Raw genomic sequence first — 57,671 nt, forward strand, 5'->3', positions numbered from 1 at the left:
CTCTGCATGGTCCCCCTCCCCGTGCCGGGGAGGATTTGCGACGCGCCGCTCACGCCAGCACCTTCCCGCGCTCAGTGGCAATCGCATCGGCCAACCCGGCGGCCCATTTCGTGATGTCGCCGGCGCCGAGGCAGACGATCATGTCGTCCGCCTCGATCGTGGCCGCTAGGTCGACCGCGAGCGCATCCGCATCCGCGACCACACCCGCAAACCGGTGCCCGCGCCGCTTCAACCCCTCGACCAGCGCCGACGCATCGACACCCTCCACCGGCGCCTCCCCCGCCGCGTAGACCGGCGTCACCAGCACCCGGTCCGCATCGTTGAACGCAGTCTGGAAATCCTCCATCAGATTGCCCAGCCGCGAATAGCGATGCGGCTGCACCACCGCGATCACGCGGCCCTTCACGCCTTCGCGCGCCGCCGCCAGCACAGCGCGAATCTCGACCGGGTGATGCCCGTAGTCGTCGATGATCGTCACGCTCCCACCTTCGACGGCCACTTCGCCGACGTTGGTGAAGCGCCGCTTCACGCCCCCGAACTTGGCGAACCCCTGCTGGATCGTCGCATCCGCAATCCCGAGTTCCAGCGCTACGCCGATCGCTGCCAGCGCGTTTTGGACGTTATGCCGCCCCGGCATCGGCATCTCGATTCCCGCGATCGTCCGCGTCGCGCCGTCGCGCTCCCGCACCACGCAATCGAAGCGGTTGCCGCCCGGGATAGGCGTGACCTCGACGCCGCGCACGTCAGCCTGCGCCGAGAAACCGTAAGTCACGACGCGCCGATCGCGCACTCGCGGCAGGATCCCCTGCACCTCCGGATGGTCCAGGCACAGCAGCGCCGCGCCATAGAAGGGCACGTTCTCGACGAACTCGACGAACGCGTCCTTCACTGCGTCGAACGAACCGTAATGATCGAGATGCTCGGGATCGATGTTGGTCACCACCGCGATCGTTCCGTCGAGCCGCAGGAAGCTGCCGTCGCTCTCGTCCGCCTCGACCACCATCCAGTCGCTCGCGCCCAACCGCGCGTTCGAGCCGTACGAGTTGATGATCCCGCCATTGATGACCGTCGGATCGACCCCGCCGGCATCGAGCAACGCCGCCACCATCGACGTCGTCGTGGTCTTCCCATGCGTGCCGGCAACGGCAACGGTCGACTTCAACCGCATCAGTTCGGCCAGCATCTCCGCGCGCCGCACCACCGGCACGCGCGCGTTGAGCGCCGCCTCGACCTCGGGGTTTGAGCGCACGATCGCGGTCGACACGACCACCACCGCGGCGTCGCCGATGTTCGACGCGACGTGGCCGATCGCGACCGGGATGCCCTTGTCGCGCAACCCCTGCACGACATAGCCCTCGGCCACGTCCGACCCCTGCACGCGGTAACCGAGGTTCTTCATGACCTCAGCGATGCCCGACATGCCGATCCCGCCGATGCCGACGAAGTGGATCGTGCCGATATCGGTTGCGACACCCTTCATGCGAACTGCGCCTTCGGCTTGGAGGGGGCGCCGACCGGAAGGCGGATCACCGGTGCGTCGAGACTCTCGACCAGATCGGCGAGATCGCTCGCCGCATTCGGCCGTCCGCAACTGCGCGCGCGTCCTGCCGCATTCTGCAACGCCCCCGGATCGAGACCGAGTTTCTGCATCTGCTTGGCCAGTTCCACTGCGGTAAAATCCTTCTGCGCGATCGTCCGCGCGCCGCCGGCCTTCGTAATCTCGCGCGCGTTCGCGGTCTGGTGGTCGTCGGTCGCGCCCGGCAGCGGCACCAAAATTGCAGGACGCCCCGCCGCGGTCAGCTCCGAAATCGTCGACGCGCCCGCGCGCGCGATCACGAGATGCGCCCACGCCAGTTGCTCGGGCATGTCGGGCAGATACGTCGCCAGTTCCGCCGGGATATGATGCTCGGCGTACTTCGCGCGCACCGCATCGATATCCTCGATCCGGGCCTGGTGCGTCACCTGCAACCGCCGCCGGAACGTCACCGGCAGCATCGCCAGTCCATCGGGTACGACCTGGCTCAGGATGCTCGCCCCCTGGCTTCCACCGGTCACGAGCACGCGGAAGATGCCGTCCTCCTCAAGCAACGGATACGGGCGCGCACGCAATGCCAGCACCGCCTCGCGCACAGGATTGCCGACCAGATGCGTCTTGCCCAGCAGCTTCGGCGCGAGGCGCTCGGTCGGCTCGGACGAGGTCGCGATGGCATCGACGCGGCCCGCGACGAAGCGGTTCACGCGGCCCAGCACAGCGTTCTGCTCATGCACAGCAGTCGGGATCTTGTTCGCGAACGCCGCCAGCAGTGCGGGCAGCGCGGGGTATCCGCCGAAGCCGATCACTGCCGCCGGCTTGAAATTCCGGTACAACTCGCGCGCCATTGCCCGCCCGCGCCACATTTCGCGCGTCGCCTTCGCCCAGCCCAGCGGCCCGCCGGTAAAACGCCCCGCCGGCAGGACATGCGTCTGGATATCTTCGAACAACCCCGGAAACCGCACGCCGCGCGCGTCGCTGACCAGAGCGACGCGGTGGCCACGCTTGGTCAGTTCCGCTGCGAGCGCCGCTGCCGGAACCATGTGGCCGCCCGTGCCACCGGCCGCTAAGACGTAATGCTTACTCATTCACCACTCCAGCGGACGACATAGGGGCTCCGCGTGAGAAACGGATTGCGCCGGGTAAACGCCAGCAGCAACCCCATGCCGACCGACAACGCGATCATCGACGACCCGCCATAGCTGATGAACGGCAGCGTCATACCCTTCGACGGCGCGAGGCCGGTATTGACCGCCATGCTCACCAAGGCCTGCGCGCCGAACTGCGTCGCGAGGCCGGCGGAGGCAAGCAGCTTGAATTCATCCTGCTCGTCCAGCAGCTTGACGAACACACGGACGACGATCGCCAGAAAGATCACCGCGATCACCGAACACGCGATCAGCCCGAATTCCTCACCGATCACCGAGAAGATATAGTCGGTATGCGCCTCGGGCAGCCCGAACTTCACCGCGCCCGCGCCCGGCCCGGTCCCGGTCCAGCCGCCCGCGGTCAGCGTGTTGTGCGCGGCGTTCGTCTGGAAATGGTCCGACGCCCCCTCGCCCTCGATACCCGGGAACAGGAACGCATCGATCCGCGACCGCGCAACGCCGTAGAACACATAGGCGGCGACCAGCCCGGCCGGCGCCAGCGCGACGAGCCCGACAAGTACCCTCACGGGCGTCCCCGCGATCATCAGCAGCGCCAGCCATACCAGGCTAAAGATGATCGTCTGGCCGAAATCGGGCTGCAACATCAGCAGCACCGCGACCCCCGCCGTCATTGCGCCGGTGATCAACACGGTCGGTAATTCCGAATCCTTCGCGCGCAACGACAGAAGCCACGCGACGGTCACGATGAACAGCGGTTTCAGAAACTCCGACGGCTGGAACTGCGCAAATCCGTAACCCAGCCAGCGGCGCGCGCCATTCACCTCGACGCCGATGAACGGGGTGAGCATGAGCAGCAGCACCAGCACCGCCGCGCCGCCGATCGCCATCCGCCGCGCCATCGCCACCGGCATCATCGACACGCCGAACAGCACCGGCAGCGACACGCCGACCCACATCAACTGCCGCCAGAAATAATAGAGTGGCGCGATCTTGCGGTGCTCGCCCGAATAGCGGACCGCGCTTGCCGGCGATGCCGCCGCGACCGCGATCAGCCCGATCGCGATCAGGAACAGCGTCAGCAACAGCAGCATCCGGTCGATATCCCAGAACCACGTGCCGAGCGGCGACTGATCGCCCCGCCCGCCGCGCCGCTTCATCTTCGCGACGATCCCGTTCTTCTGTCCGGACACACCCATATCCATGGTCTCAGCGCGCATATCGGTCATGCCAGCGACTCCACCGCCGCGCGGAAAGCCGCCCCGCGTGCTTCGTAATCGCGAAACTGATCGAAGCTAGCACAGGCTGGGGATAACAACACCGTGTCGCCGGGCTTGGCGTTGGCGGCGGCGCTGCGGACGGCTGCGTCGAGCGTGCCGACGTTCTCGACGGGCATGGAATCTTTCAGGATTTCGGCGAACCTCGGGCCAGCCTCGCCGATCGTGTAGGCGTGGACGATGTGACCAAAGGCGGGCTTGCAGGCGTCGAGGTCGTCACCCTTCGCGCGGCCACCGACGATCCAGTGCACCCGCTCGAACGCGGCGAGCGCCGGCGCGGTGCTCTCGGGATTGGTCGCCTTGCTGTCGTCGACATAGGCGACGCCGCCGATCACCCCGACATGCTCCATCCGGTGCGGCAAACCGGTGAAGGTCTGAAGAGCGTCGCTGATCACCCGTTCGTCGATTCCAAGAGCACTGCAGGCAAGAATGGCCGAAATCGCATTCTGCGCATTGTGCGGACCTTGCAGAGCCGGCCAGTCCTTCTGCGTGCTTAAATGGTCACGAGATGCGGTTTGACCGTTATCATCGAAGGCCCCCCATAAGTCATACGGGTCCTCGACATTGTCGTCGTAATTGGACCAGAACTCACATGGATGGGTTTCGTAAAGCGTTCGGTAAAGTGCTTCCCCAGCGTCGGTGTGCCAGTTGAGTACGCCGATGTGAGGCGGGCTCATCATCTTGAACAATCGCAACTTGGATGCTCGGTAGCCGGCGAACCCCTGATAGCGATCGAGATGATCCGGCGTGATGTTGAGCAACACCGCGACGTCGCAATCGAGCGTCTGCGTCAGGTCGATCTGATAGCTCGACAGTTCGAGCACATAGACGCCGCCCTCGGGAAGCGGTTGCTGTTCGAGGATCGGCAGGCCGATATTGCCGCCCATCAACGTGGGAATGCCGGCGGTCTTGAGGATGTGGTGGACGAGCGCGGTGGTGGTCGACTTGCCGTTGGTGCCGGTGATGCCGACGACCTTGTGCGGGGGGAGGTCTGCGCGGGCTTGGGCGAAGAGTTCGATGTCGCCGATGACTGGAACGGCAGCCGCGCGCGCGGCAGCGGCGAGCGGATGGGTGTTGAGGGGCACTCCCGGCGATACGACTAGCGCGTCGAAGCCTGCGAGATCGTCGAGCGGTGCAACGTCCACGAGCCCTCTCCCCGGGGAGAGGGCTGGGTGAGGGGCAGTTCCGGGCGTAACACTGCTGGGCTGCCCCTCACCCCAACCCTCTCCCCGGAGGGGAGAGGGAGCAAAGACGGCGCGCTTCCCCTCGTCGGAGTCCCAAGCAACGACCTGCGCCCCACCAGCCACAAGCGCCCGCACAGTCGCAGCCCCGGACCGCGCCAGCCCCAGCACCGCATAGCGTTTCCCGCACCAGGCCTGCGCAATAATCACCGCAGCTTCAACGTCGATAGGCCGACCAGCGCGAGCACCAGCGCGATGATCCAGAAGCGGATAACCACCGTCGCCTCGGCCCAGCCGAGCTGCTCGAAATGGTGATGGATCGGCGCCATCCGGAACACGCGCTTGCCCGTGCGCTTGTAGAAGAACACCTGGATGATGACCGACAGCGCCTCGATCACGAACAGCCCGCCGATGATTCCCAGCACGATCTCGTGATGCGCAACGACCGCGATCGTCCCCAGCGCGCCGCCGAGCGCGAGGCTCCCGGTATCGCCCATGAACACCGCGGCCGGTGGCGCATTGAACCAGAGGAACGCTAAGCCGGCCCCGACGATCGCCCCGCAGAAAATCGCAAGCTCACCAGCACGCGGCACATGCGGAATACCCAGGTAATCGGCGAACTTCACGTTCCCGACCAGGTACACGATCACCATGAACGCGACGCTGGCGATGATCACCGGCATCGTCGCGAGCCCGTCGAGCCCATCCGTGAGGTTCACCGCATTGCCGAACGACACGATCGTGAAAGCGGCAAAGACCGGGAAGAACCAGCCCAGATCCAGATACATGCGCGACGTGAACGGCAGATACAGATGCGGCCCGTTCTGCGACATGATGATCGTCGCCGCGATGCCGGCGATCGCGAACTCGAGCAGCAGACGCGTACGCCCGCTGATCCCCGCGGTGCTCGCCTTACGCACCTTGTCGTAATCGTCGAGGAACCCGATCGTCCCGAAGCCGAGCGTCACGAACACGCACGCCCAGACATACGGATTGCTCAGGTCCATCCACAGGAAGATCGCGAGGCACATCGAGGTCAGGATCATCAGCCCGCCCATCGTCGGCGTACCGCGCTTCGACAGGTGCGACTGCGGACCGTCGGCACGGATCGGCTGGCCCTTGCCCTGGCGCACGCGCAACCAGCCGATGAACTTCGGCCCGATGATCAGGCCGATGATCAGCGCGGTCGCGACGGCACCGCCGGTCCGCACCGTCTGGTAACGGATGAGGTTCAGCAGGCCGGGAAACCCCAGATGCTCGGCGAGCCAGTACAACATTCAGTTAATCCCGCCTTTGAGGCCAGCTTGAAGACCAGCCACGACGCGGGCGAGGCCCACCCCGTTCGATCCCTTGACGAGCACGACATCGCCCGGCGCCAAGATCGTGCTTAACGACGCGAGCGCGGCCGCAGCGTCGCCCACATGGACGGTTTCGACTTGTCCCTCAAGCACCTGCGCAAGCGGCGCCATCGCTTCACCGACGAGCAGCGCCATTTCGACGCGGGCGGCGAGGATCGGCTCGGCGAGTCCGGCATGATAGTTGTCCGAGCCCTCGCCCAGCTCGCGCATCTCGCCGAGCACCGCGATGTGCCGGCCGGGCTCGTGGCCGAGGACGCTGAGCGTCGCGCGCATCGACGATGGGTTGGCGTTGTAGCTCTCGTCGATCACCAGCGCTTGGCCTTCGCCTACGGTTACCAGCGACCGCGCGCCACGTCCTTGCAGCCCACCAAGCTCGGCCAAAGCCAGCCCGGCCAGCCCGAGATCGCCCCCCGCCGCCTGCACGCACGCCAGCACGCCAAGCGCGTTCGACACCCAATGCGCGCCGGGCTGCGCGATCGTGAAGCTCAGCTCATGCTCGGCCCCCTGCCCCATGCGCGCGGTGACGAACGTCCCGCCGGTCGGCAACCGCATCGCCTCGATCGCGCGGACATCGGCGCCCTTTTCGCTGCCGAACGTGACGATATGCGCGGCATGCGGGGCGGCATGGCCGAGCAGGCGGTCGCGGTGCGGGCTGTCATAAGGCACGATCGCCGTTCCGCCCGGCTCCAGCCCAGCAAATATCTCCCCCTTCGCATCCGCAATCGCGCGCTCGTCGGGGAAGAACGCGGTATGCGCCGGGGCGATCGCGGTGATCATCGCTATGTGCGGCCGGACGAGCTGGGTCAGCTCGGCGAGTTCACCGGCATGGTTCATCCCCATCTCGAACACGCCGAACTTCGCGTCGCGCGGCATGCGGGCGAGGCTGAGCGGTACGCCGGTGTGGTTGTTGTAGCTCTTGACCGAGCGGTGCACATCGCCGGGGAATGCGCGGTCGAGGCAGGCGAACAAAGCCTCCTTCGCGCTGGTCTTGCCGACCGACCCGGTGACACCGATGATCTTGGCGGACGAGCGCGCGCGGCTGGCGCGACCGAGAGCGTTCAACGCGCCGAAGCTGTCCGCCACGAGGACGTGCGGGTGGTCGCAAGGTTCAGACACGATCGCCCCTGCCGCGCCCTGCGCGAAGGCCTGGTCGAGGAAGAGGTGGCCGTCGCTGGCCTCGCCTTTCATTGCAATGAAGAGATCGCCAGGGCCGACTTCGCGCGAGTCAAACGCAACGCCGCTGACGGAAAAATCACCCAACGCCACGCCACCCGTGGCTGCCGCGATCTCGGCGGAAGTCCACAAGCTCACTGCTCCCCTCCCGCTTGCGGGAGGGGTCGGGGGAGGGGCTGACCAAACGGACCGGACGCCAGTACGTACGTCGCGCCCTCCCCTAGCCCCTCCCGCAGGCGGGAGGGGAATGAAGACGTCGCCCCCCTCACGCCGCGCACTCCCGCGCGACGGTCACGTCATCGAACGGCAGGACCAGATCGCCGACGATTTGCCCCTGCTCATGTCCCTTACCAGCGATCAGCACGATATCCTCGGGCCCGGCCTCGCCCACCGCAGCCCCGATCGCCGCCCGCCGGTCACCAATTTCCTCAGCCCCGCGCGCACCCTTCAGGACATCGCAGCGGATCGCCCGCGCATCTTCGGTCCGGGGATTGTCGTCGGTGACGATCACCCGGTCGGCATGTTGCACCGCGACCTGTCCCATAGTCTCACGCTTGCCGGTGTCACGATCGCCGCCTGCCCCGAACACAACGATCAGCTTGCCGCCTGCATGGGGCTTGAGCGCCGCGATCGCCGCCTCCAGCGCATCGGGTGTGTGGGCGTAGTCGACGTACACCGGCGCACCCGACTTCGCGATCACCGCACGCTCCAGCCGCCCGCGCACCGGCTGCAACCGCGCAAGGTTGGCGATCGTCGTGGCCACGTCGCCGCCGGTAGCGATCACCAGCCCGGCCGATACCAGCGCGTTGGCCGCCTGATACGCGCCGATCAGCGGCAGGGTCACCTTGTACGTCTGGCCCTCGGCCTCGATCGTCAGTCCCTGCCCTAGCAGAGTCGGATCGCGTCCCACCAACCGCAACGTCTCGCCCTGCGTGCCGACCGTCACCAGCCGGTTGCCGCGTTCCCGGGCCAGGTCGATCACGCGCGCCGATTGTGGATCGTCGGCCCAGACGACCGCCGCACCGTCCGGCGAGAGCACTTCGGAGAACAGCCGGATCTTGGCGGTGAAATACGCGGCCATGTCGCCGTGATAGTCGAGATGGTCTCGGCTAAGGTTCGTGAAGGCCGCGGCGGCAACCTTCAGGCCCTCGGTCCGGTACTGAGTCAGGCCGTGGCTCGACGCCTCAAACGCGAGATGTGTCACGCCTTCGCGCGCGAGACCGGCGACGTTCGACAGGAAGGTTACGACGTCAGGCGTCGTCAGCCCGGTCGTCACCCGCTCATCGGCGGTTGTGACGCCCAGCGTCCCGATCGAAGCCGCATGGAAGCCGGCCATCCGCCAAAGCTGCCGGGTCATCTCGACGCACGACGTCTTCCCGTTGGTCCCGGTAATCGCCACCGACGTCTCTGGGAACGGCGCGAAGAACCTCGCGGCCAGTTGCGCGAACCGTTCGCGGGGGTTGTCGTCGGCGATGTACGTGGCGCCCTCGACCGTCAGCCCCGGCCGCGCCACCACCGCGATCGCGCCAGACCGGATCGCGTCGGCGATAAAGTCCTCGCCGTTGACGCGCGCTCCTTCGAACGCGCCGAACACCGTGCCCGGCGCGACCTTGCGGTGATCGATCGCAAACCCCGTCACCTGCGCCTCTTCCGTCCCGTCGGTCAGCGCTGCGAGTTTCATGCAATAGTCCTCATTGCCCGGTCGGCTGTGTACGCGACGGGTCCTGCCACAAAGTCGGCAGGATGTCAGACACGTCGATGTCGCGGTGCGCGTCGGGCACCACGTCCAGGATCGCACCGACGCGCGAGATCGTGCGGCCCACCACCGGCGCGGTGTTCCACGCCGCGGTCTTCCACCCGGAGGTTTCCTTCGTGCCGAGCGGCGAATCGAGCATCGCGAGCACGACATAGCGCGGCGCATCCATCGGGAATGCCGCGGCGAACGTCGCGACGTTGCGCGAATGATCATACCCGCCCGAGACCGCCGCCTCTGCGGTGCCGGTCTTGCCGCCGACGCGGTAGCCCGGCGCATCGCCCTTGCGACCCGTGCCGCGCTGCACGATCAGCCGCAGCATCTGCCGCATTCGCGCGCTGGTCTGCTCGCTGATGACGCGACGCCCGACCGGCGCGTGGCCCGGCGCGACCTTCAGCAAGGTTGCCGGCCGCCAGATCCCGCCATTGACCAGCGCGGCATACGCACTCGCCAGATGCAACGGAGTCACCGCGATGCCGTGACCATACGCCGTCGTCATCGTCGTCGTCCGCGCCCAGTATTTCGGCCACAGCGGGCCGCCCTTTTCGCGCAGTTCGATGTCGGGCTTGGTATCGAATCCCAGCTTCTTGAACATCGCCTGCATCTTCTGCGGACCGATCTCGTCGGCGACCCGCGCGGTGGCGATGTTCGACGAATAGATCAGCGTCTCGGCCATGTTGAGCCAGCGCTTCGGATCGCCGCGCTCGTCGTGGATCGTGAAGCGACCGACCTTGAGCGGATGCGTCGCGTCGAAGCGCCGCGCGAACGACGTCACCACGCCGGTATCCATCGCGGTCGCCATCGTGATCGGCTTGAACGTCGACCCGAGCTCGAACACGCTCTGCGTCGTGATGTTGCGCAATTCCTCGGTGCCCGACATGCCGACGCGGTTGGGGTTGAAGGTCGGCAGCGAGACCATCGCGATCACTTCGCCAGTCGCCACGTCGAGGACGATGCCGCCAGCGCCGCGAGCCGAGAACGTCGTCATCGCGCGACCGAGTTCGCTCTCCATCGCCGCCTGGACGCGGTTGTCGAGCGACAGCGCAACCGGCGTGCCGTTGAGTGCGGGATTGGTCAGCCGCTCGTCGAGCACGCGCTCCATCCCGCTCATGCCGTGGCCGGCGGTCGACAGGAAGCCGAGCGCATGCGCGGCCATCGTCGACTGCGGATACAGGCGCTGGGTGTCACGGTCGAACACGATCGCGGGCTCGCCGATCGCGTTGACCTGCTCGACCAGCGTCGGCGATGCGCGCCGCTGGAGATAGATGAAGTTCTTTCGCGACGTCAGCAGCGCATAATAATGCGCCTGATCGCCGGCTTCGGGCATCAGCGCGGCTAGCTTGCTGGCGATCTCGGTCGGATCGCCGATCAGCTTTTTCGGGTGGACGGCGATCGTCCACGCATCGATCGTCCGCGCGAGGGGTGCGCCGTTGCGATCGACGATGTCGCCGCGCGCCGCGATCGCCGCTGAGCGTGCCTGCGGATCGGCCAGCGAAGACTGGACCGCCAGCATCCCGAGCCGCCCGACCACCACCAGCACCGCTGCTCCGAACAGGAACATCAGCATCATCAGGCGCGTGTGCGCCGTCGCCACCAGTGCATGACGCTGGTTGGCGCTACGTTGTTGCGAGACAGGCCGGGCGACCAACGCGGTCACCGCCGCTTGCCACTCTCGGAGCGGGCGCCGCTCATGATGTCACCCAGTGTCGTGTCGGACAGCAGCTTCCGGTCGAGCATCGCGACCGCCTGCGGACGGACCTTGGCGACGGCTGCAAGGCGTTCGGTCTTGGCGGCGCGGACGAGTGCTGCCTCAGCGGAGCGCGGCGTCGAGACCGACGCGCGGATCACGACCGGCTTGAGCGCGGTCTTCGACGCGGCCTGGATCGCGACGTTCATCGCGCGCGGTGCAGTAACCTGCGCCATCTGGACCGGGGCAACGGGCGCGAGCTTCACGACTGGCGGAGCAGCGGTGACCGGCACGATCGACGTGGAGACGACGGACCCCGCCCCCGACGGCACCAGCAACGCAGCGGTCTGGACCCCGTCCGCGCGCAGGCTGTTGACGTCGAGCGCCGCGAGCGCGGCCTCGCTCACGACGAACTGGCCGGCGGTCGGCGCCGACAGCGCCAACGTGTCGCCGTTCCAGCGCTCGAGCTGCGCCAGGTTGCCGCGCGTGTCGAACTCGGTCTCGAGCGCGCGGATGTCACGCTGGGCGACGCGGATCTGGCCGTTGACCGCCTCCAGCTTCTTGCGCTCGGCGGCGACCTGCAGCGACACGAGGTAGAAACCGAGCACGACGGCCACGCAGCCCCCGAACCAGCCCACACCCTTCATCCGATACGCCGCCGTCATGTCGTCACCTCTTCCGTCCAAGGTTGCGCGGAGGTCCGCCGCGCCGTTCGTAATGTCGCCGAGCGCGCGCGCGGGTTGCGTGCGATCTCGGCCTCGCCGGCGCGAACACCGCGGCCGACGTGAGAAAAACTAGGGTCTGCCGCGGCTTTCACCTGCGGAAGATGACGCGAACCTGAAGGCGACCCGCCGGAACGGGTGCGCAGGAAGCGCTTCACCATGCGGTCCTCGAGGCTGTGGAAGGTCACGATCGCGAGCCGACCGCCCGGCTTCAGCACGCGCTCGGCCGCCAGCAACCCGTCCGCCAGCTCGCCCAACTCACGGTTCACATGGATGCGAATCGCCTGGAACGCGCGCGTCGCGGGATCCTTCTTGTCGTGCGCCTTGTAGCCGAGCGCGCGGCGTACGATGTGCGCCAGCTCGCCGGTCCGCGTTAGCGGGCGCGCCGCGACGATCGCGCGCGCGACACGCCGCGACTTCGGCTCGTCGCCATATTGATAGAGCACGTCGGCGATCTCGTTCTCGTCCGCCTCGTTGACGAAATCCGCCGCCGACATGCCGGCCTGCGCCATCCGCATGTCGAGCGGGCCGTCGGACTGGAACGAGAAGCCGCGCTCGGCCTGGTCGAGCTGCATCGACGACACGCCGATATCGAGCGTCACGCCGTCGACCGGCGAGAGGCCACGCGATTCGAGTTCGGACGCCATTGCCGAGAAGTCGGCGGCGATCAGCGTCAGGCCATCTTCGGCCTCTTCGATCGAGCGGCCGGCTGCGATCGCGTCGGGATCGCGGTCGAACGCAACGATCCGCGCGCCCGAGCGCAGTAACGCCAGCGTGTAGCCGCCCGCACCGAACGTGCCGTCGACCATCGTCTCGCCGGGCTCGGGGGAAAGCGCGGCCAGGACTTCGTCGAGCAATACCGGGATATGCGGAGCTTCAGGAGTGCTCACAGCGCAACCCCCTTCTCGGCCATGTAGAAGCGCGCCATCTCCTTGACGACGGGGGGCATGCCGTCGGTGGCGATCAGCGTCGCGGGGTCCCAGATCTCGATGTAATCGAGCACGCCGTAGAAGAACGCATGGCCCTTGATGCCGGCATAGAAGCGCGGGAACGCCGGCATGATGAAGCGACCGGAGCCGTCGAACGGCACCGCTTCGCCCGACGCGGCGGCGCGCTTGATGTTGTAGTCGTACTCGCCGCTCTCGGACGTGTTCTCGGATTCGCGGCGATCGAGTCGCTCGGCGAGGATATCGACGTAACCGGGATCATACGCGACCAGGCAGCGATTCTTCTGATGCGCGCCGATGATGATGGTCCCGCCGTCCTTGCCGTTCGCCTTGGGGGCATTTGCGGAAAGCGTGGTGCGAAGTGCCGAAGGGATGGCTACCCGGCCCTTGTCGTCGACAAGGCCGATACCGTCTCCTTGATAGCAACCACGAACCGACACGCCAAAACCCTTCGAAATGGCGCACACGCCTCACCGTCTCGAAACACGACCCTCGTCGCGTCCCGACCGCGCTTTCAGCGAACGGTGAACGTGCCCCTGTATTAACCTCCGTCTATCATAGCGCGGCGGGGACGCAACGGGATTTTTGGGGATTGGACGGATTGGAAGCCGGTTTCGACGCTCGGTGCGGGGGGATTTTCACGCCAATTGGGTTGGATGCTGTGAGTTGGGCAGTTCTAGGCTGGGGAAATCCGGGGACGGATACGAGAAGCGCTGGTCCTGTAGGAGGCCAAACTAAGCCCGTTAGACCTCGTCAGCGCGCAACGCTCTCCCCTCCCTGGAAGGGAGGGGTCGGGGGTGGGTCGGCCCGATCGAGCCCACTCGCGTTCGAATGTGCGGAAACCGACCCACCCCCAGCCCCTCCCTTCCAGGGAGAGGAGCTAAGTAAGGGCGACGATGTTACGGAATTACTGCGCGGGTGCCTGCGCGTTGGCGCTTGGGGCAACGCCCATCTCCGCGAGCGGCTCACCCGCCCCTGCAGCTTCGACCGTGTTCGAAACGCCCATGTTCGCCACTACGTCCGCCTGCGCGGTACCCGCGGTCGCGACCGGTCGCTCACGGTTCGTCGAGCCGATGATAGCGCTAGCAAGACCGATCAGCAGCACTACGGCGGCCAGGCCGATCATGCCGACCTTGATGCGCTGCATGGTCTGAGAGGGATCGTGGGATGGCTTCATCGTGCCTCACCCCAATACCCGACTGTCGCGCCTCTGTCGATTCTCGGGAACCGCACTCTCAGGAGAGGCCCTTCGCCTGACGCCATTCGGCATCGTACAACGTCGAAAGATAGCGGAATCCCGTGTCGCACAAGATGGTGGCGATCCGCTTGCCCGGCCCGAGATGCTTGGCGAGCGCTACGGCGCCGGCGACGTTGATCCCCGACGACAATCCGAGACACAGCCCCTCCTCGTCCAGCAGGCGACGGACCCAGGCATAGCCATCATGATCGGAAATCCTGAATTGCGTGTCGATCGGCGCGCCTTCGAGGTTCGCGGTGATGCGGCCTTGCCCGATGCCCTCGGCGACCGATGACCCTTCGGACTTCAATTCGCCGTGTGCGTAATAGTTGTAGAGCGCCGCGCCGTGGGGATCGCTGAGCGCGATACACACCGCCTCGTCCTTCGCTTTCAAGCCGAGCCCGACGCCGGCGATCGTCCCGCCAGTGCCCGCTGCACAGGTGAAGCCGTCGATCCTTCCCTCCATCTGGTCCCAGATCTCCTGTGCGGTCCCGACGATATGCGCGCGCCGATTGGCGATGTTGTCGAACTGGTTCGCCCAGATCGCGCCGGGCGTCTCTTCGGCGATGCGCCGCGACGTGTGCACGAAGTGACAGGGCGACGAGAATGCGGCGGCCGGCACGAGTACCAACTCGGCACCAAGGGCACGCAACGTATCCATTTTCTCGCGGCTTTGCGTCTCGGGCATGACGATGATCGTCTTGTAGCCCTTCGCGTTGGCGACCAGCGCAAGCCCGATCCCGGTATTGCCCGCGGTCCCCTCGACGATCGTACCGCCCGGCTGGAGCAGCCCGCGCTGCTCGGCATCCTCGACGATGAACAGCGCGGCGCGATCCTTCACCGACGCACCGGGGTTCGTAAATTCGCACTTGCCGAAGATGTCGCAGCCGGTTGCCTCGCTTGGCCCCCGGAGGCGGACGAGCGGGGTGTTGCCGATGAGGGCGAGCGTGTCAGGTGTCGTGTGCATGGCCGCTATGTGGCGTCGTCGGCGACGTCGAGCAAGCGAGCGAAAGTTTGCGCCGTTAAACCGGCTAGCCGCGATCCTTGCCCGCCAGATCCGCAAATCGGACTACGTGACGGAAATGTCATTCGCCATTCACCGTGCCGTCAGTATGATCTATGTTAGTTATTAGCGTCTTTGGAGCGTTGACGATGAACGAGTACCGGCATGCGTTGACCTTGCTGCAAGAGGCTGCCCAGTTGATGGATGCGGCCGGCGACACGCTGATCGCCGCGCACATCGCCACGCCGTTGGCGATGGTCGAGAGTCGCCTGCATTCGGAGACCGACGTGACCGACCGGGCCTATCCTTCCTGCGGTTGAGCAGCGGTTCGTTTTACGCACTTCGCGTCGCAGTCAAGGCGTCCCGTCATGACCGTAGACCCGTTCGTCGCGGCGCCATGGTACCGCAACCCTAAAGCCTTGACGCTCCATGCTGCATGCGCGAAGCGAGGTTCCACCATGAAAATTCTCCCCATGACCGCCGTCGCCGCGCTGCTCGTGCTGGCTGCCTGCAACTCCAAGCCCGCTTCGCCCGAGGTGCTGGATACCAATCCCGATCCGATGGCGAACACGCTCGCCAACGCCGCGCCGGTCGAACTGCCGCCCGCGATCAAGTCCGAAGTGACGCTGCGCTGCAAGGACAACAGCCTGCTCTACGTGACGTTCTTCCAGGGCGACAAGCAGGCCCGGGTCCGCACCAAGAAGGACGGTACTGCGACCACGCTGAAGTCGGACGTCGCCGGCGCACCGAAGACCGCCGAGGGCGGCTGGTCGATGACCGGTGACGACACCAACGTCACGCTGACCGCACCCGGCAAGTCGGCACAGACCTGCCACGCGTAAGTCTTCGCCGTTTATTCGTTCTGAAACGGCCGGCGGATCATCCGCCGGCCGTTTTTCTTTGCGTCGCACGCTCTTGCCCTCGCTGCCGCAGACCGGCACGCTAGGCTGATGGCAACCGTTGCGATCTACAGCCTCAAGGGTGGCGTCGGGAAGACGACGCTTTCGGTGAACCTGGCGTGGTGCGCCACGACCTTGTCCGCACGCCGCACGCTGCTGTGGGATCTCGACCCGCAGGCCGCGTCGACCTGGGTGCTGGGCGGTCCCCCTGGCGCCGGGGCTAAAGTCGACCAGGCGCAAGCAATGTTCTCGAAGGACGTCGCGGTCGCCAAGCAGGCGCGGCCGACCGCCTACCGCCACCTCGACCTGATCGCCGCCGACGCGTCGCTGCGCGGGCTCGACCAGCTGTTTCACGATCTCGACAAGAAGAAGCGGCTCGCGAAGTTGCTAGCTGAACTGGCGGGTTACGATCGCGTGATCCTCGATTGCCCGCCGGGGCTGACCGAGACGGCGGACCAGGTGATGCGCGCCGCCGATCTGATCGTGATTCCCGTCATCCCCTCGCCGCTGTCGACCCGTGCCTATGACGCGGTCGTCCAGCATTTAGGCGGCCGGACGCCGTTGCTCCCGGTGCACGTTATGGTCGACAAGCGTCGCGCGCTGCACGCCGACGCTCTCGAACGACACCCGGACTGGCCGGTCATTCCGATGGCGAGCGGGATCGAGTCGATGGCGGTCAAGCGCGCACCGGTCGGCGTGTTCGCACCGAAGTCCGCCGCGGCGCAGGCGTTCGCCGATCTCTGGCGGCGGATCGAACATCGGCTCGCGGCATGAGCGACATCCTTGACCCGCAACTGGTGTTAGGCGCCTATTCCGTCGGCGTGTTCCCGATGGCGGACAGCCGCGACGCCGCCAGCGTCTATTGGGTCGAGCCGCGCCGCCGCGCCGTCCTGCCGCTCGACGGCTTCCAACTGTCCCGCTCGCTCAAGAAGACGATTGCGGCCGATCGTTTCCAGGTCACCGTCGATACTGCGTTCGAGCGCATCGTGCAGCTTTGCGCAGAGAGCGTCGAGGGTCGTCCCGAGACGTGGATCAACGACGGCATCGAACGTGTCTTCCACACGCTCCATGCGATGGGGTTCGCGCATTCGGTCGAGTGCTGGGACGGGGGCAAGCTGGTCGGCGGACTCTACGGCCTATCGCTCGGCCGCGCGTTCTTCGGCGAAAGTATGGTCAGCCGCGCCACAGACGCCTCGAAAGTGGCACTCGCGCACCTCGTCGCGCGGCTCCGTGCCGGCGGCTTCACGCTGCTGGATTGCCAGTTCCAGACGTCGCACCTCGCCTCGCTCGGCGCGATCGAGATCGACCGCGCCGATTACGTCGCGTTGCTGGGGGCGTCGCTCGACGGTGCGCTTGGCGCCTCGGCCGCTGCAGGCGTGGCGTCGGCCGGCGACTTCCGCGCACTCGATCGCTTGGCGGGCAAGGCGTCCGCAACCGGCGCGGTATCGGGGCCGGTCCCCGGGAAAGTCATCGCGCAGCTCTTGGTCCAGACGTCGTAGACAGGATGCTGGACCGCGTTCAGCGCGGGACGCTCCTTGTACAGCCAGCCCGAGAACGTCCGTCGCCAACGCGTATCGGCGCCGCGTACGAGCACCTGGACGAAGGCGCCGGTCAGTTGCTCCTGCTCCCAGGGTGCGGTCTGTTCGCATGCACGCAGCCGCAGCACGACGTCACCCATGCGCGTCGACTGGCCGGGCTTGAGCGTCACTTCGCGGGTCTCGCCGTTACGCTTGTTAAGCAGGCCGAGCACGGCCACGCGTTGTGCCATCGGTGTGCCGCCATTGGCGATCGCGGCAGCGCCAGTGTCGATCGTCTCGATCGAGGAATTGCCGGCTTCGTCCGCACCGGGGAGGTCCTGCTGGACCACGGCGACCGGCGTCGCAGGCGTGGTGAGCGCGCGGTATCCGAACCAGCCGCCCACCGCCAACGCCACGACCAACACGGCCGCGGCGAGCCAGCGCATGATCACCCTTCGGGCGTCCAGGCTTCGTAATCACCCGTCGCGGCGGCACGGTGGCCACCCTTTTCGAGCGCACCGGCAGGACGATAGGCGAGTGCGGTACCGGTCATGTTCGGCACGGCGGGCTTCTGCCAGGCGCGGACCGGTGGCAGCGCGCGATCGGGCACGTCGTCGACCTGATGATGCAGCCAGCTGAACCACGCCGGCGGGACGCGGCTCGCGTCGGTCGCGCCCTGGTAGATCACCCAGCGGCGCGGGTTGCCGGCGGTGTCCTTGCCACCTTCGTAATAGACGTTGCCGAGCGCGTCCTCGCCCTTCTTCGCCATGCTGCGCAAGCCGAATTTGGTGCCGAGGGTGGCGCCGTTCCACCACGTGAAAGTCGATGCGAGAAAGCCCATGGCTGGCGCTTAACGCGAGTGGGGGCGGGCTTCAACCTTGATCGTTGGGGGAAGGTGTTGCGGGGACCTTATCCTCCCCCGCGCGCAGAGAGGATCGTGGAGGTTCGGTGTTGAGGCTTCGGTCCGTCTTGCCCACGGTTGTCCGCCCTTCGTTGTTCTCCAGAGACGTCGTCCAGCCACATATCCCACCCCGGCGGAGGCCGGGGCCCAATTGGGGAACGTCGCTAACGAAGCGCTGCCCGATATTACAGCGACTTTCCCAATTGGACCCCGGCCTTCGCTGGGGCGGTATGGTGCTGGAACGATATCGCGGGGCAAATGAGATTGTCAGAACACGTACGACCGACAGCTCCAGCCTATTTCGCCTTGTCCCACGTCACCAGATCACCCTCGGCGATCCCCAGTTCCGCGGCACGGCCGCCCATCAGCTCCAGCACGGCGCCGACCGGCTCATCCGACGGAATCGGCGCTTCCGAAAACGGTACGGTGTTCTCGGCGATCCGCGCGATCGTGCCGTCGGCGCGAATGTAGAGTATATCGAGCGGGCTCGGCGTGTTCTTCATCCAGAAGTTCGCCGCCACGGGCTCGCCGCCCTTTGCGGGATACGGCCAGAACAGCATTCCGCCGTCGGGCTTCAGGTCGGTGCGGAACATCAGTCCGCGGGCCTGCTCGGCTTCCGTCTTCGCGCTCTCGACCTGGAACGCATGCGTCCCGTTCGCACTCTTTATCGTGAGCGGCAACGTGGCGACCTTAGCCACATCCGAGTCGGCGTCGCTATTCATGTACGCGACACCCCCGGCGCCGACGCCCAGTGCCAACACCCCGGCCAGCACCGCCTTCGCAACGAAATTCATCCAGGATCCTCTTCGACCGCGACGGCAAGCGGCCCTTTACGCCCTTCGACCACGCGCGCGCGGAGCGGCTGGTCGGGCTCGACCGTCTCGATCCCAGCGCGGCGCAGCGTTTCCATGTGGACGAAGATGTCGCTGCCATCGGCACCCCGTACCAGAAAGCCATAGCCCTTCAACCGGTTGAACCACTTCACCGACGCCGCCTCGAACGGTCCCGCCGCATCGATCATCGCGATCGGATCGACGCGGTCGGGCGACGTCGGTGCCCGGACCGGCTCCTCGACCGCGTTGGTCAGGTCGATCGAGAGGATTTCTCGCGCCTGGAACCCGCGGCCGCGTTGGATCGACAAGGTCTCGACTCGTGCGCCCTCGGGGAGGCTGCGGCGGCCGTGCGCCTGAAGGACGGAGAAGTGCACCAGGATATCGCCGACGCTCTCGTCGTCCGCCACCGCGAAGCCGAACCCGCGCGTGACGTCGAACCATTTGATAATGCCGCCGATCGCGCGCGTTTCGGCCGCGCCAATACCCGCGCCATCACCCTCGCCAACACCCGCGAGCGTCGTCGTTCCCGCTTCCACTGGCCCCACCTCTACCGGCATGTCAGCACCTGCTGCGTGTCGTTACGCATTGTTACACCCCTGAACGCCTTGCTAGCACGGTTCGTCGCAGTCGCAATGAACCCGTTGCGATCCTCAGTCGAAATCCATCAATTCGGGGGTATCGGACGGCGGTGCAGCAACAATTTTGCGCGCGAGATCGAACCGGTGGCCCGCCCGAAGCATCGCCGCGAGCTGTTTCTCGTGCAGTTTCCGGTCGCCGTCACCCGAGCCATAGGGGCCGATTCGTTTCCGTCGTGCGAAGGCGAGTGCCGATTCGACCGCGCGGTCGGCGATCGCGGGCGCGACCGACTCTGCGTCACCTTCGTCGATGCCAGCTTCCCGGAACGCCCCTGCGACCCGCCGAGCCCCCAACCCTCGCCGCTGCATCGCAGCAGCCCTTTGTTCGGCAAAGGCGCGGTCGTCGACATAGCCGAGATCGGCCATCCGCTGCGCCAGTTCGCCGGGCTCGGCTAGCGCCGCCCCGGTGCCGCCGTCCCAGCCCCGCTCGCGGATTTTCCGCATCAGGTAATCGGTCAGCCGCCCGCGCGTGGTCGCGAACCGCTCGACATAGCGCAGGGCCATTTGTTCGAGCGCCGCGGCATCGAGTGGTTTCGGCGCAGGACGCTCGCGGGATCGTTCCTTGCCGCCGCCCTTCCCGCCGCCTTTGCCCCAGCTCTTGCCGCCGCGCCGCTTGGTATCGCCACGATCGTCGAACGCGCCGTTTTCCTGGTCGCCGGCATCCAGCGACGGAGGAAACGCGGTGCTTTCGCTGTGGCTATCATCGGTCACGCCATCATTGTGCCACACTGGCACCCGAAGTTGAACGGCTAGACTGAAGATAGGTGTGGTGCGCGAGCACCGCGACCAACCAAGGCAGGAACTGCGATGACGACCGACACGGCCAACAAGGGCGGCACGACCGTAACGGCGATCGTTGCGACGCCGACCCAAGACGCCCTGCCGCGCCGCTTCGCCGATTTCGGCACGTTGGGCGAAGCACTCGATTACGCGGCCAGCGGTAAGCGCGGGCTCAATTTCCACGACGCGCGTGGCACGTTGTCGCAGCCCTACCCGTATTCGCAGCTCCGCACCGACGCACGCGCCATGGCCGACCGCCTGATCGCCGCCGGTGTCGCCCCGGCCGATCGCATCGCGCTCGTCGCCGAGACCGGCCCCGAGTTCGCCGCGCTGTTCTTCGGCGTCGTCTACGCCGGCGCTTGGCCCGTGCCGCTGCCGCTGCCGACCTCGTTCGGCGGCCGCGATTCGTACATCGAACAGCTCCGGGTCCAGCTCGCCAGCTGCGACCCGAAGATGCTGATCTTCCCGCCAGAGCTCGCGCAGATGGCCGGCGAGGCCGCGCGCCTGTCGGGCACTGTCGGCATCGACTGGTCCGAGTTCGCTGTGCGCGAAGCACCGGTGGCGACGCTGCCCGAGGCCAAGCCCGACGATATCGCGTATCTGCAATATTCGAGCGGCTCGACGCGCTTCCCGCACGGCGTCGTCATCACGCACGCCGCTTTGCTCAACAACCTCGCCGCGCACAGCCACGGCATGGAAGTGTGCGACACGGATCGCTGCGTCTCGTGGCTGCCCTGGTATCACGACATGGGGCTGGTCGGCTGCTTCCTGTCGCCGATCGCCAACCAAGTCTCGACCGACTACCTCAAGACCGAGGATTTCGCGCGCCGCCCGCTGGCCTGGCTCGATCTGATCAGCCGCAACGAAGGCACCACGCTCAGCTATTCGCCGACCTTCGGCTACGACATCTGCGCGCGCCGCATGTCGTCGCAGACCAAGGCGAGCGACCGCTTCGACCTGTCCCGTTGGCGCGTCGCGGGCAACGGCGCCGACATGATCCGCCCCGACGTGATGCAGTCGTTCGTCGACGCGTTCGCCGATGCGGGCTTCAAGGCCAGCGCGTTCCTGCCGAGCTACGGCCTTGCCGAGGCGACTCTGGCCGTGTCGCTGATGCCGCCGGGCGAAGGCATCCGCGTCGAACTCGTCGAGGAAACGCAGTTATCGGGCGGCTCGCGTGGCGGTGACCGTCCGCAGCGTTATCGTGCGATCGTCAATTGCGGCAAGCCCGTGCGCGACATGAAGATCGAGATCCGCGAAGAGGACGGCACCCCCCTCCCCGATCGCGCGATCGGCAAGGTCTGGTGCAGCGGCAAGTCGGTTATGGTCGGCTATTTCCGCGACGACGCCGCGACCGAGGCGTGCATGGCGGACGGTTGGCTCGATACCGGCGACATGGGCTATATGTCGGACGGCTACATCTACATCGTCGGCCGCGCCAAGGACATGATCATCGTCAACGGCAAGAACCACTGGCCGCAGGACATCGAGTGGGCGGTGGAACAGCTTCCTGGCTTCAAGGCGGGCGACATCGCTGCGTTCGCGATCACGACGCCCGGCGGCGAGGAAACCCCCGCCGTTCTGGTCCAGTGCCGCAGTTCGGACGAAGCCGAACGCCTGCGCCTGCGCGACGAGATTCGCGAGCGCGTCCGCTCGGTGACGGGCATGAACTGCCTGATCGAACTGATCCCGCCGCGTACCCTGCCCCGCACCTCGTCTGGCAAGCTGAGCCGGGCGAAGGCACGCAACCTGTACCTCAGCGGCGACATCAAGCCGTACGACATCGCCGCCTGAGTCCCGCTGCCAAAGGCTCACTAGCCCGAGACTGTATCGCTAGAGACCGGTCGCTTGGAACCGGGTGGTTTGGGTCTCGGGACGACGCTGACATGCGAGTGAAGCTGTGACAGGCGGGGCGCAACCTTGTGTATTGACCCAAAACCGACCTTAATTTCAGTCAATTTTGGGCCACGCGAACCATCTGCTAACCAGGCTGTCTTATGACCGACGCCGTGAGCCCTGCATCGCCCTCTTTGTCGCGTCCCGTGACCGTCGATATCCCCACGCTGCTGGGGTTTCGGAGCGATGGGCCGGATCACGTGGAATGGAGTCGCATCCGTGCCGCGCAACTGTTCGCGGGACGCCGGATGGCACTCGTCCTGCTCAGCGCGAACATTGCCGCGGTGCTGGCGACGGGCTTCCTCGTGCGCGATTCCGTCCCCGGATGGCAGATCGCGGCATGGTCGGCGTTGCTGGTCGCGATCGCGGTTGCGGTCGTGGTTCGGCGCCTTGCCGTGCCTCGAACCTGCGAAGACGAGGCGAGCGTTCGCGACCTGCGCAAGACCGGATGGGAGGGCCTGGCGCTCGGCATCGGCTGGTCTTGCGTACCGATCCTGTTCTGTACGCACGTACCATCGGGCACGACCGCGGGGCTCGGCATCACGCTCACCGTCCTGATGACCGCTGCGGCGTTCGCGATGGCCCCGCTGGCGCTCGCGACGCTCGCCTTCCTCGGATGTCTCGGCGCGGCGATGGTCGCACAGTTGCTGATCGCCGGCACGACGTCGGCGGCATTCGGCATACTGGGGTTCACGCTGCTGTTGATGGTCTGGTGCATCAGCCGCGCCCGCGCGCTCGTGCTGATCCGCGCCAATGAGATCACGCTGAACGAACGCGACGAGACCGTAAGCCTGCTGCTCCGCGAGTTCGAGGACACCGGCGCCGACTGGCTGTGGGAAACCGATGCCATGCGTCGCATAGTCCGCGCCTCGTCGCGGTTCGCGGTCGCGTGCGGCCTCGCCCCCGGTGCGATCGAGGGCATGCCGCTACTCCAGTTGCTCGCCGGCCCGAGCTGGGAGAGCGGTGACCTCGCACCCGAATTGCGCACGCTGGCGGAGAAGCTGCGACGGCGCGACAGCTTCCGCGACGTCCGCGTGCCGGTGACGATCAACGGCCAGAACCGCTGGTGGGACATTGCCGCCTCACCCCGGTTCAGCGACGGCGGCGAGTTCTACGGGTTCCGCGGCGTCACGTCCGACGTCACCGAGATCCGCGCCTCGGAAGACCGGATCAATCGGATGGCACGGTTCGACGCCCTTACCGGATTGCCCAACCGCCTGATGATCAACGAGACGCTCGTCACGACGATGGCCGAGGCGGACCAGTGGAGCGGTCGCTATGCGTTCATGATGCTCGATCTCGACCGGTTTAAGGCTGTCAACGATACGCTCGGCCATCCAATCGGCGATCGCCTGCTGGGCCGCGTCTCGGAGCGGATCGAGGGTTTGATAGGGGACGGCAGCCTGTGCGGGCGTCTGGGCGGTGACGAGTTCGCGGTGATCGTGCGCGATGCGAGCGACATCGGCGCGATCGAGGCACTTGCGCAGCAAATCATCGACACGTTGTCGCAGCCCTATGACATCGACGCGCACACGCTCTACATCGGCGCCAGCGTCGGCATCGCGATCGGCCCACGCGACGGACGCACCGCGGAAATGCTGGTCCGCTCTGCCGATCTGGCGCTCTACCGTGCCAAGGATGCCGGCCGCGGGGTGTACCGCCTCTACGAGCCCGAACTGCACGTGAAGGCAGAGGAACGGCGCATCCTGGAAATGGCGCTGCGGACGGCACTCGAGAATGGCGAGATGCATCTCGACTATCAGCCGGTCGTCGACGCACGCGGCCAGACGCTCGTCGGGTTCGAGGCACTGCTGCGCTGGACCAGTCCGCGGTTCGGCGCCATCGCTCCCGACAAGTTCATTCCACTCGCCGAGGATGCGCGCCTGATCGCGCCGATCGGGGCGTGGGCGTTGCATACCGCGTGCGAGGAAGCGGCGAGATGGCCGTCCGAAATCCGTGTCGCAGTCAACGTTTCCGCCGACCAGCTCCAGAACCCGAACTTCGTGACGACGGTCACGTCCGCGCTGGCGAACACCGGCCTGTCCGCGGACCGACTCGAACTCGAAGTCACGGAGAAAGTGTTCCTCAGCGACGCGCTGGGCGCGACCGAGGTGCTGGAACGCCTGCTCGATCTGGGCGTCCGCCTCAGCCTCGACGATTTCGGCGTCGGCCATTCGTCACTGGGCTATCTCAGTCGCACGCGGTTTTCGGCGATCAAGATCGACCGCAGCTTCGTGCGCGATGCGGCGGCCGGGATGCGCGAAGCCGTCGCGATCGTCCACGCGGTGATCGCGCTCGCCAACAGTCTCGACATCAGCACGACGGCCGAGGGTGTCGAGACGGAAGCCGAGCACCGCATGGCGCAGGAGTTCGGCTGCGCCAACGTCCAGGGCTTTTATTTCGGTAGCCCCATGCCCGCCGAACAGGCGCGCGCGCTCGCCAAGGGGCGCTGGAGAGCATCGGCCGCCGCGTAGACGGCCAATGCTCGGGTGGATTTACCGTTACCGGGCCGGCCGGCGTTCGCGACCGGCGAAGCTAACCAGGCTTTCCGCACCGGTGGGCGAGAGGGCGGAGACGCCGACGAAATTGTCGTCGACCGGCACCTGCGTCAGGACCGTCGAGGTTCCCGCAACGTCGCGAGTCTCGGCCCAGGTCTGCGCATCGTTGCGACGCCACCGCACGCGGTAGCCGGCAGCGCTCGGTACTGCCGCCCACTTTACCGTCGTGTCGCGGGACAAGGCTCCTGCGATCGACACGTCCTCGGGCGCAGCCGGCGCACTGGCGATTCGCGACAGTGCTGCGACGTTGATCGCCGTGACCTTGGCGAGATACGGGAAGTCCATGCCTTCGATCGTGTCGCCGTAGACCACGCCCTTTTCGGTGCGCAGGTCCTGATGCTGGCGGTCCCAGTTTTCGGCGGCCACCGAGAACCGTACCGCCGGATAGCCGAGCTTCAGGAACGGTTCGTGATCACCGCCGCGACCGAACCGGTCCGGCCGGCGGTCGATCATCACGTCCAGGCCGCCGGGAATACCCGTGGCGATGCCGTCGATCGCCTTGGCCAGCGCGCGACTGGGACCGTCGTCCTCGCCACCCTCCGCGCGACGGCCCTGCTGTGCGACCAGATCCTCCGATGCGCGAATGCCTTCTGAGAACACGCGGACCTTGTCGGCGACGCGTACGCCGCCCTGCCCGACCGTATTGCCGACGATGTCGTTGTTGAGCATCGCTGACACCTGCCAGCCGCGCGCCTTGGCGGTGTCGGCGAGCAGTTCGGCGCCCCACAAGCCCTGTTCCTCGCCGGAGAAGACCGCGTAGACGATCGTCGCGTCGAACTGGCGCTGCGACAGCAATCGCGCCGCCTCCAGCACCAGCGCGACGCCCGACGCATTGTCGTTCGCGCCGGGCGCATCGGAGGTGACGTTCATCACGTCGGTCACGCGGCTGTCGATATGCGCGCCGACGATCACCACGCGATTGGGATCGCGGCCCTTCTGAATACCGAGCACGTCCTCGACCACCACGCCTGTCGGCGCGCGCGGACCGGTGAACCGGCGCGAGATGCGGTCGACGGTGATGCATCCGCCACAGGTCGCGGCGATCTCCTGGAAACGGCTCGCGGCCCAGTTTCGGGCGGCACCGATACCGCGTTTGGGGTCGGTGGTGATCGACGCGGTGTGGCGCGTACCGAAGCCGACCATCGCGGTCACGTCGGCCTTCAGGCGAACCGACGACGGAGCAGGGTAAGGGGCGGCGGCGGCAAGAAGCAGCGGAACGGCAAAAATTGGCATGCGCGGATGGTGGCCCGATCCGGCGCTTCGCTCAAGCGGATATGATCGCGTGCTCGCGATTATTGTCGTGCAGGGGCAATTGCGCGCCACGCCAAGATCTTACGAGGCGCCTATCCGCCGAATGTTTGCACTTTTTTAAGCTTTTACGGTACTATCTGGATCCGTGTGTAAGGACCAAGCATGATCATTGGCCATTCTGTTTCGGACGGCGACGGCGTAATTCTGGCGATCGACGAGCCGGTCGCGGTAATGCTGCAGCGCACCCAGACACAGCTTCGCGGTCTGTCCTACCTTTCGATCACGCACCCCGAGGATGTTGCCCGCAACCTGAGCCACATTGCCGCGCTGAAGCCCAACGGTAATTCCGCACGCATCAAGAAGCGCTACATCGGTGGCGAAGGCGACATCATCACGCTCGAAGTCCAGGTTTCGCGGCTCGGCAATGGCAAGTCGGGGCATCTGATGGGTACGCTCTCCACCGTGCAGACGCTCGCCGACCGCATGAGCAACGGCGACGACATGCCCTATCGCCTGTGGCGCAGGGCAAAGGATCTGCTCGGTATCATCCGCGCCAGGGACGCCGTGCTCGGTGCCGATCTTTTCGCCGATCACGCATGGACGACGTTGCTGATCGTGTATGTCGCCGAAGCCGAAAGCCGGATCGCGAGCGTAGACATGGTCGCGGACACGTTGCGCCTGTCGCGCTCGACGCTCAACCGCTGGGTACGGGTGCTACAGGCGAAATCGCTTCTCGAGCCGCTCGATGCCGACCTCGATGCGCTGCAACTTACCCAAACCGGGATCGCCAGCGTCGAACGGCTGCTCGCGAATCAGGCCGCGATGGAAGTCAGTTAGCAGCCGATCAACTCAACCGGTCGATCGCCTCGCGAGTCAGCGATCCGGGAATGATCATCACCGGCACGGGCAGTGCGCCGGCGTCGGTTCCCGCGAAATGCGCGATCAGCTCGCCCGGCGCCCCGCTTGCCGCGGCCCCCAAAACCAGCGCCGCGATATTCGGGTTCGCCTCGATCATCTCGCGGATGATCTTCGCCGCCTCGCCCTCGCGCACGGTGATCGACGGCCGTAGTCCCGATTCCTCGATCAGCGTCCCCGCGGCACCGGCGACCAGCCCCTCGGCATGAAGCCGCGCCTCTTCCTCGATCGTCGCCTGGACGCCGCCGAACGCGATGAACTCCTGCGGCGGGATCACGGTCAGGATCTCGACGCCGCCGCCGGTCTTCACGGCACGCCGCGCGGCGAAGCGCAAAGCGATGCCGGCTTCGGGACTGTCATCGATAACCACCAGATAAATGCGCATTCTAGCCCCCGTTATGGGACGTAGGTGGCCCGAAGCCGCGCACGACGCAAGACCACCGACTTGCGCCGACGGGGTTGACCCGAGCGGACGAGGGCGCGAGTAGGCATGCCGTTACGTCACGCCCTGGGGAAATCCATGTCGATCGAGATCAAGATGCCTGCCCTGTCCCCGACCATGGAGGAGGGAACCCTCGCCAAATGGTTGATCAAGGAGGGCGACGTCGTAAAATCCGGCGACCTGATGGCCGAGATCGAGACCGACAAGGCGACGATGGAATTCGAAGCGGTCGACGAAGGCACCGTGGTCAAGATCCTAGTCGCCGAGGGTACCGACAACGTGAAGGTCGGCACCGTCATCGCGATTATCGCCGAAGAGGGCGAGGATGCGTCTTCCGTCTCGTCGGCACCGACCAAGAGCGAGACGCCTGAGCCCGCCGCGAAGGAATCGGAAGCAAAGCCCGATCCGACGGACCCGAACAAGACCGGGACCGAAGCCGAGCCGGTCGAGCGCACCGAGGCTTCGGCCGAGGATCACGGCCGTCCAGACGACGCCGGTGCGGCCAAGCCCGCCGCCAGCGGTGACCGCGTGAAGGCCAGCCCGCTCGCCCGCCGCCTCGCCGCCGACAAGGGCATCGATCTCGGCGCCGTGTCCGGCTCCGGTCCCAAGGGGCGAATCGTCAAGGCCGACGTCGAGAGCGCCAAGCCCGGTGCCGCACCCGCTGCTGCGAAGACCGAAGCTGCTGCGCCGACCGCGTCCGCTGCCCCAGCGCCCGCCGCCAGGCCTGCCACCGTGCCGGACATCCCGCACGAGGCGACCAAGCTCAGCAACGTGCGCAAGACGATCGCGCGTCGCCTGACCGAGTCGAAGCAGACCGTTCCGCACATCTACCTGACCGTGAACATCCGCCTCGACGCGCTGCTCAAGCTGCGTGGCGAGCTGAACAAGAGCCTCGAATCGCGCGGCGTGAAGCTGTCGGTCAACGATCTGCTCATCAAGGCGCAGGCCGTCGCCCTGATGCAGGTCCCGACCTGCAACGTGATGTTCACGCCCGACCAGCTCATCACCTTCCAGCGCGCCGACATCTCGGTCGCGGTGAGCACGCCGTCGGGGCTGATCACGCCGATCATCGTCGGCGCCGACACCGCCTCGCTGTCGTCGATCTCGACGCAGATGAAGGACCTTGCCGGCCGTGCGCGCGACGGCAAGCTGAAGCCCGAGGAATATCAGGGCGGTACCGCCTCGATCAGCAACATGGGCATGTTCGGCATCACGCAGTTCGATGCGGTCATCAATCCTCCGCAGGCGATGATCCTCGCGGTCGGTGCGGGCGAAAAGCGTCCGGTCGTGATCGGCGATGAACTGGCGGTCGCAACCGTCATGTCGGCGACCGGCAGCTTCGATCACCGCGCGATCGACGGTGCCGACGGCGCGCAGTTCATGAAGGCGTTCAAGCACCTCGTCGAGAACCCGCTGGGCATGCTGGCGTAAGCTCGAAAACATGACCGCCGCACCCCGCCCCTCTACCCCGTTCGTGCTGAGCGAAGTCGAAGCCGGTGAGTCTCACACCCTTCGACTTCGCTCAGGGCGAACGGGGCTGTGCGGTTCCGCTTCACTATGAAGAAGACGACTATCGAGATCCTGCACATCCTCGCAGGCCTCGTCGTCGCAGTCGCGATCACCTGGGCGGCGGCGTGGTCTTACCCGCTCGGGCAGGACGTGATCTGGGCGTGCGGGGCGGCGGCGATGGTCGCGACCGCGCTCATGGGCCTGGGGCCGCTGCGCCGTGCCCGACGTCTCGACCAAACGACCCGCAGGAGTGAAGCGTGACCGACCTGCCCCCCAACAAGGCCCCGACGATCCGCGTGACCGCGATGCCCGCCGACGCCAACCCTTACGGCGACATCTTCGGCGGCTGGCTGATGGGCCAGATGGATCTTGCCGCCGGCTCTGTCGCGTCGCGGCGCAGCGGGGGCCGCGCCGTCACCATTGCGGCGGATGCGATGAAGTTCCACATGCCGGTCGTCGTCGGTGACGAGGTGTCGGTCTACGCAGACCTGATCGCGGTCGGCCGCACCTCGATGACGATCGAGGTCGAGGCATGGCGTCGCGCGCGCCACAGCAACGACAGCTGCAAGGTGACCCAGGCGCGCTTCATCTTCGTGGCGGTCGGTGACGACCGCAAACCGCGGCCCGTGCCGCCCGAAACCAACTGATTTTCTGAAGGACTCTCACGTGGCTGATACTTTCGACCTCGTCATCCTCGGTTCCGGCCCCGGCGGCTACGTCGCCGCGATCCGCGCGTCGCAACTCGGCCTCAAGGTCGCGATCGTCGAGCGCGAGCGGCTGGGCGGCATCTGCCTCAACTGGGGCTGTATCCCGACCAAGGCGCTGCTGCGCACCTCGGAAATCTATCATTACATGCAGAACGCCGAGAGCTATGGTCTCAAGGCGGACAATGTCGGCTTCGACCTCGCCAAGGTCGTCGACCGGTCGCGCAAGGTCGCGGGCCAGCTGAATGCGGGCGTGAAGGGCCTGATGAAGAAGAACAAGGTGACCGTCGTCGAAGGCGTCGGCACCGTGACGGCGAAGGGCAAGCTGTCGGTCAAGCAGGGCGACAAGACGGTCGAGCTCGAAGCGAAGAACATCATCGTCGCGACCGGCGCGCGCGCCCGCGACCTGCCGTTCGCCAAGGCCGACGGCGAGCGGATCTGGACCTATCGCCACGCGATGGTCCCGACCGAGATGCCGACCAAGCTGCTCGTCATCGGCTCGGGCGCGATCGGCGTCGAGTTCGCCAGCTTCTACAACGACATGGGCGCCGACGTGACGATCGTCGAGATGCTCCCGCGGATCCTGCCCGTCGAGGACGAGGAAGTGTCGGCGTTCATGGACAAGGCGCTGACCAAGCAGGGCATCAAGCTGCTGACTCAGACCGGTCTCGAAGGGCTGACCCCGTCTGCGAACGGCGTCACTGCGAAGATCAAGGCGAAGGACGGCAAGGTTTCGGAAGAGACCTTCAGCCACGCGATCATCGCGATCGGCATCGTCCCCAACACCGAGAATATCGGGCTGGAGGCGCTCGGCGTCGAGACCGACCGCGGCCACATCAAGACCGACGGCTATGGCCGCACCAACGTCGACGGCATCTGGGCGATCGGCGACGTCACCGGCGCGCCGTGGTTGGCGCACAAGGCCAGCCATGAGGGCATCATCGCGGTCGAGAAGATCGCGGGCGGTTCGCCGCACCAGATGGACAAGGCCAACATCCCCGGCTGCACCTATTCGCGTCCACAGGTCGCGTCGGTCGGCATGACCGAGGCGAAGGCGAAGGAGGCGGGCTACGAGCTGAAGGTCGGCAAGTTCCCCTTCATCGGCAACGGCAAGGCGATCGCGCTCGGCGAGGCCGAGGGCTTCGTGAAGACGGTGTTCGACGCGAAGACCGGCGAACTGCTCGGCGCGCACATGGTCGGCGCGGAAGTCACCGAGCTGATCCAGGGCTATGTCGTAGCGCGGCAGCTGGAGACGACCGAGGCCGAGCTGATGGAGACGGTGTTCGCGCATCCGACCCTGTCCGAAATGATGCACGAAAGCGTCCTCGCCGCCTACGGCCGCGCGATCCACTACTGATCCACCCTCTCAATCCTCCCCCCGCCAGGGAGAGGATACGCAGGATACAGCCCCTCCCCGTCATCCTGACGAAAGTCAGGACCCAGGGTACCAATCGCAGCGCTCTTGGCTCCGGGTCCCGACTGTCGTCATAATGACGGGGAGTTATACCAGCCGACCAATCAGGTCGGGCAAGCCGTCTCGTTTCGGTCCTATTTCGCTTGACGCAAGCACTCGCCCCATCGAAGGGCGCGTCGGTCGCGAGGTCCGGCGCTTCGGATTTCGCGGATCGAAGCCACCGGTGCAGGACCCGCGAATGTCGATCGAACCTGCCGCCCGCCTCACGCAACGCCACATCGCCATTGCAGCCGCCGTGCTCGGCATCGCCTCGCTCGCGCTGTTCTGGCCGGGCACCGCAATGTACGACACCGTCGCGCAATATCGGCAGGTTCTGTCGGGCGTGTACGACGACTGGCATCCGCCGGCCATGGCGCGGGTCTGGGCGCTGCTCGCACCGCTCGGCCCCGGCGCGACGCCGATGCTGGTCCTGCAACTCGGCACCTATTGGCTCGGCCTTGGCCTGATCGCCGCCGCGCTGGCCCGCACCGGCCGCGCTCGCAGTGCCATCGCGATCCTCGCGATCGGACTGCTCCCGCCTTTCCTCGGTTGGCAGAGCGTCGTCCTCAAGGATGCGCAACTCGCCGGCGCGCTGCTCGCCGCGGTTGGCATCATCGGCTGGTGGCGGCTCGCGCGCCGCCCCCTGCCCGGCGCGATGTGGATCCCGGTCGCGCTGCTGCTCATCTATGCCGTGCTGGTTCGCGCCAATGCCGTGTTCGTCGTCGTCCCGCTGCTCGTGACCCTCGCCCCGCGCCCGACGCACCCGCTCGCGAAACTCGTCACCGGTCTCATCGCGGTGGTGCTCGTGCTCGGCGTCGCGCCTGTCGTGAACCACCGACTGCTCCGGGCCCAACCCAGCGGGGTGGAGTCCACTCAAGCGCTCTACGACCTCGCCGGCATCGCCGCACGCACGCCGGCCAGCGACACCACCGGCCTGACCCCATCGGAAACGGCGACCGTGATCGCCCGGCGGTGCGCGAAACCGTTCTTTTGGGATCCGCTGGGCGACGACGCGCATTGCGGGACGACGATGGCGCGGCTGCGCGCGCTGCCGACTGGGACGCTCTACGTCACGCTCGCATCGGCGGCTCTGCATCATCCGATCGCCTATGCCGGGCACCGCCTCGCGCACCTGAACTCGACCGATCGCTGGCTGGTCCCTTTCCACTGGCCGAGCGTAGCGCCGCCCGCCGTGTCGGAGCCGAACACGCTCGGACTTGCGAACCCCGGTGCGGCGGCCCGCACGTGGCAGGCGCTGACCGCCGTGGTCGTCGAGACGCCGCTCGGCTGGCCGATCGCCTGGATCGTCGTCGCGATCACCGCGCTTGCCGTGAGCCTGTCGCGTCCGCGCGATCCGGTCCGTGACCTAGCCACCGCGCTGCTCGTGTCCGCGCTTGCGCTGGAGGCGAGCTTTGCGGTCCTGAGCATCGCGTCCGACCTGCGCTATCATCTATGGGCGATGATCGCGACCGCGGTGGCGAGCGTGCTACTCGCCGATCGCCCGCCGCCGCGAAGACTATTCGCAATCGGCGCAGGTGCATTCCTGCTCGTCATCGGCAGCGGCATCGCCGCACGCGCGTTGCTGCCCCAACCGCCGCAGACTTACGCCGGAATGCTCGGCTGAGTTACCGGCGACGTCGCGCTTTCTTACGCGGATAGGGCAACGTGTCGTAATATGCGCGAGGCCGCAGTTGGACCAATCGCCGGCCCAGCCGCCCGGTGCGTTCGCATCCGCCCATCAGCGACCACCGGTCTTTCTCCCCCACCGCGAAGTACGCTGGGCCGGGGCCGTGCGAGGCGGCGCTTGAACGACAGGCATCTGCGCAGCGATCGGACCAGGTCGGCTGGGGCGTGCCATCGGCGCCTGCATGGCAGAACCAGGGGCGGTGCCGGGAGCGGGATAGCTTGCGCCGGGCGCGGGCCGCTGCGCTTCTGCCGCGCCACCTGCCAGCGCCAGCCCTGCGCTCGCGATCAAAAGCCTCCGCATGTCCGTCTCCCTGGTTTGCCCCGATCCAACTCAGGGCATTGCTTACCGAGTGGGCGGGGGAGTCGCCAGATGATCTACCGGCCTTGTATTAGGCCAATCGCTGGCCCAGCATCGCCGCCAACGCCTCGCAGCCTGCCGCGTCCTCCGCATCGAACCGCGCGGGCTCCGGGCTGTCGAGATCGAGTACCGCAATCAGCGTTCCATCCTTGGTCACCGGCACCACGAGTTCGGAGCGGCTGGCGGCATCGCAGGCGATGTGGCCGGGGAACGCGTGTACGTCCTCGACCAGTTGCGTCTTCAACGTCGCCGCCGCCGCGCCGCAGACGCCCTTGCCGACCGGGATGCGGATGCAGGCGACCTTGCCCTGGAATGGCCCGAGCACGAGTTCGCCTTCGACAAGACGGTAGAACCCCGCCCAGTTCAGGTCGGGGAGATATTCCCACACGAGAGCGGCGGCGTTGGCCATGTTGGCGATCGGATCGGTCTCGTCCGCCGTCAGCGCGTCGAGCGCGGCGAGCAGGTCGCGGTAGAGATCGGCCTTGGTGCCGGCGGAGATATCAAACTGGTACATGGTGTCTTCCTTGGTCGGCGGAGAAGGATTGCGAGGTCGTGCGCTAGGCTGGCCGACGGACGTTAACGAGACGCCCATAGGCACGGCCCGCTCAATCGTCGCGGACCTTGCCGCGCCCTGCCTTCACCCCACTCCGCACCTTCTTCGTATCGACCCGCCGTGCCTTCGCCGCCTTGGACGGCTTGGTCGCGCGGCGTGCCTTGGGGATGATCGTCGCTTCCTTGATCAGCGCCACCAGCCGCTCGCGGACTTCCTGGCGGTTGAGCAATTGCGAGCGGGAGCCCTCGCTGCGCAGCACCAGCACGCCGTCGCGCGTCAGACGCGATCCCGCCAGCACGGCGATGCGGTTCTTCACCGCCAGCGGCAGGCCGGGCGACAGGCCGACATCGAAGCGCAGGATCACCGCACTGTCGGTGGTGTTGACGTGCTGGCCGCCGGGACCGCCCGAGCGGGTCGTGCTCTCGATCAGCTCGCTGTCGTCGATCGAGATCGATCGTGTGATCGGGATCGCGACCATCGGCCCCTGCCCGATCAGTCGTCGGTGGGATCGGACGTCGTTACCGCATCGGCAGCCGAAGCGACGTTGGCGACCGCAGCAGCCTCATCCGCGAACCCGGCCTTGGCGAACCGCTCGGGCAGCGGCGCTTCGGCGAGCACGTCGGGCTTGCCCGGACGCGGCACGATCAGCCGTTGCGCATGGAGCATCATGCCCAGCCCGTCCGCCTTGCCGTACACGCCGTCGCCGACCACCGGCGCACCGAGGCCACTCGCCGCGTGGACGCGGATCTGGTGCGTGCGGCCAGTCTCGGGCAGGAACTCGACCAGCGAGCGGCCGTCCTTGATCTCGAGCACGCGCCAGTTGGTGCGCGACTTCTTGCCGTTCGGGTCCTCGACCATCCGCCAGCCGGTCTCGGCCGTGCTGACCTTGCCCAGCGCCATTTCGATCAGGCCGGACGTGCCTTCGACCACGCCATCGAGCAGCGCGACGTAGCGCTTCGAAACGAGGCCCTGCTCGAACGCCTGTTGCAACCGGGCATGCGCCTTCGGGTTACGCGACAGGAGCAGGCAGCCGCTCGTGTCCCGGTCGAGCCGGTGCACGGCCTTGGGCCAGCGCTGGAAGCCGAACTTCAGGCTTTCGAGATGATTTTCGAGGCTCAACGAGCCATCGCGAGGGGGATCGACCGGCAAACCCGCAGGCTTGTCGATCACCAGGGCCTCGCCGTCGAGGAAGAGTACGCGTTCACCATGCATGGCGCCGCCCTTGCCATCATTAGCGCCTGCGTGCCAGAGCCCGCGTCGATGTTGCACCGCACGCTGGCCCTCGCGCTTCTCTTCGCCCCGACCATAGCAGAGGCCCAATTGTGCGAGGGGCAGAGCGCGGTGATCGCGCCCGACGGTCGCGCGTTCGGGCATTTGCCCTACGGCGACGCGCCCGAGAGCGAGCTGGTGACGCTGCCGTCCTATTATTCGGTGGGCAATCCGTGCGTCGTGCGTGCCGACATCCTGCCCGATCTGTTGCGGCTGTTCGCGGCCGCGCAGGGCGATCCTTCGGTGATGGGCCAACTGCGTGCGCTATCGTGCCAGCGATCGATCGCGCGTCAGCGCGGAGTCTTCTGCCGGGGCGAGACGAGCAGCCCGGCCGACCGCGCGATCTCGGTCGCACCGCCGGGCTATAGCGAGCACTCGACCGGCTATGCGCTGGATTTCGCGGTGCGTCCGGCGAACGGATGTCCCGATGCGGAGGCGTGCATGGCCGCTACACCCGCCGCGCGCTGGCTGCGGGCGAACGCACCGCGGTTCGGGTTCGAGCAGAGCTTTCCAGGCGGCAACAAGCAGCACGTGAAGTGGGAGCCCTGGCATTGGCGCTGGGTCGGGGCGAGCGAGCGTGTGCCCGGGGCGGCGAAGGCGCGGTTCGTTTTTGCGCGGGCGCGGCGATTGTATCCTGCAGATCCGGGTGTGCTGCCGTTGGTAGTGAAGGTAACGGTGCAACCACCGGTGCCGGTGGCTCCGGTGGTGGCGGTGCCGTCGAAGAGGAAGCGGCGGCGGTAGCTAGCCGCTAGCCAATTGCCGATCTTGTATCGGGCACGCATTCCTCGGAGCGAAACCACCCCGGCGAAGGCCGGGGCCCAATTGGGGGACGTCGATGGCGTAGCACGGTGCTTCGTTACTACCGCCTTACCAGTTGGGCCCCGGCCTTCGCCGGGGTGGTAGTTTGGAGTGTGGGTATCGTCCCGTTAGTAAGCCCCCCCCAATCAGTGCAGCACCAGCCCGCCCGGACGCACCACGCCGTCACGCAGCGCGTGATCGTACAGCAACTCCGTCTCCAGCTTCACCTGATGCGACAGTCGGTCGAGCATCGACTCCGCCTGTATCCCGAACGCCGCCCAATCCTTTGGCGAGATGGTGGGAAGCCAGCGGCCGATGAACGCCTTCCAGTCCGAGCGGAGGATATCGAGGTCCTCTTCCATCATCGCGATCGTGTCGGCCGAACAATGCGCCTCCATCGCCACGACTGTGCGATCGATGACCTCGTCCTCGACGCCGAGATGATCGGCGACGGTGACTGCCAGTTCGATCAACCTGCGCGAGGCGAGCGCGCTCTGGGTGCTAGGCTGTCGGGAGATCAGGACGAGGTCGGCGCATTGACCGGCGATCTTCTCGTGGTCGTCGATCAGTCGAGCCCAGTTCGCACGATCCTGGTCGGATATTGTCCGCGCTGCGATCTTTTCGTTCATGACGCCGCCCTCTTCCCTAGGAATGTCACCCAACAACGCGCGAAATACAAAATATATCTCGTCGCGGATGCAGTAGCTTCGGCGCCCGTCGGGCCGATATAGTCTTTCGGGCAGCGCCTCCGTGTCGAAACGACCGTGTACGACCCCACCCTTTGACATGACGGCGCAGGGCGCCTATATCCGCTGCTCACCACAGCATCCGGGAAATGACATGCCGTCGCGCAGCGTGTCGATCGTATTGGATACCGAGGTTTCATACGCTGGAAGCCGCCGCACCTGATGCGCGCGGCCTTTTTGCGTTAACGTGCGTCCCGTTCGGGGGTTCCCGGGCACGAAATTACGACTGATCCGTCAGTTTTTATAGGGCGAAACAAAACCTATGGCTTCCAAGGCGATCGAACACGGCACTGCAAAGCGCCGTATCCGCAAGGTTTTCGGCAACATCCACGAAGTCGTGCAGATGCCGAACCTGATCGAGGTCCAGCGCGAGAGCTACGAGCAGTTCCTGCGCTCCGACAAGTCGATCGGCCACGTCTCGGGTCTCGAGAAGACGCTGCGCAGCGTGTTCCCGATCCAGGATTTCGCCGGCACCGCCTATCTCGATTTCGACGATTACGTCCTTGAGCCGCCGAAGTTCGACGTCGAGGAATGCCGCCAGCGCGGCATCACCTACGCCGCGCCGATGCGCGTCACGCTGCGCCTGACAGCATTCGAAGTCGATCCCGATACCGAGGCCAAGTCGGTCATCGATATCAAGGAGCAGGACGTGTACATGGGCGACATGCCGCTCATGACCGAGAACGGCACGTTCTTCATCAACGGCACAGAGCGCGTCATCGTTTCGCAGATGCACCGTTCGCCGGGCGTGCTGTTCGATCACGATCGCGGCAAGACGCACGCATCGGGCAAGTACCTGTTCGCAGCGCGCGTGATCCCGTATCGCGGTTCGTGGCTCGATTTCGAGTTCGACGCGAAGGACATCGTCAACGTCCGCATCGATCGCAAGCGCAAGCTGCCCGTGACGGCGCTGCTCTACGCGCTCGGCATGACGTCGGAAGAGATCCTCAACTATTTCTACAACCGCGTGACGTTCGTCCGCGGCCAGGGTGGCTGGATCGTTCCGTTCCAGGTCGAGAACTGGCGTGGCCAGAAGCCGATGTTCGACATCGTCGATGCGAAGACCGGCGAAGTCGTGTTCCCGAACGGCCAGAAGATCAGCCCACGCGCCGCGAACAAGGCGTTCAAGGACGGCCTGACTGATCTGCTGATCCCGACCGAGGAAATCTTCGGCCGCTATTCGGCATACGACCTGATCGACGAGTCGACCGGCCGCATCTACATCGAAGCCGGTGACGAAGTGACCGCCGAGAACCTCGAACTGCTCGACCAGGCAGGCATCGAGCGCCTCGACCTGCTCGACATCGATCACGTCGCGACGGGTCCTTGGATCCGCAACACGCTCAAGGTCGACAAGGCCGAAGAGCGCGAGCAGGCGCTGTCCGACATCTACCGCGTGATGCGCCCCGGCGAGCCGCCGACGCTGGAGACTGCCGAGGCACTGTTCTCGGGTCTGTTCTTCGATCCGGATCGCTACGACCTGTCGGCGGTCGGTCGCGTGAAGCTCAACATGCGCCTCGACCTCGACGTCGAGGACACCGTGACGACGCTGCGTACCGAGGACATTCTCGAGGTCATCAAGACGCTCGTGAACCTTAAGGACGGCAAGGGCGAAATCGACGATATCGACAACCTCGGTAACCGTCGTGTCCGTTCGGTCGGCGAGCTGCTCGAGAACCAGTACCGCGTCGGCCTGCTCCGCATGGAGCGCGCCGTGAAGGAGCGCATGTCGTCGGTCGACGTCTCGACGGTCATGCCGAACGACCTGATCAACGCGAAGCCTGCGGTTGCCGCGGTCCGCGAATTCTTCGGCTCGTCGCAGCTGTCGCAGTTCATGGATCAGACCAACCCGCTGTCGGAAGTCACCCACAAGCGTCGCGTGTCGGCACTTGGACCAGGTGGTCTGACGCGTGAGCGCGCTGGTTTCGAAGTCCGCGACGTTCATCCGACGCATTACGGCCGCATCTGCCCGATCGAGACGCCGGAAGGCCCGAACATCGGTCTGATCAACTCGCTCGCGAGCTTCTCGCGAGTGAACAAGTACGGCTTCATCGAGACTCCGTACCGCAAGGTCGTCGACCACAAGGTCACCGACGACGTCGTCTATCTGTCGGCAATGGAAGAGGCCAAGCACACGATCGCGCAGGCCAACGCCGAGCTCGATTCGTCGAACGGCTTCGTCGAGGAACTGGTGTCGTCGCGTCAGGCTGGCGAATTCCTGATGGCGCTGCCCGACAACATCACGTTGATGGACGTTTCGCCAAAGCAGCTTGTCTCGGTCGCCGCATCGCTCATTCCGTTCCTAGAAAACGATGACGCCAACCGTGCACTGATGGGCTCGAACATGCAGCGTCAGGCCGTGCCGCTCGTCCAGGCCGAGGCGCCGTTCGTCGGCACCGGCATGGAAGAGACGGTTGCGCGTGACTCTGGCGCCGCGATCTCGGCAAAGCGTGCGGGCATCGTCGACCAGGTCGACGCGGCGCGTATCGTGATCCGGGCGACCGGCGAGATCGATGCCGGCAAGTCGGGCGTCGACATCTACACGCTGATGAAGTTCCAGCGTTCGAACCAGTCGACCTGCATCAACCAGCGTCCGCTGGTGAAGGTGGGCGATGCGGTTCGTGCAGGCGACGTGCTCGCCGACGGACCGTCGACCGAGTTCGGCGAGCTGGCGCTGGGTCGCAACAGCCTCGTCGCGTTCATGCCGTGGAACGGCTACAACTACGAGGATTCGATCCTGATCTCCGAGCGGATCGTGAAGGACGACGTGTTCACGTCGATCCATATCGACGAGTTCGAGGTGATGGCGCGCGACACGAAGCTTGGGCCTGAGGACATCACGCGCGACATCCCGAACGTCGGCGAGGAAGCACTCCGCAACCTCGACGAGGCGGGCATCGTCTACATCGGTGCAGAGGTCGAGCCGGGCGATATTCTCGCTGGCAAGATCACGCCGAAGGGTGAATCGCCGATGACGCCGGAGGAGAAGCTTCTCCGCGCGATCTTCGGCGAGAAGGCCAGCGACGTGCGCGATACGTCGCTTCGGCTGCCGCCGGGCGTGTCGGGTACGGTCGTCGACGTTCGCGTCTTCAACCGTCACGGCATCGACAAGGACGAGCGCGCGATGGCGATCGAGCGCGAGGAGATCGAGCGCTTGAAGAAGGATTCGGACGACGAGCGTTCGATCCTGAACCGTGCGACCTGGTCGCGTCTTCGCGAGATGCTGCTCGACCAGACCGCCACCTCGGCGCCGAAGGGCGTCAAGAAGGGCGTCGTGATCGACATGGATCTGCTCGACAGCGTCGACCGCCACGAGTGGTGGAAGTTCGCGGTCGCCGACGACAAGATCCAGAGCGATCTGGAAGCGGTCAAGATCCAGTATGACGACGCAGCCAAGCTGATCACGGACAAGTTCCACGATCGTCGCGAGAAGCTGGAGCGTGGTGACGAGCTGTCGCCGGGCGTGCTGAAGATGGTCAAGGTGTTCGTTGCGGTGAAGCGCAAGCTGCAGCCGGGCGACAAGATGGCCGGCCGTCACGGCAACAAGGGCGTTATCTCCCGCATCCTGCCGGCGGAGGACATGCCGTTCCTCGCCGACGGTACGCCGGTCGATATCGTGCTCAACCCGCTGGGCGTGCCGTCGCGCATGAACGTCGGTCAGATCTTCGAGACGCATTTGGGCTGGGCCGCACGTGGTCTGGGTCAGTCGATCACCGCGGCTCTCGAGACGTGGCGCGAAGAGAACCCGGACGCCAAGCCGGGTGCGATGCCGGAAGCGGTCCGTGATCGCCTCAAGACGGTGTACGGCGAGCAGTATCACGCCGAGATCGATGCCCGCACGGGTGACGAGATCGTCGAGCTGGCCAAGAACCTGAAGGGTGGCGTGCCGATGGCGACGCCGGTGTTCGATGGTGCCCGCGAAGCCGATGTCTCGGCGATGCTGGCGCTGGCGGGCCTCGACACGTCGGGTCAGTCGGACCTGTTCGACGGCCGCACCGGCGATCAGTTCGATCGCAAGGTGACGGTGGGCTACATCTACATGCTGAAGCTCCACCATCTGGTCGACGACAAGATCCACGCACGGTCGATCGGGCCGTACTCGCTGGTCACGCAGCAGCCGCTGGGTGGTAAGGCGCAGTTCGGTGGGCAGCGCTTCGGCGAGATGGAGGTCTGGGCACTCCAGGCCTACGGCGCGGCGTATACCTTGCAGGAAATGCTGACGGTGAAGTCGGACGACGTGGTCGGCCGCACCAAGGTCTACGAGGCGATCGTCAAGGGCGACGACACGTTCGAGGCCGGCATCCCGGAGAGCTTCAACGTGCTCGTCAAGGAAATGCGCTCGCTCGGCCTGAATGTGGACCTGAAGCAGTCGGAGCCCGGCTTCGACAGCGACGGCATCCAGATCGCGGCGGAGTAGCTTCTATGCCCTCCCCTCCCGCTCGCGGGAGGGGACCGAGGGGTGGGCTCCCGGCCGGCAGCGAAGTGCGACGTCGATGCCGGGCGCCCACCCCCTCCCAGCCTGAAGAGGCTGGGCCCCTCCCCCTCCCGCAAGCGGTAGGGGGGAAGATTTTTCCTAAGGACAGCTCATGAACGAGATGACCCCCTTCGCCAATCCGGTCGCCAAGGCCGAGACGTTCGACCAGATCCAGATCGGCATCGCGTCCCCGGACAAGATCCGTTCGTGGTCGTTCGGCGAGATCAAGAAGCCCGAGACCATCAACTACCGCACGTTCAAGCCCGAGCGTGACGGCCTGTTCTGCGCGCGCATCTTCGGTCCGATCAAGGACTACGAGTGCTTGTGCGGCAAGTACAAGCGCATGAAGTACAAGGGCATCGTCTGCGAGAAGTGCGGCGTCGAGGTTACCGTCTCGAAGGTCCGCCGCGAGCGGATGGGCCATATCGAGCTCGCCGCCCCGGTCGCGCACATCTGGTTCCTGAAGTCGTTGCCGTCGCGCATCGGCCTGTTGCTCGACATGCAGCTGAAGCAGCTCGAGCGCGTGCTGTACTTCGAGGCGTACATCGTCATCGAGCCGGGCCTGACCCCGCTCGAAAAGTACCAGCTGATGACCGAGGACGAGCTCCTCGACGCGCAGGACCAGTATGGCGAGGACGCGTTCTCGGCCGGTATTGGTGCCGAAGCGGTCCGCATCATGCTCGAATCGCTCGATCTCGTCGGTGAGCGCACCGCGCTGCTCGAAGAGCTCGCGGTCACCAAGTCCGAGCTGAAGCCCAAGAAGATCATCAAGCGCCTGAAGGTCGTCGAGAGCTTCATCGATTCGGGCAACCGCCCCGAGTGGATGATCCTCGAGGTCGTTCCGGTCATCCCGCCCGAGCTGCGCCCGCTGGTGCCGCTGGACGGTGGTCGTTTCGCGACGTCGGATCTGAACGATCTGTATCGCCGCGTGATCAACCGCAACAACCGCCTGAAGCGCCTGATGGAGCTTCGTGCGCCGGACATCATCGTCCGCAACGAGAAGCGCATGCTGCAGGAGGCCGTCGACGCATTGTTCGACAATGGTCGCCGCGGTCGCACGATCACGGGCGCCAACAAGCGTCCGCTGAAGTCGCTGTCCGACATGCTCAAGGGAAAGCAGGGCCGCTTCCGCCAGAACCTTCTCGGCAAGCGCGTCGACTATTCGGGTCGTTCGGTCATCGTGACCGGGCCTGAGCTGAAGCTGCATCAGTGCGGCCTGCCGAAGAAGATGGCGCTCGAGCTGTTCAAGCCGTTCATCTACGCGCGTCTCGATGCGAAGGGTCTGTCGATGACCCTGAAGCAGGCGAAGAAGTGGGTCGAGAAGGAGCGCAAGGAAGTCTGGGACATCCTGGACGAGGTGATCCGCGAGCATCCGGTCATGCTGAACCGTGCGCCGACGCTTCACCGTCTCGGCATCCAGGCGTTCGAGCCGGTATTGATCGAGGGCAAGGCGATCCAGCTTCACCCGCTGGTCTGCTCCGCGTTCAACGCCGATTTCGACGGCGATCAGATGGCCGTGCATGTCCCGCTGAGCCTCGAGGCCCAGCTCGAAGCACGCGTCCTGATGATGTCGACGAACAACATCCTGTCGCCCGCCAACGGCAAGCCGATCATCGTTCCATCGCAGGACATGGTCCTCGGTCTCTATTATCTGTCGATGATGAAGGAGAACGAGCCGGGCCAGGGTATGCTGCTCGGTGACATGGCCGAAGTGCATCAGGCGCTGAACGCGCAGGCGGTCACGCTGCACACCAAGGTCATCAGCCGCGTTCCGCAGACCGACGAGAAGGGCAAGCAGTACCTCAAGCGGTACGAGACGACCCCGGGCCGCATGCTGCTGGGCGAGTGCCTGCCGCATAGCCACAAGGTGCCGTTCGACACCGTCAACCGCCTCCTCACGAAGAAGGACGTGGGCGACGTGATCGACGAGGTCTATCGTCACACCGGCCAGAAGGAGACCGTGCTGTTCGCCGACGCGATCATGTCGCTCGGCTTCCGCCACGCGTTCCGCGCCGGCATCTCGTTCGGCAAGGACGATATGATCATTCCGGACGCCAAGGTTGGTCTCGTCGACGACACCAAGGCGCTCGTGAAGGACTTCGAGCAGCAGTATCAGGACGGCCTGATCACGCAGCAGGAGAAGTACAACAAGGTGATCGACGCCTGGAGCCGTTGCGGCGACCAGGTCGCGAACGCCATGATGGACGAGATCCGTGCGGTGAAGGTCGACGAGGAAACCGGCCGTGAAAAGCCGATCAACTCGATCTACATGATGGCCCACTCGGGTGCTCGTGGTTCGCAGGCGCAGATCAAGCAGCTTGCCGGTATGCGTGGCCTGATGGCCAAGCCGTCGGGCGAGATCATCGAAACGCCGATCATCTCGAACTTCAAGGAAGGCCTGACCGTCCTCGAATACTTCAACTCGACCCACGGCGCTCGCAAGGGCCTCGCGGATACGGCGTTGAAGACGGCGAACTCGGGCTACCTGACGCGTCGTCTGGTCGACGTGTCGCAGGATTGCGTCATCATCGAACCGGACTGCGGCACGACCCGCGCTCTGGAGATGAAGGCCATTCTCCAGGGTGGTTCGACCATCGCATCGCTCGGCGAGCGCATCCTCGGTCGTACGACCGCGGAGGACATCGTCGATCCGAAGACCGGCAAGGTCATCATCCCGTCGGGCACGCTGCTCGACGAGCCGATGATCACGACGATCGAGGGCCTCGGCACGCAGTCGTGCAAGATCCGCAGCCCGCTGGTCTGCGAGTCGAAGATCGGCGTCTGCGGCAAGTGCTACGGGCGCGATCTTGCCCGCGGTACGCCGGTCAACATCGGTGAAGCTGTCGGCGTCATTGCCGCGCAGTCGATCGGTGAGCCGGGCACGCAGCTGACGATGCGTACGTTCCACATCGGTGGCGCGGCGCAGCTCAACGAAACGTCGAACCTCGAGGCGCATGCCGACGGTACGGTGCAGTTCCGCGATCTGCGTATCATCGTCGACCAGCGTGGCCGTCGCGTGGTGCTCAGCCGCTCGGGCGAAATCGCGATCGTCGACATGGACGGCCGCGAGCTTTCGGTCGATCGCATCCCCTACGGTGCGTACGTACTGTTCGACGATGGTCACATCGTGTCGCGCGGCGATCGGATGGCCGAGTGGGATCCGTTCACCATGCCGGTGATCACGGAGAACCCGGGCACGATCAAGTATGTCGACCTGATCGAGGGCAAGACGCTCACCGAGCAGACCGACGAAGCCACGGGCATCGCCCAGCGCGTCGTGATCGAATATCGTGCGGCGACCAAGTCGAAGGAGGATCTGCGTCCGCGCATGACCCTGCTCGACGAGACGTCGGGCGAGACCGGTCGTTACATGCTGGCGATCGGCGCGACCTTGTCGGTCGAGGATGGCGCACAAGTGTTCGGCGGCGACGTCGTTGCCCGCGTCAGCCGCGAGAGCGCCAAGACGCGCGACATCACCGGTGGTCTGCCGCGTGTCGCCGAGCTGTTCGAGGCGCGTATCCCCAAGGACTCGGCGATCATCGCCAAGATCTCGGGCCGTGTCGTGTTCGGCAAGGACTATAAGGCGAAGCGCAAGATCGGCATCCAGCCCGAGGATGGCGGCGACGTCGTCGAGTATCTGGTGCCGAAGTCGAAGGTCATCGACGTGCAGGAAGGCGATTACGTCAAGCGCGGCGACAACCTGATCGGCGGCTCGCCCGATCCGCACGACATCCTCGAGACGATGGGCATCGAACCCCTCGCCGAGTATCTCGTGTCGGAAATCCAGGAGGTCTATCGTCTCCAGGGCGTGAAGATCAACGACAAGCACATCGAGACGATCGTTCGTCAGATGCTGCAGAAGGTCGAGATCACCGATGGCGGCGACACCACGCTGCTGAAGGGCGAGCAGGTCGATCGCGAGGAAATGGACGCGACCAACGAGAAGCTGGAGAAGAAGCAGACCCGCGCACAGGGGAAGCCCATCCTGCTCGGCATCACCAAGGCGTCGCTGCAGACCCGCAGCTTCATCTCGGCGGCATCGTTCCAGGAGACCACCCGCGTCCTCACCGAGGCAGCGGTCCAGGGTAAGCAGGACATGCTGATGGGCCTGAAGGAAAACGTGATCGTCGGCCGGCTCATCCCGGCAGGCACCGGTGCAGGCCTCAACCGCCTGCGTGTCGTGGCCAACAGCCGCGACGCCGCGATGCGCGTCCAGCAGCGCAAGATGGCGGAGGTGTCGATCGTGGCACCGATGTCGGCTGCCGACGAGCACGCCGCCGAACTCGCGCGCTTGCCGCGTGACGCTGGTGGTGTGGGTGAAGATCCGCTCGCAGCGGTCGTCACCTCGGGCACCGGCACCGACGCGGATGCCGGCGAGTATCTGAACGAAGCCGAGTAATCGGTTTCGTCAGACGCTTCGGCGCTGACTAAGATAAAGGCCGTCGTCCGGGACACCGGGCGGCGGCCTTTTTCGTTTTGGGGCGAGAGCGCGTATTTGGGGGAGATCGACGCTGAGCGTTCGGGGTCGAGTGTTTTGCGCCGTCCTGAATTTATGTCGTCACCCCGGACTGGTTCGGCGATCATCCCTTTCCAGCTTGTAACCGTCATTCCCGCGCAGGCGGGAACCCATACTGGCAAACCTCGCGACGAAATCGCCGGAGTCGGAGCATATGGGTCCCCGCCTTCGCGGGGATGACGATGGTGACATGTCGGGTGGGGATAATTACCGACTAGTCCCGGAGTCCACGGCTCCGCCAACCAGAATCTCGGGATTCTGTCGCACCGTCGATGCCGGAACCAGTCCGGCACGACGGGGGAAGCTGGTCTGGCGGTTTGGACTGACGGTTGGTCTTCGCCTCCAGCGCATGCACACCGCCGTGCACCACGGCGTCGGCAATTTCACCGCAATAAATGAGTCGCATTCCCGCTGTACGGCTGCGGCGGGTGCCGTCGAAACTCGCGGCCGGGAAGGACTACATGGAGCCGAAGCGGAAGATCGTCCTCGCCACGATCGGCTCGCTTGGCGACCTGCATCCCTTCATCGCCATCGGCCTCGCGTTGAAGGCAAGAGGGTTCGCGGTGGTGCTGGCAGTACCGGCCGATCACGTCGGCAAGGTCGAAGCCGCGGGGCTGACCGGCGTGGCGATCGTCGGCGGGTTCGATGCCCTGACCGAGACGTTGGGCATGCCCCCCGACCAGGTGGCAAGGCGGATCATGGCCGATCAGACCTATCTGATGAACAGGATCCTGATGCCGTGGCTGGCCGACAGCACGACGGCGCTGGACGACGCGATGGAGGGCGCTGTCGCGCTGGTCGCCTCGCTGTTCGTGTTTGCCGCGCCGATCGTCGCCGAAATGCGCGGCGTCCCGCTGGTCAACGTCCTGCTTCAGCCCATGGCGACCTTTTCCGCCTATGCGCCTCCCAGCACGCCCGATTTCCGGATGATGGCCCACGCACCGACTGGGCCGATCGGCCGCGTCTGGAACCGGTCGGTGTACGGGTTCATGCGCGGTGTCCTACGGCATCGTCACGGCCGCCACGTCAACGCGGTTCGCGTGGCATGCGGTTTGCCCCGATCGCGCCAGGCATTGCTGCTCGAGACGCCTGTGGGAACCGACCTGACGTTGTGCTGCTATTCGCCTACCATCGCGCCGCGCCAACCCGATCTGCCGAAGATCGCGCGCGTTACCGGCTTCGCGATATTCGACAGCGATACGGGCGCACCCGAAACGCTCGATCCCGCGCTGAAGGCCTTCTTGTCAGCCGGTCCGCCGCCGCTGGTCTTCACGCTGGGATCCTTTGCCACGTTTGCACCAGGCGACTTCTACGCCACCGCAGCGGCGACGGCGCGAACACTCGGCCTGCGCGCGGTACTGCTGACCGGCAGCGACGATGAATCAGCAGCCGGCAGGGACATCCACGTCTGTCGGTATGCCCCACACTCGTTGCTGTTCCCGCGGGCCTGCGCGATCATCCACCACGGTGGCGCCGGGTCGACCGGCCAAGCGCTGCGGGCTGGCAAACCGCAACTCGTCGTTCCGCACATGGGCGATCAGTACGACAACGGCCACCGTATAGAATCGATCGGCGTTGGCCGGACGCTGTCGGCAAAACACTTTACGACCGCGCGTGCCGGCGCCGCGATCACCGCAATCCTGACCAAGCGCGTGGCGACCAAGGCTGCGCAGATCGGAGCACGGGTTTTGCAGGAAAACGGCGCAGACGCTGCGGCGAACGAGATCGCTGCGCTGGTGACGACACGCAGCTGATCCGATTGGCGCTTTGCCGTGAATACCCGAAAAAGATCGTCGATGCCGGACGTTGCCGTCGGGCGCTTGCCCGGCTAGGCGAACAGCCGATGCGGTCGGCGTACCATCCTTCGTCGGACGAGACGCGCGGTTCGGCGCGACGGCGCAGTGCCGCGTTCGTGCTGACCGTCATTGCGCATATCCTGATCATCCTGCTGCTGCTGCGACTCGCACCTCCGTCGGTGGTCGTGAAGCCCGAAGAGCGGCGCGATCCGGTGACGTTTCAGCTGGCGCCGGATCAGGCCACGCCGACACCTGAAAAGCGCACGCCGTCGCCGACCCGGCAGAAGCGCGCGAGCGGTGGTTCGCCGCAGCGCGCCGCACCGCGCGCCGCCTCGGCACAGGCACCCGCTGCCCCGCCGAAATCGCCACCGCCGCCGCCGATCCAGATGCTCGGCGGCATGGAGATGTTCGATGCCGCGGATATCTCGAAGATGCCGTCACACCCCGATGACCAGCTTGCGGGCGGGGATGGCGGCAGTGGTTCGGGCAAGGGCAAGGATAGTGGCTCGGCTTATGGTCCCGGCGAAGGCCCGGGTGGCGAGCGGTTGTACAAGGTCGAATGGTATCGCCGTCCGACCGATGCCGAACTCAACGGCTATCTGAAGAGCGCGCCGCCGCCGAACAGCTGGGCGAGGATCGCGTGCCGGATGATAGCCAACTATCAGGTCGAGAACTGCCGTGCGCTGAGCGAGTCGCCGGTCGGGTCGGGGCTGGCGCGCGCAATGCGTCAGGCCGCGTGGCAGTTCCGCGTCCGCCCCCCGCGTGTCGGCGGGAAGCAGATCCTCGGCGGCTGGGTCGAGATCAATATCGAATTCAATTCCGGGAAAGCGCCGGATTAAGTGCGACGCAGGGCATCAGACATCGCTGGTGATAGAATGCTTCGGCTCCTGTGACAGCGTCCGCGCAAGCGTCTCGAACGTCCCGCCGTCGACCCGTATTTCGTTGAACGCGGGCGGACTGCCTCGTGTCCGTTTCGACAACGTGCCCGCACCGATCATCCGGATGATCCGGCCTTCGCGCTCGACCGGCACGTCGAACGGATCGTGGACGTGCCCGGACAGCACCGCATGCGCGCCGGCCTCGGCGAGCGCAGTCAGTGCCTCGTCGCCGTGACGCGTCTTGGCGGTGCCGGTGGTGCCGCCCTCGATCAGCGGATGATGCGCGCCGATGAATATCAGATTGCCCTTCGGGACGTCCGCGATCATCGCCAGCGCGCGCTTCAACGATCCCGAACTCACGCGCCCTTTCGACCAGTTCCACCGCCACTGCGCCCGCGCCGTCGTCTTCAGCGGCACGACCGTGACGCCGGGAAGCTCCAGCGGCTTCTCGATCATCTGCTCGACCGCTGCGTAGCGCTGGTACGGTGCGAGCAGCCGCCGGAACGGATCCCAATAATAGGGAATGTCGTGGTTGCCGACCTCCAGCGTCACCGGCACGCCGAGCGACCGCAGCCAGTCGCCACCACGCTGGAACTCGTCCTTGGTCGCGCGCATCGTCAGGTCGCCGGTCATGATGACCGCGTCGGGCTTTTCCTCCGCCACCAGCTCGGAGAACCAGGCGATCGCCGCCGGGTCCTCCGCACCGAAGTGCACGTCGCTGACGTGGAACAGTTTCAGCGTGCGGGCCTTAAGCAAGTTCGGACAGCTTCGTCGGTTCGTGCATCGGGCACCCGTTGAAATTGCCGCGGAAATTCGCCGACTGCTTGTACGTTTCGTTGCGCGCGCGATTGACGCCGCCGAGCGGCTGGTGGGCGGTGATGCCGTGCCAGATGCTGTACGACAGCGCGTCGTCGGTGCGATCCGTCACGCCGTGCTCCCACGAAAGCTGCGGCGGGATTTCGAGCGTCGCGACAGTCACGAACGGGCTCTCCGCCTCGTCCCAGACGACCGAGGCGTCCTCGATCGGCATCGTCTCGAGATCGGTGTTGAGCTGCACCCGGAACTCCCACGTGCCGCCATGCTCGATCAGCTCGTCACGCACGACCTCGCGCAGCGCGTCGGGCCGCGAGGTGATATCGACGGTATCGCCGGTCAGGCGCGTGATACCGGGCGAAACGGGAAACAGCGCGACCTTTGCGATATAGTCGCCGTACCGAAACGGCGTCTGCGAATAATAGGTCTCACCAAGCGGGTGCACGGGCTTGGCACCGCCGAGCGTCTGCAACGTCGCCGACTGTCCCCCGACCGCTTCCAGCGCGGATTCAACGACGCGGAACGTGGCCGACATCGCCTTCTTCACACCCTCGAACCGGTCGGTCGTCTTGGCCAGCAGCTTGAGGTTCTTCGAGAATGCCTTGGCGTCGGGCGCGGAGAAGGCCGGACCGTTGACCATGATGAAGTCCTGCGTCGTGTCGCCTTCGGACCCCGGCAGGCGCGCGCCCTCGACGTCGAGCACCTTGAGCGCGAGACCACGTGGCAGGCTTACGCTGTCGTCGAGGATGTCGCCGGCGTTGGTCGAGATGCGGATCACCGCCTCGTGCGTACCGGGCCGGGAAAAGATGCCCTGGGCGAGTTCGGCCGGCAGGTCGTCGGCCACGGTGAAGGTGCCGCGCGCGATGCCGTGAGCCTTTGCGTGGACCGAGCGCACCGCGTGACCATAGTCCTGCGACGTCGTCTCCAGTATCTCCTGGAAAGACCCCTCCAGCGTCTTCAGCGTCTCCTGCTCGTCGGGCGCGATCGTCTCTACCGACGGGTCGAACCGAACGGGTTGCTTGCTGGGCATCGGGGTATCTCCTCTGGGTACCTAGCCGTAACCGCCTGAGTCGAAAGACGTTCCGCTCCCGTTGAAAACCCGGTGCGCGGCGAACCCGGCACGTTGCAAACCCGGCGCTCGCAGCCGATGAAGGCCGCATAAGGAGCATTCATGCAGATACCCGAGATCACCGCACCGACGATTGCGATCGCCGGCACGAACGACCGCTTCCCCGTCCGCCGTATCTTCTGCGTCGGCCAGAACTACGCCGATCACGCCCGCGAGATGGGATCCGACCCCGATCGCCAGGAGCCGTTCTTCTTCTCCAAGCCGGCGGACGCGGTCGTCGCCAGCGGCACGACCCTGCCCTTCCCGCCACAGACCGAAGACCTGCATCACGAAGTCGAACTCGTGATCGCGCTCGGTGCCGGCGGCAAGAATATCAGCGTCGACGATGCCGCCGCGACGATCTTCGGTGCGGGCGTCGGCATCGACCTGACGCGGCGCGATCTCCAGGCGGTGGCCAAGAAAGCGGGTCGACCTTGGGACATGGCGAAGGGCTTCGATCGCTCAGCCCCCGTCGCCGCGCTCACGCCGGGCATTCCCGCGACGACGGGCAGCATCGCGCTGACCGTCGACGGCGAGACCCGTCAGTCGGGCGACCTGTCGATGATGATCTGGAGCGTGCCGGAGATCATCGCGACGCTGTCGACCTTCGTCGAACTGGCCCCGGGCGACTTGATCTTCACGGGCACCCCCGCCGGCGTCGGCGCGATCCAGCGCGGACAGACCGTGCGCGCGACGATCGAAGGATTCGACCCACTCGAGGTGACATTCGCCGCCTGATCGACCATCGTCCGGATTATAAGAGATAATAAACAGGGGATTGCATGCCGGACACGCATGATACAGCCGCCGACGGCTTTCTGAGCAGGGCACGCACCGTCGCCGCGCCCGGCTTCAACCGGTGGCTGGTGCCTCCGTGTGCGCTGGCGATCCACCTGTGCATCGGCATGGCGTACGGGTTCAGCGTGTTCTGGCTGCCGCTGTCGCGCGCGATCGGGATTTCGGACCCGGTCGCCTGCCCCAACCTCTCGCTGGTCGGCGCGCTGACCACGACGACCTGCGACTGGCGCGTGAGCGATCTCGTCTGGACGTACACATTGTTCTTCGTCGTGCTCGGTGCCGCCGCCGCGATCTGGGGCGGTTGGCTCGAACGGGCCGGGCCGCGCAAGGCCGGCATCGTCGCGGCATTCTGCTGGTGCGGCGGCATGGGCATCGCCGCGATCGGCATCGCGACGCATCAGTTGTGGCTGATCTGGCTCGGGTCGGGCGTGATCGGCGGGATCGGGCTTGGACTCGGGTATATCTCGCCGGTGTCGACGCTGATCAAGTGGTTTCCCGATCGGCGCGGGATGGCGACCGGCATGGCCATCATGGGCTTCGGCGGTGGTGCGATGATCGGCGGACCGCTCGCCGACCTGTTGATGAAGCATTTCGCGAGCCCCACCGGGGTAGGCGTGTGGCAGACGTTCCTCGTGCTGGCCTGCGTCTATTTCGTGTTCATGATGGCCGGCGCGATCGGCTATCGCGTACCCGCCGAGGGCTGGGCGCCCGCGGGCTGGACCGCACCGACCAGCGCGAAAGCCTCGATCAGCCGCTTCAACGTCGCCTTGTCGAACGCGCACCGCACACCGCAATTCTGGCTGGTGTGGCTGGTGCTGTTCTTCAACGTTTCCGCGTCGATCGGGATCATCGGCATCGCCTCGCCGATGTTGCAGGAGCTGTTCGGCGGACGCTTGATCGATGCGCCGGGCGTGCTGTTCACCGCGTTCGACGACGATCAGAAAAAGGCGGCGGCGGCGGTCGGCGCAGGGTTCGTCGGTGCGATCAGCCTGTTCAACATCGGCGGACGGTTCTTCTGGGCATGGCTGTCCGATCGGATCGGGCGCAAGCCGTTGTTCGCGACGATCCTGGTGGCGGGCGCGCTGCTCTATGGTCTGGCGGCACCGGCACTCGCCGGTACGACGCTCGGCCTGTTCATCCTGGTCTTCTGTATCCTCGCGTCGATGTACGGCGGTGGTTTCGCGACCGCGCCTGCGTATCTCGCCGATCTGTTCGGGACGAAATATGTCGGTGCGATCCATGGCCGGTTGCTGACCGCCTGGTCGACCGCCGGCGTTGTCGGGCCGCTGCTCGTCGCCAACATGCGCGATCGTGCGATCGCGGCCGGCGTGCCGCGTGGCGATATCTATCCACCGATCTTCTGGGTGCTGGCGGCGATGCTGGTCGCGGGGTTCGTCGCGAACCTGTTCGTGCGGCCGGTCGCCGCCAAGTTCCACATGCCAGCGGACGACCGGCCGATCGCGGTCGAGACGGTGGCCGGCGGGACGGTCGCGGCGGACGCCGGCACCTCGCCGGTCGTTGTTTTCGCGTGGCTGGCGGTCGGGCTGCCGATCCTCTGGGGGATCTACATGACGCTGTCGAAGGCGTTGATCCTGCTCAAATAAGGCGCAACCTATCCGCGCCGGCATGGGTTGCCCCTGTTCACTCTACACAGGAGCAACCCATGGCCGACCGGCTCACCATGCAAGATCCGCGCACGCAATATCCACAGCCCCCCTTCCCGCAACAGCCGCAGGAAGCGCCGGGAATCGCGTCGAAGATGGACCCGAAGCCTGATCACGGCGAAACGAGCTACAAGGGCTCGGGCAAGCTGGCGGGGCGCAAGGCGCTGATTACCGGCGGCGACAGCGGCATCGGCCGTGCCGCGGCGATCGCCTATGCGCGCGAAGGCGCCGACGTCGCGATCGTCTATCTCGCCGCCGAGGAGGCCGACGCGAAGGAAGTCGTTTCATTGATCGAGGCGGAAGGGCGCAAGGCGCTCGCGCTGCCGGGCGACGTGAAGGACGAGGCGTTCTGTCGCGCCGCGGTCAAGCAGACGGTCGACGCGTTCGGCGGGCTCGACGTGCTGGTCGTCAACGCCGGGCGCCAGCAGACGCGGCCGACCGTCGCCGATATCTCGACCGACGATTTCGACAAGACGATGAAGACGAACGTCTATGCGCTACACTGGTTCGTGCAGGCGGCCGTCCCGCACCTGCCCGCTGGCGCGGCGGTCATCACGACCGCGTCGGTGCAGGGCTATGATCCGTCGGACAATCTGCTCGACTATGCGACCACCAAGGCGGCGATCGTCGCGTACACCAAGGGCCTCGCCAAGCAGCTGATCGAGAAGGGCATCCGCGCCAACGTCGTCGCGCCGGGGCCATTCTGGACGGTGTTGCAGCCAAGCGGCGGTCAGCCGCAGGAGATGGTCGAGACGTTCGGGTCGAAGAGCCACTTCGGGCGTCCGGGCCAGCCAGTGGAGATCGCCCCGGTATATGTCCTGCTCGCCTCGCAGGAGGGGAGTTACATCACGGGTGAAGTCTACGGCGTCACCGGCGGTGCGGGCGTAGCCTGACCACAAATCCTCCCCCGCAAGGGGGAGGTGGCACCGAAGGTGACGGAGGGGGAGGAAAACGCAACGTTCGTTACCCGTACCTCCCCCTCCGTATGGCAAGTGCCAGCTACCTCCCCATGCCGGGGGAGGATTAGCGGACAAAGCGCCCGCTTCCACATCGCTATTGCACATCGTTATCAAATCTGTACCTGTGTGCCGGTGACCAGCCGGCAGCACCTTTCTTCTGACATCGTCGTCCCCCGCGCATGACTCGCGGCACGATCAAGACCTGGTATCTGGTCCATAAATGGACGAGCCTGATCTGCACGGCGTTCCTGCTGATGCTCTGCGTGACCGGTCTTCCGTTGATTTTCGAAGAGGAGATCGACGGCTGGTTCAACCCACCCGCGGCCATGGCGACGTTGCCGGCAGACACGCCGTCGCTATCGCTCGACGCCATTCTCGACCGCGCGGCGAAGGCGGTCCCCGGCGAGGTTCCGCTCTATATCAGCTTCGAAGAAGAGCGGCCGATCGTCTACGTCACCACCGGTCCAACGCCCGATGCGGTTCCCGCGGCGATGCATTTCCTCGCCTTCGACGCGCGTACGGGCGCGAAGATGCCGCCCTATGTCCCGGGCGTGATGGCGTTCATCCTCGAACTGCACACCGACATGCTGCTCGGCTTCTGGGCGGAAATATTCCTCGGCGTGATGGGCCTGTTGTTTTTCGCCGCGATCGTCTCGGGCGTCGTGCTCTACGCTCCGTTCATGGCCAAGCTCGACTTCGGCACGTTGCGGCGCGGCCGTAGCAAGCGGCTCGGCTGGCTCGATCGCCACAATTTGCTCGGCATCGTCACGCTCGTCTGGGCGAGCGTCGTCGGCATTACGGGGACGATCAACACGTTCGTCGTGCCGATCACCGCCATCTGGAAGGCGAATGGTCTCGCGGAGATTATCGCCAGCGAGACGCGGACGCCACTCGGGTCTCAGCGCGCATCGGTGCAATCCGCGCTCGACGCGGTGCAGCGCAAGGCGCCCGACATGAAGCCGCAGTTCATCGCCTTCCCCGGCGTCGTCTTCAGCAGCCAGCACCATTACGCCGTGTTCCTGAAGGGCGCGACGCCGCTGACGTCGAAGCTGTTACTGCCGGGCTTCGTCGATGCCGCGACCGGACGGCTCGACGCGGTCGTGCCGATGCCCTGGTACATGCAGGCGATGCTGCTCGCACAGCCGCTGCATTTCGGAAATTACGGTGGCCTCGCGATGAAGATCATCTGGGCCATCTTCGACATATTGACGATCATCGTGCTCGGCAGCGGGCTGTATCTTTGGCTGCGTCGTCGCGGCGGTCCGAGCGACCAGCGCGTCCGCGAAGTCGTGATGGCGGGAGAAATCGCATGACTCACAAGACCAATAGCCAGATCTTCGCGCTCCCGATCCTGCTCGGCGTGTCGACCGTCGCGGGGCTCGGCGCTGGACTGATCGGCGACGGAGTCTGGGACGTCGGTGCAGGCCTGCTGCTCGCGCTGCCGCTGATGGTGACCGGCCGCTACTGGGTCCGCACACCCGGACCGGCGCAGAGCCGCCAACAACTGCAGACTGCGCCGATACGGCGATGACGCGGAGCCGGCGTGATACCGGCTCCACGCTAGTTTCAGATTGTCGCAGCCGGGCGAACGACGTCAGGTCGCGGGCGTAACTTGCCGGGTTGGCGCGGTTGCCTGCGCGTCGATGGCGGGAGCAACCGGCGCCGGAGTGACCGCACCGTTAGCCGTTGGCGGCGGAGGAGCCACGCCGACAGGCGGCGGCGGAGCACCTGGGCCGCTGGGACCATCAGGCCCATCACGGCCGGGGCCGTCACGTCCTGGGCCATCACGTCCTGGGCCACCAGGACCGTGCGGGCCACGCGGCGGGCCACCAACCGGGCCGAGCGCGGTCACCTTGCCACCGGGCGCCACGAGGAACGAGGCGTGGACGAAGCCATCCTCGAACCAGCCCTGGATCGTCACCGGCTGACCGACCGCGACCAGGTTGCTGCCTTCGCCCTCCCGACCGAGATCGACCAGTGCGCGACCGGTGCGATCGGCCATCACGAACTTGTTGCCATAGGTCTCCGCGACGGTGCCGCGGATCGTGACGATCCCGTCGGACTGGAGCGACCGGATCGCGATCGGGGTGGCGGGTGCCATGGTCACGCTCGGGCGCGTGGCGGCGACGGTGACGGCACCGGCTGCACCACCGACCACCAGCAGACCGGCCGCGGCGAGCGCCAGACGGTTGCGGCGGAGATTCAAGCGCGTGTTCGGCGCGGGGTGGGAATGTTCGGTCATTCGTCGTTCCTCTCATTGGTTGACGAATCACCGTCTAGGCGACCGCTCCCGACGCACGCTGAACCAAGCCGTTCAGATTCCGTTGGGGTCTGAGGCGTAGGGACAGGCGCATGAGGGTATTATTGGTCGAGGACGATGCGGCGATCGCCGACGGGCTGGCGCGAGCGTTGCGCGCGGAGCATTTCGCGGTCGACGTCGTGAACAATGGCGAGGATGGCGGCCATCTGGGCGCAACCGAACTCTATGACGCGGCGGTGCTCGATCTCGGCCTGCCCAAGCGCGACGGGCTGTCGGTCTTGCGCGACTGGCGTGCGGCGGGGCGCGACCTGCCCGTCCTGATCCTGACCGCGCGCGACGGCTGGTCCGAGAAGGTCGAGGGCTTCAAGGCGGGCGCCGACGACTACGTCGTGAAGCCGTTCCGGGTCGAGGAAGTGGTCATGCGGCTCCGCGCGCTGGTCCGTCGCGCGGCCGGTCATGCCGCATCGCGCGTCACCTGCGGACCGCTGACGTTCGACGCACAACTCGGCACGTTCGAGTTGAACGGCCTGCCGCTCAAACTCACCGCCTTCGAATGGCGCGTCCTCTCAGCCCTAATGCTCCGCCGCGAAGTTGTCATTGAACGCCACGACCTAACCAACCGCGTCTACGAACACGACGCAGACGTGGATTCGAACTCGATCGAGGTGATCATCGGCCGGCTGCGGCGGAAGATCGGTGCGCAGATGATCGAGACGGTGCGCGGCCGTGGGTACCGGCTGACGGCGGACGGGGCGTGATGACCATGTCCACCACCCCGGCGAAGGCCGTGGCCCAATTGGGGGACGTCGCTGATGGAGCGCAGTCCGCCATTATAAAAACCTTTCTAATTGGGCCCCGGCCTTTGCCGGGGTGGGATCTGGCTGTCGGATCGCTATACCTAGATGGGCGCCCGTGATGAACCGCTTCCGCCTCATTCCCCGATCGCTCTTTGGCCGAATGCTCGTCATCGCAGGGCTGTCGACCGGGCTCGCGCTGCTGTTCGCGGGAGTGACGATCGGTCATGTCCTCGAACGCTTCGTCACGCGCGGGCTCGACGAGCGGCTCGACGCGCAGGTCGCGGTGCTCGCGCGCGCGGTCCGTCCCGATGCTACGCTCGACCAAACCCTTGCGGTCGACCTGCCCGAATTCGGCGTCCCCGGCTCCGACTGGGCATGGCAGGTCGAAGGCCCCGCCGGTCGCTTCGACAGCGGCACGACCCGCCCCCTGCCCCCCATCACAGCCCCGGCCCCCAAGCCGGCGCCACCGATCAAGGTAATACCTCCCGCCACGCAACCCGATCCCCGGCGGCCTCATCCTCCCGGCCCCGGCGGCCCCGAAGATCACGCGCTCCACGCCGGTGACACGCGCGATCGCAGCGGCAATCGCCTCCACTCCCGCACGATGGACGTCGCCACGTCGCGCGGCGCTGTGACGATCACCGCCATCGGACCCCGCCGGATTGTCGAGGAACCGCTGCGCGAGGCGATGATCCCGTTGCTCGGATCGCTGGCACTTCTCGGCGTCGGGCTCGCGCTTGCGACGCTCGTGCAACTCCGTTTTGGCCTACGTCCCTTGCGCGATCTCCGCACGTCGCTCGCCGCCGTTCGCGCCGGTACCGAGCGCCATGTCCCCACCGACCAACCCGGTGAACTGCAACCGCTCGTCACCGAACTGAATGCGCTGATCGACCAGAACGCCGCGGGTCTCGCCCACGCGCGCCAGCACGTCGC

General features: G+C 66.0%; 50 protein-coding genes and 2 pseudogenes (2 of these 52 running past the window's edge). 24 read left to right on the forward strand and 28 right to left on the reverse strand.

Annotated elements, in window-relative coordinates; all coding sequences use genetic code 11:
• From murB to U1708_RS14120, 14 genes and pseudogenes are all read right to left on the reverse strand, one after another.
• Window positions 1-8 (reverse strand): annotated as a pseudogene (gene murB / locus U1708_RS14055) (UDP-N-acetylmuramate dehydrogenase) (its annotated part extends 958 nt beyond the left edge of the window); the annotation flags it as partial.
• Between the two features lie 41 nt (window positions 9-49).
• A complete protein-coding gene (gene murC, locus U1708_RS14060) occupies window positions 50-1,480 on the reverse strand; it encodes a UDP-N-acetylmuramate--L-alanine ligase (RefSeq protein WP_332746467.1) in 1,431 nt (476 codons plus the stop codon).
• Window positions 1,477-2,619, reverse strand: a complete 1,143-nt coding sequence (gene murG, locus U1708_RS14065) for an undecaprenyldiphospho-muramoylpentapeptide beta-N-acetylglucosaminyltransferase (RefSeq protein WP_332746468.1) — start codon at window positions 2,617-2,619, stop codon at window positions 1,477-1,479. Before murG ends, murC begins: the two co-directional genes overlap by 4 nt.
• Window positions 2,616-3,797 (reverse strand): FtsW/RodA/SpoVE family cell cycle protein, encoded by a 1,182-nt coding sequence (locus U1708_RS14070; protein ID WP_443030057.1) that lies wholly within the window; start codon window positions 3,795-3,797, stop codon window positions 2,616-2,618. The genes murG and U1708_RS14070 overlap by 4 nt, the downstream gene beginning before the upstream one ends.
• Window positions 3,798-3,862: 65 nt before the next feature.
• On the reverse strand, window positions 3,863-5,305 hold the full coding sequence (gene murD, locus U1708_RS14075) for a UDP-N-acetylmuramoyl-L-alanine--D-glutamate ligase (RefSeq protein ID WP_332746469.1): 1,443 nt from the start codon (window positions 5,303-5,305) through the stop codon (window positions 3,863-3,865).
• The gene (mraY, locus tag U1708_RS14080; RefSeq protein WP_056486650.1) at window positions 5,302-6,372 is read right to left on the reverse strand and encodes a phospho-N-acetylmuramoyl-pentapeptide-transferase; all 1,071 of its coding nucleotides are present in this window, start codon (window positions 6,370-6,372) and stop codon (window positions 5,302-5,304) included. Before mraY ends, murD begins: the two co-directional genes overlap by 4 nt.
• The gene (locus tag U1708_RS14085) at window positions 6,373-7,764 is read right to left on the reverse strand and encodes a UDP-N-acetylmuramoyl-tripeptide--D-alanyl-D-alanine ligase (protein ID WP_332746470.1); all 1,392 of its coding nucleotides are present in this window, start codon (window positions 7,762-7,764) and stop codon (window positions 6,373-6,375) included.
• 127 nt (window positions 7,765-7,891) lie between these two features.
• Window positions 7,892-9,307, reverse strand: coding sequence for a UDP-N-acetylmuramoyl-L-alanyl-D-glutamate--2,6-diaminopimelate ligase (locus tag U1708_RS14090; RefSeq protein ID WP_332746471.1), 1,416 nt, complete (start codon window positions 9,305-9,307; stop codon window positions 7,892-7,894).
• A gap of 10 nt (window positions 9,308-9,317) precedes the next feature.
• Window positions 9,318-11,036 (reverse strand): peptidoglycan D,D-transpeptidase FtsI family protein, encoded by a 1,719-nt coding sequence (locus U1708_RS14095; protein ID WP_332746472.1) that lies wholly within the window; start codon window positions 11,034-11,036, stop codon window positions 9,318-9,320.
• Window positions 11,033-11,731, reverse strand: coding sequence for a hypothetical protein (locus tag U1708_RS14100; RefSeq protein ID WP_307083666.1), 699 nt, complete (start codon window positions 11,729-11,731; stop codon window positions 11,033-11,035). The genes U1708_RS14095 and U1708_RS14100 overlap by 4 nt, the downstream gene beginning before the upstream one ends.
• Window positions 11,728-12,678: a 16S rRNA (cytosine(1402)-N(4))-methyltransferase RsmH gene (rsmH, locus tag U1708_RS14105; RefSeq protein WP_332746473.1), complete on the reverse strand. Its 951-nt coding sequence runs from the start codon at window positions 12,676-12,678 to the stop codon at window positions 11,728-11,730. The genes U1708_RS14100 and rsmH overlap by 4 nt, the downstream gene beginning before the upstream one ends.
• Window positions 12,675-13,175, reverse strand: a complete 501-nt coding sequence (locus U1708_RS14110; RefSeq protein WP_332746474.1) for a division/cell wall cluster transcriptional repressor MraZ — start codon at window positions 13,173-13,175, stop codon at window positions 12,675-12,677. Before U1708_RS14110 ends, rsmH begins: the two co-directional genes overlap by 4 nt.
• A gap of 467 nt (window positions 13,176-13,642) precedes the next feature.
• Window positions 13,643-13,912, reverse strand: coding sequence for a hypothetical protein (locus U1708_RS14115; protein ID WP_332746475.1), 270 nt, complete (start codon window positions 13,910-13,912; stop codon window positions 13,643-13,645).
• Between the two features lie 58 nt (window positions 13,913-13,970).
• Entirely contained in the window at window positions 13,971-14,939 is a 969-nt protein-coding gene (locus U1708_RS14120; protein WP_332746476.1) for a cysteine synthase A, read from the reverse strand.
• Window positions 14,940-15,124: 185 nt separating this feature from the next.
• On the opposite strand from U1708_RS14120, the gene U1708_RS14125 reads away from it, so the two are divergent.
• The 4 genes from U1708_RS14125 (at window position 15,125) to aat (ending at window position 17,373) form a co-directional block, all read left to right on the forward strand.
• The gene (locus tag U1708_RS14125) at window positions 15,125-15,295 is read left to right on the forward strand and encodes a hypothetical protein (protein WP_332746477.1); all 171 of its coding nucleotides are present in this window, start codon (window positions 15,125-15,127) and stop codon (window positions 15,293-15,295) included.
• A 138-nt stretch (window positions 15,296-15,433) separates the two neighbouring features.
• On the forward strand, window positions 15,434-15,817 hold the full coding sequence (locus U1708_RS14130) for a hypothetical protein (RefSeq protein ID WP_332746478.1): 384 nt from the start codon (window positions 15,434-15,436) through the stop codon (window positions 15,815-15,817).
• A 108-nt stretch (window positions 15,818-15,925) separates the two neighbouring features.
• Entirely contained in the window at window positions 15,926-16,648 is a 723-nt protein-coding gene (locus tag U1708_RS14135; protein ID WP_332746479.1) for a ParA family protein, read from the forward strand.
• Window positions 16,645-17,373, forward strand: coding sequence for a leucyl/phenylalanyl-tRNA--protein transferase (aat, locus tag U1708_RS14140; protein ID WP_332746480.1), 729 nt, complete (start codon window positions 16,645-16,647; stop codon window positions 17,371-17,373). Before U1708_RS14135 ends, aat begins: the two co-directional genes overlap by 4 nt.
• Before the next feature lie 35 nt (window positions 17,374-17,408).
• Here aat and U1708_RS20730 read toward each other — a convergent pair.
• The 5 genes and pseudogenes from U1708_RS20730 to U1708_RS14165 all read right to left on the reverse strand — a co-directional run.
• Window positions 17,409-17,837 (reverse strand): annotated as a pseudogene (locus U1708_RS20730) (DUF2155 domain-containing protein); the annotation flags it as partial.
• 2 nt (window positions 17,838-17,839) lie between these two features.
• Window positions 17,840-18,232 carry an NADH:ubiquinone oxidoreductase subunit NDUFA12 gene (locus U1708_RS14150; protein ID WP_332746482.1) on the reverse strand — a complete coding sequence of 131 codons (393 nt, stop codon included), beginning with the start codon at window positions 18,230-18,232 and terminating at the stop codon, window positions 17,840-17,842.
• A 356-nt stretch (window positions 18,233-18,588) separates the two neighbouring features.
• Window positions 18,589-19,014, reverse strand: a complete 426-nt coding sequence (locus U1708_RS14155) for a DUF192 domain-containing protein (protein ID WP_332746541.1) — start codon at window positions 19,012-19,014, stop codon at window positions 18,589-18,591.
• Between the two features lie 68 nt (window positions 19,015-19,082).
• Complete coding sequence (locus U1708_RS14160; RefSeq protein ID WP_332746483.1) at window positions 19,083-19,682, reverse strand: cold-shock protein; 600 nt, start codon at window positions 19,680-19,682, stop codon at window positions 19,083-19,085.
• A 93-nt stretch (window positions 19,683-19,775) separates the two neighbouring features.
• Window positions 19,776-20,471, reverse strand: a complete 696-nt coding sequence (locus U1708_RS14165; protein WP_332746484.1) for a regulatory protein RecX — start codon at window positions 20,469-20,471, stop codon at window positions 19,776-19,778.
• 96 nt (window positions 20,472-20,567) lie between these two features.
• Between U1708_RS14165 and U1708_RS14170 the strand changes: the two genes are divergently transcribed.
• Together U1708_RS14170 and U1708_RS14175 are read left to right on the forward strand one after the other, a co-directional pair.
• Window positions 20,568-22,331 (forward strand): fatty acyl-AMP ligase, encoded by a 1,764-nt coding sequence (locus U1708_RS14170; protein ID WP_332746485.1) that lies wholly within the window; start codon window positions 20,568-20,570, stop codon window positions 22,329-22,331.
• Between the two features lie 248 nt (window positions 22,332-22,579).
• Entirely contained in the window at window positions 22,580-24,907 is a 2,328-nt protein-coding gene (locus tag U1708_RS14175; RefSeq protein ID WP_332746486.1) for a putative bifunctional diguanylate cyclase/phosphodiesterase, read from the forward strand.
• 27 nt (window positions 24,908-24,934) lie between these two features.
• Here U1708_RS14175 and U1708_RS14180 read toward each other — a convergent pair whose 3' ends face one another.
• Window positions 24,935-26,224 carry a M28 family metallopeptidase gene (locus U1708_RS14180; RefSeq protein ID WP_332746487.1) on the reverse strand — a complete coding sequence of 430 codons (1,290 nt, stop codon included), beginning with the start codon at window positions 26,222-26,224 and terminating at the stop codon, window positions 24,935-24,937.
• 180 nt (window positions 26,225-26,404) lie between these two features.
• Here U1708_RS14180 and U1708_RS14185 point away from each other — a divergent pair, with 180 nt between their 5' ends.
• Complete coding sequence (locus U1708_RS14185) at window positions 26,405-27,079, forward strand: PAS domain-containing protein (protein ID WP_332746488.1); 675 nt, start codon at window positions 26,405-26,407, stop codon at window positions 27,077-27,079.
• 7 nt (window positions 27,080-27,086) lie between these two features.
• Here U1708_RS14185 and U1708_RS14190 read toward each other — a convergent pair whose 3' ends face one another.
• Window positions 27,087-27,542, reverse strand: coding sequence for a universal stress protein (locus tag U1708_RS14190; protein WP_307083642.1), 456 nt, complete (start codon window positions 27,540-27,542; stop codon window positions 27,087-27,089).
• Between the two features lie 135 nt (window positions 27,543-27,677).
• Between U1708_RS14190 and U1708_RS14195 the strand changes: the two genes are divergently transcribed.
• The 5 genes from U1708_RS14195 (at window position 27,678) to U1708_RS14215 (ending at window position 32,889) form a co-directional block, all read left to right on the forward strand.
• A complete protein-coding gene (locus tag U1708_RS14195; protein WP_332746489.1) occupies window positions 27,678-29,030 on the forward strand; it encodes a pyruvate dehydrogenase complex dihydrolipoamide acetyltransferase in 1,353 nt (450 codons plus the stop codon).
• A gap of 126 nt (window positions 29,031-29,156) precedes the next feature.
• Complete coding sequence (locus tag U1708_RS14200; protein ID WP_332746490.1) at window positions 29,157-29,369, forward strand: hypothetical protein; 213 nt, start codon at window positions 29,157-29,159, stop codon at window positions 29,367-29,369.
• A gap of 44 nt (window positions 29,370-29,413) precedes the next feature.
• On the forward strand, window positions 29,414-29,755 hold the full coding sequence (locus U1708_RS14205) for an acyl-CoA thioesterase (RefSeq protein ID WP_093399601.1): 342 nt from the start codon (window positions 29,414-29,416) through the stop codon (window positions 29,753-29,755).
• 19 nt (window positions 29,756-29,774) lie between these two features.
• Window positions 29,775-31,169 (forward strand): dihydrolipoyl dehydrogenase, encoded by a 1,395-nt coding sequence (lpdA, locus tag U1708_RS14210; protein ID WP_332746491.1) that lies wholly within the window; start codon window positions 29,775-29,777, stop codon window positions 31,167-31,169.
• Window positions 31,170-31,464: 295 nt separating this feature from the next.
• Window positions 31,465-32,889: a hypothetical protein gene (locus U1708_RS14215; protein WP_332746492.1), complete on the forward strand. Its 1,425-nt coding sequence runs from the start codon at window positions 31,465-31,467 to the stop codon at window positions 32,887-32,889.
• Between the two features lie 451 nt (window positions 32,890-33,340).
• On the opposite strand, the gene msrC is transcribed toward U1708_RS14215, so the two are convergent.
• The 3 genes from msrC to U1708_RS14230 form a co-directional block, all read right to left on the reverse strand.
• Complete coding sequence (gene msrC / locus U1708_RS14220) at window positions 33,341-33,823, reverse strand: free L-methionine (R)-S-oxide reductase MsrC (protein ID WP_332746493.1); 483 nt, start codon at window positions 33,821-33,823, stop codon at window positions 33,341-33,343.
• Between the two features lie 91 nt (window positions 33,824-33,914).
• Window positions 33,915-34,340 (reverse strand): alternative ribosome rescue aminoacyl-tRNA hydrolase ArfB, encoded by a 426-nt coding sequence (gene arfB, locus U1708_RS14225; protein ID WP_332746494.1) that lies wholly within the window; start codon window positions 34,338-34,340, stop codon window positions 33,915-33,917.
• A gap of 14 nt (window positions 34,341-34,354) precedes the next feature.
• Window positions 34,355-35,074, reverse strand: coding sequence for an RluA family pseudouridine synthase (locus tag U1708_RS14230; RefSeq protein ID WP_332746495.1), 720 nt, complete (start codon window positions 35,072-35,074; stop codon window positions 34,355-34,357).
• Between the two features lie 48 nt (window positions 35,075-35,122).
• On the opposite strand from U1708_RS14230, the gene U1708_RS14235 reads away from it, so the two are divergent.
• Window positions 35,123-35,872 carry a M15 family metallopeptidase gene (locus U1708_RS14235; protein ID WP_332746496.1) on the forward strand — a complete coding sequence of 250 codons (750 nt, stop codon included), beginning with the start codon at window positions 35,123-35,125 and terminating at the stop codon, window positions 35,870-35,872.
• Window positions 35,873-36,075: 203 nt separating this feature from the next.
• On the opposite strand, the gene U1708_RS14240 is transcribed toward U1708_RS14235, so the two are convergent.
• On the reverse strand, window positions 36,076-36,558 hold the full coding sequence (locus U1708_RS14240; RefSeq protein ID WP_332746497.1) for a hemerythrin domain-containing protein: 483 nt from the start codon (window positions 36,556-36,558) through the stop codon (window positions 36,076-36,078).
• A 379-nt stretch (window positions 36,559-36,937) separates the two neighbouring features.
• Here U1708_RS14240 and rpoB point away from each other — a divergent pair, with 379 nt between their 5' ends.
• From rpoB to U1708_RS14260, 4 genes are all read left to right on the forward strand, one after another.
• Window positions 36,938-41,092 (forward strand): DNA-directed RNA polymerase subunit beta, encoded by a 4,155-nt coding sequence (gene rpoB / locus U1708_RS14245; protein ID WP_332746498.1) that lies wholly within the window; start codon window positions 36,938-36,940, stop codon window positions 41,090-41,092.
• Between the two features lie 169 nt (window positions 41,093-41,261).
• Window positions 41,262-45,548, forward strand: a complete 4,287-nt coding sequence (gene rpoC / locus U1708_RS14250) for a DNA-directed RNA polymerase subunit beta' (protein ID WP_332746499.1) — start codon at window positions 41,262-41,264, stop codon at window positions 45,546-45,548.
• Between the two features lie 512 nt (window positions 45,549-46,060).
• Window positions 46,061-47,419: a glycosyltransferase gene (locus U1708_RS14255; protein WP_332746500.1), complete on the forward strand. Its 1,359-nt coding sequence runs from the start codon at window positions 46,061-46,063 to the stop codon at window positions 47,417-47,419.
• An 89-nt stretch (window positions 47,420-47,508) separates the two neighbouring features.
• On the forward strand, window positions 47,509-48,300 hold the full coding sequence (locus U1708_RS14260) for a hypothetical protein (protein WP_332746502.1): 792 nt from the start codon (window positions 47,509-47,511) through the stop codon (window positions 48,298-48,300).
• Window positions 48,301-48,315: 15 nt separating this feature from the next.
• Here the strand turns inward: U1708_RS14260 and U1708_RS14265 are convergent, their stop codons facing one another.
• A complete protein-coding gene (locus U1708_RS14265) occupies window positions 48,316-49,095 on the reverse strand; it encodes a metallophosphoesterase family protein (RefSeq protein WP_332746503.1) in 780 nt (259 codons plus the stop codon).
• On the reverse strand, window positions 49,088-50,182 hold the full coding sequence (locus U1708_RS14270; RefSeq protein ID WP_332746504.1) for a catalase family protein: 1,095 nt from the start codon (window positions 50,180-50,182) through the stop codon (window positions 49,088-49,090). The genes U1708_RS14265 and U1708_RS14270 overlap by 8 nt, the downstream gene beginning before the upstream one ends.
• 141 nt (window positions 50,183-50,323) lie before the next feature.
• Here U1708_RS14270 and U1708_RS14275 point away from each other — a divergent pair, with 141 nt between their 5' ends.
• The 5 genes from U1708_RS14275 (at window position 50,324) to U1708_RS14295 (ending at window position 55,212) form a co-directional block, all read left to right on the forward strand.
• The gene (locus U1708_RS14275; RefSeq protein ID WP_332746506.1) at window positions 50,324-50,998 is read left to right on the forward strand and encodes a fumarylacetoacetate hydrolase family protein; all 675 of its coding nucleotides are present in this window, start codon (window positions 50,324-50,326) and stop codon (window positions 50,996-50,998) included.
• 44 nt (window positions 50,999-51,042) lie between these two features.
• Complete coding sequence (locus tag U1708_RS14280) at window positions 51,043-52,662, forward strand: OFA family MFS transporter (protein WP_332746507.1); 1,620 nt, start codon at window positions 51,043-51,045, stop codon at window positions 52,660-52,662.
• A gap of 59 nt (window positions 52,663-52,721) precedes the next feature.
• The gene (locus U1708_RS14285) at window positions 52,722-53,615 is read left to right on the forward strand and encodes an SDR family oxidoreductase (protein WP_332746508.1); all 894 of its coding nucleotides are present in this window, start codon (window positions 52,722-52,724) and stop codon (window positions 53,613-53,615) included.
• Between the two features lie 245 nt (window positions 53,616-53,860).
• The gene (locus tag U1708_RS14290) at window positions 53,861-54,994 is read left to right on the forward strand and encodes a PepSY-associated TM helix domain-containing protein (protein WP_332746509.1); all 1,134 of its coding nucleotides are present in this window, start codon (window positions 53,861-53,863) and stop codon (window positions 54,992-54,994) included.
• Window positions 54,991-55,212, forward strand: a complete 222-nt coding sequence (locus U1708_RS14295) for a hypothetical protein (RefSeq protein ID WP_332746510.1) — start codon at window positions 54,991-54,993, stop codon at window positions 55,210-55,212. The genes U1708_RS14290 and U1708_RS14295 overlap by 4 nt, the downstream gene beginning before the upstream one ends.
• Window positions 55,213-55,275: 63 nt before the next feature.
• Here the strand turns inward: U1708_RS14295 and U1708_RS14300 are convergent, their stop codons facing one another.
• The gene (locus U1708_RS14300) at window positions 55,276-55,923 is read right to left on the reverse strand and encodes a hypothetical protein (protein ID WP_332746511.1); all 648 of its coding nucleotides are present in this window, start codon (window positions 55,921-55,923) and stop codon (window positions 55,276-55,278) included.
• Window positions 55,924-56,033: 110 nt separating this feature from the next.
• Between U1708_RS14300 and U1708_RS14305 the strand changes: the two genes are divergently transcribed.
• Window positions 56,034-56,699 (forward strand): response regulator, encoded by a 666-nt coding sequence (locus U1708_RS14305; protein WP_332746512.1) that lies wholly within the window; start codon window positions 56,034-56,036, stop codon window positions 56,697-56,699.
• A gap of 157 nt (window positions 56,700-56,856) precedes the next feature.
• A protein-coding gene (locus U1708_RS14310; protein WP_332746513.1) for a sensor histidine kinase crosses the window boundary here: on the forward strand, window positions 56,857-57,671 show its 5' portion. It continues 610 nt past the right edge of the window; 815 of the gene's 1,425 nt are visible here — the first part of the coding sequence; its start codon is at window positions 56,857-56,859; the stop codon falls past the right edge of the window.

Source organism: Sphingomonas arabinosi (assembly GCF_036663715.1).
Classification (GTDB): domain Bacteria; phylum Pseudomonadota; class Alphaproteobacteria; order Sphingomonadales; family Sphingomonadaceae; genus Sphingomonas.

Bases quoted from the DNA above. Each gene is read 5' to 3' on its own strand.
- U1708_RS14115 (WP_332746475.1), bottom strand. From the start codon at position 13,912: ATGAAGCCATCCCACGATCCCTCTCAGACCATGCAGCGCATCAAGGTC.
- U1708_RS14200 (WP_332746490.1), top strand. From the start codon at position 29,157: ATGAAGAAGACGACTATCGAGATCCTGCACATCCTCGCAGGCCTCGTC.
- U1708_RS14160 (WP_332746483.1), bottom strand. From the start codon at position 19,682: ATGCCGGTAGAGGTGGGGCCAGTGGAAGCGGGAACGACGACGCTCGCG.
- U1708_RS14130 (WP_332746478.1), top strand. From the start codon at position 15,434: ATGAAAATTCTCCCCATGACCGCCGTCGCCGCGCTGCTCGTGCTGGCT.
- U1708_RS14275 (WP_332746506.1), top strand. From the start codon at position 50,324: ATGCAGATACCCGAGATCACCGCACCGACGATTGCGATCGCCGGCACG.
- U1708_RS14090 (WP_332746471.1), bottom strand. From the start codon at position 9,307: ATGAAACTCGCAGCGCTGACCGACGGGACGGAAGAGGCGCAGGTGACG.
- U1708_RS14135 (WP_332746479.1), top strand. From the start codon at position 15,926: ATGGCAACCGTTGCGATCTACAGCCTCAAGGGTGGCGTCGGGAAGACG.
- U1708_RS14195 (WP_332746489.1), top strand. From the start codon at position 27,678: ATGTCGATCGAGATCAAGATGCCTGCCCTGTCCCCGACCATGGAGGAG.
- rpoB (WP_332746498.1), top strand. From the start codon at position 36,938: ATGGCTTCCAAGGCGATCGAACACGGCACTGCAAAGCGCCGTATCCGC.
- aat (WP_332746480.1), top strand. From the start codon at position 16,645: ATGAGCGACATCCTTGACCCGCAACTGGTGTTAGGCGCCTATTCCGTC.
- U1708_RS14190 (WP_307083642.1), bottom strand. From the start codon at position 27,542: ATGCGCATTTATCTGGTGGTTATCGATGACAGTCCCGAAGCCGGCATC.
- U1708_RS14155 (WP_332746541.1), bottom strand. From the start codon at position 19,014: ATGAATAGCGACGCCGACTCGGATGTGGCTAAGGTCGCCACGTTGCCG.
- U1708_RS14255 (WP_332746500.1), top strand. From the start codon at position 46,061: ATGAGTCGCATTCCCGCTGTACGGCTGCGGCGGGTGCCGTCGAAACTC.
- U1708_RS14205 (WP_093399601.1), top strand. From the start codon at position 29,414: ATGCCCGCCGACGCCAACCCTTACGGCGACATCTTCGGCGGCTGGCTG.
- mraY (WP_056486650.1), bottom strand. From the start codon at position 6,372: ATGTTGTACTGGCTCGCCGAGCATCTGGGGTTTCCCGGCCTGCTGAAC.
- U1708_RS14230 (WP_332746495.1), bottom strand. From the start codon at position 35,074: ATGCATGGTGAACGCGTACTCTTCCTCGACGGCGAGGCCCTGGTGATC.
- U1708_RS14295 (WP_332746510.1), top strand. From the start codon at position 54,991: ATGACTCACAAGACCAATAGCCAGATCTTCGCGCTCCCGATCCTGCTC.
- U1708_RS14305 (WP_332746512.1), top strand. From the start codon at position 56,034: ATGAGGGTATTATTGGTCGAGGACGATGCGGCGATCGCCGACGGGCTG.
- U1708_RS14070 (WP_443030057.1), bottom strand. From the start codon at position 3,797: ATGAAGCGGCGCGGCGGGCGGGGCGATCAGTCGCCGCTCGGCACGTGG.
- arfB (WP_332746494.1), bottom strand. From the start codon at position 34,340: ATGGTCGCGATCCCGATCACACGATCGATCTCGATCGACGACAGCGAG.
- U1708_RS14150 (WP_332746482.1), bottom strand. From the start codon at position 18,232: ATGGGCTTTCTCGCATCGACTTTCACGTGGTGGAACGGCGCCACCCTC.
- rpoC (WP_332746499.1), top strand. From the start codon at position 41,262: ATGAACGAGATGACCCCCTTCGCCAATCCGGTCGCCAAGGCCGAGACG.
- U1708_RS14120 (WP_332746476.1), bottom strand. From the start codon at position 14,939: ATGCACACGACACCTGACACGCTCGCCCTCATCGGCAACACCCCGCTC.
- U1708_RS14285 (WP_332746508.1), top strand. From the start codon at position 52,722: ATGGCCGACCGGCTCACCATGCAAGATCCGCGCACGCAATATCCACAG.
- U1708_RS14235 (WP_332746496.1), top strand. From the start codon at position 35,123: ATGTTGCACCGCACGCTGGCCCTCGCGCTTCTCTTCGCCCCGACCATA.
- murC (WP_332746467.1), bottom strand. From the start codon at position 1,480: ATGAAGGGTGTCGCAACCGATATCGGCACGATCCACTTCGTCGGCATC.
- U1708_RS14100 (WP_307083666.1), bottom strand. From the start codon at position 11,731: ATGACGGCGGCGTATCGGATGAAGGGTGTGGGCTGGTTCGGGGGCTGC.
- U1708_RS14180 (WP_332746487.1), bottom strand. From the start codon at position 26,224: ATGCCAATTTTTGCCGTTCCGCTGCTTCTTGCCGCCGCCGCCCCTTAC.
- U1708_RS14290 (WP_332746509.1), top strand. From the start codon at position 53,861: ATGACTCGCGGCACGATCAAGACCTGGTATCTGGTCCATAAATGGACG.
- U1708_RS14260 (WP_332746502.1), top strand. From the start codon at position 47,509: ATGCGGTCGGCGTACCATCCTTCGTCGGACGAGACGCGCGGTTCGGCG.
- U1708_RS14215 (WP_332746492.1), top strand. From the start codon at position 31,465: ATGTCGATCGAACCTGCCGCCCGCCTCACGCAACGCCACATCGCCATT.
- U1708_RS14125 (WP_332746477.1), top strand. From the start codon at position 15,125: ATGAACGAGTACCGGCATGCGTTGACCTTGCTGCAAGAGGCTGCCCAG.
- U1708_RS14170 (WP_332746485.1), top strand. From the start codon at position 20,568: ATGACGACCGACACGGCCAACAAGGGCGGCACGACCGTAACGGCGATC.
- U1708_RS14185 (WP_332746488.1), top strand. From the start codon at position 26,405: ATGATCATTGGCCATTCTGTTTCGGACGGCGACGGCGTAATTCTGGCG.
- U1708_RS14270 (WP_332746504.1), bottom strand. From the start codon at position 50,182: ATGCCCAGCAAGCAACCCGTTCGGTTCGACCCGTCGGTAGAGACGATC.
- U1708_RS14240 (WP_332746497.1), bottom strand. From the start codon at position 36,558: ATGAACGAAAAGATCGCAGCGCGGACAATATCCGACCAGGATCGTGCG.
- U1708_RS14300 (WP_332746511.1), bottom strand. From the start codon at position 55,923: ATGACCGAACATTCCCACCCCGCGCCGAACACGCGCTTGAATCTCCGC.
- murG (WP_332746468.1), bottom strand. From the start codon at position 2,619: ATGAGTAAGCATTACGTCTTAGCGGCCGGTGGCACGGGCGGCCACATG.
- U1708_RS14280 (WP_332746507.1), top strand. From the start codon at position 51,043: ATGCCGGACACGCATGATACAGCCGCCGACGGCTTTCTGAGCAGGGCA.
- msrC (WP_332746493.1), bottom strand. From the start codon at position 33,823: ATGTACCAGTTTGATATCTCCGCCGGCACCAAGGCCGATCTCTACCGC.